General features: G+C 51.8%; 56 protein-coding genes and 1 pseudogene (2 of these 57 cut by a window edge). 33 read left to right on the forward strand and 24 right to left on the reverse strand.

Annotated elements, in window-relative coordinates; genetic code table 11:
- Positions 1-452, forward strand: partial view of an aldo/keto reductase gene (locus tag OGY71_RS11925; RefSeq protein ID WP_126956079.1) — the 3' portion only. 403 nt of this gene lie to the left of the window's left edge; the window shows 452 of its 855 coding nt (coding positions 404-855); its start codon lies beyond the left edge, outside the window; the stop codon is at positions 450-452.
- Positions 453-1,196: 744 nt separating this feature from the next.
- Here the strand turns inward: OGY71_RS11925 and OGY71_RS11930 are convergent.
- Entirely contained in the window at positions 1,197-2,081 is an 885-nt protein-coding gene (locus OGY71_RS11930) for a D-hexose-6-phosphate mutarotase (protein ID WP_123267004.1), read from the reverse strand.
- A 72-nt stretch (positions 2,082-2,153) separates the two neighbouring features.
- The gene (gene gapA / locus OGY71_RS11935; RefSeq protein ID WP_003030697.1) at positions 2,154-3,149 is read right to left on the reverse strand and encodes a glyceraldehyde-3-phosphate dehydrogenase; all 996 of its coding nucleotides are present in this window, start codon (positions 3,147-3,149) and stop codon (positions 2,154-2,156) included.
- A 341-nt stretch (positions 3,150-3,490) separates the two neighbouring features.
- Between gapA and msrB the strand changes: the two genes are divergently transcribed.
- Both msrB and OGY71_RS11945 read left to right on the forward strand, forming a co-directional pair.
- Positions 3,491-3,904, forward strand: coding sequence for a peptide-methionine (R)-S-oxide reductase MsrB (msrB, locus tag OGY71_RS11940; RefSeq protein ID WP_003832475.1), 414 nt, complete (start codon positions 3,491-3,493; stop codon positions 3,902-3,904).
- Positions 3,905-3,946: 42 nt separating this feature from the next.
- The gene (locus OGY71_RS11945; protein ID WP_003030693.1) at positions 3,947-4,222 is read left to right on the forward strand and encodes a YeaC family protein; all 276 of its coding nucleotides are present in this window, start codon (positions 3,947-3,949) and stop codon (positions 4,220-4,222) included.
- 44 nt (positions 4,223-4,266) lie between these two features.
- Here the strand turns inward: OGY71_RS11945 and yajD are convergent, their stop codons facing one another.
- Together yajD and chiD are read right to left on the reverse strand one after the other, a co-directional pair.
- Complete coding sequence (gene yajD / locus OGY71_RS11950; RefSeq protein WP_003832478.1) at positions 4,267-4,611, reverse strand: HNH nuclease YajD; 345 nt, start codon at positions 4,609-4,611, stop codon at positions 4,267-4,269.
- Between the two features lie 92 nt (positions 4,612-4,703).
- Positions 4,704-5,956, reverse strand: a pseudogene (gene chiD / locus OGY71_RS11955) (chitinase ChiD).
- 296 nt (positions 5,957-6,252) lie between these two features.
- Here chiD and OGY71_RS11960 point away from each other — a divergent pair.
- The 8 genes from OGY71_RS11960 (at position 6,253) to OGY71_RS11995 (ending at position 14,996) form a co-directional block, all read left to right on the forward strand.
- Positions 6,253-7,329, forward strand: coding sequence for a zinc-binding dehydrogenase (locus OGY71_RS11960; RefSeq protein WP_003832481.1), 1,077 nt, complete (start codon positions 6,253-6,255; stop codon positions 7,327-7,329).
- Between the two features lie 26 nt (positions 7,330-7,355).
- The gene (locus tag OGY71_RS11965; RefSeq protein WP_200920496.1) at positions 7,356-8,735 is read left to right on the forward strand and encodes an MFS transporter; all 1,380 of its coding nucleotides are present in this window, start codon (positions 7,356-7,358) and stop codon (positions 8,733-8,735) included.
- A gap of 17 nt (positions 8,736-8,752) precedes the next feature.
- Positions 8,753-9,796, forward strand: coding sequence for an NAD(P)-dependent alcohol dehydrogenase (locus OGY71_RS11970; RefSeq protein WP_003832485.1), 1,044 nt, complete (start codon positions 8,753-8,755; stop codon positions 9,794-9,796).
- Between the two features lie 24 nt (positions 9,797-9,820).
- Complete coding sequence (locus tag OGY71_RS11975; RefSeq protein ID WP_286613364.1) at positions 9,821-10,657, forward strand: ketose-bisphosphate aldolase; 837 nt, start codon at positions 9,821-9,823, stop codon at positions 10,655-10,657.
- 4 nt (positions 10,658-10,661) lie between these two features.
- Positions 10,662-11,609: a carbohydrate kinase family protein gene (locus OGY71_RS11980; protein ID WP_126318370.1), complete on the forward strand. Its 948-nt coding sequence runs from the start codon at positions 10,662-10,664 to the stop codon at positions 11,607-11,609.
- A 9-nt stretch (positions 11,610-11,618) separates the two neighbouring features.
- Complete coding sequence (gene ydjG, locus OGY71_RS11985) at positions 11,619-12,602, forward strand: NADH-dependent methylglyoxal reductase (protein ID WP_003832488.1); 984 nt, start codon at positions 11,619-11,621, stop codon at positions 12,600-12,602.
- Positions 12,603-12,738: 136 nt separating this feature from the next.
- Positions 12,739-13,497, forward strand: coding sequence for a DeoR/GlpR family DNA-binding transcription regulator (locus tag OGY71_RS11990; protein ID WP_043016634.1), 759 nt, complete (start codon positions 12,739-12,741; stop codon positions 13,495-13,497).
- Positions 13,498-13,637: 140 nt separating this feature from the next.
- A complete protein-coding gene (locus OGY71_RS11995) occupies positions 13,638-14,996 on the forward strand; it encodes an MFS transporter (RefSeq protein ID WP_149335792.1) in 1,359 nt (452 codons plus the stop codon).
- Between the two features lie 37 nt (positions 14,997-15,033).
- Here OGY71_RS11995 and pncA read toward each other — a convergent pair whose 3' ends face one another.
- Genes pncA through sppA form a run of 3 tightly spaced genes read right to left on the reverse strand, consistent with a single transcriptional unit; the run spans position 15,034 to position 18,615 of the window.
- Positions 15,034-15,672: a bifunctional nicotinamidase/pyrazinamidase gene (pncA, locus tag OGY71_RS12000; protein WP_003832491.1), complete on the reverse strand. Its 639-nt coding sequence runs from the start codon at positions 15,670-15,672 to the stop codon at positions 15,034-15,036.
- A 14-nt stretch (positions 15,673-15,686) separates the two neighbouring features.
- Positions 15,687-16,703: an asparaginase gene (gene ansA, locus OGY71_RS12005; RefSeq protein WP_003832492.1), complete on the reverse strand. Its 1,017-nt coding sequence runs from the start codon at positions 16,701-16,703 to the stop codon at positions 15,687-15,689.
- Between the two features lie 55 nt (positions 16,704-16,758).
- The gene (gene sppA / locus OGY71_RS12010; RefSeq protein WP_286613365.1) at positions 16,759-18,615 is read right to left on the reverse strand and encodes a signal peptide peptidase SppA; all 1,857 of its coding nucleotides are present in this window, start codon (positions 18,613-18,615) and stop codon (positions 16,759-16,761) included.
- A gap of 175 nt (positions 18,616-18,790) precedes the next feature.
- Between sppA and OGY71_RS12015 the strand changes: the two genes are divergently transcribed.
- The 3 genes from OGY71_RS12015 (at position 18,791) to topB (ending at position 22,453) form a co-directional block, all read left to right on the forward strand.
- Positions 18,791-19,342: an NAD(P)H nitroreductase gene (locus OGY71_RS12015; protein ID WP_286613366.1), complete on the forward strand. Its 552-nt coding sequence runs from the start codon at positions 18,791-18,793 to the stop codon at positions 19,340-19,342.
- Positions 19,343-19,458: 116 nt separating this feature from the next.
- Positions 19,459-20,502, forward strand: a complete 1,044-nt coding sequence (gene selD, locus OGY71_RS12020; RefSeq protein WP_003832497.1) for a selenide, water dikinase SelD — start codon at positions 19,459-19,461, stop codon at positions 20,500-20,502.
- A gap of 4 nt (positions 20,503-20,506) precedes the next feature.
- A complete protein-coding gene (gene topB, locus OGY71_RS12025; protein WP_032934436.1) occupies positions 20,507-22,453 on the forward strand; it encodes a DNA topoisomerase III in 1,947 nt (648 codons plus the stop codon).
- Positions 22,454-22,541: 88 nt separating this feature from the next.
- Here the strand turns inward: topB and gdhA are convergent, their stop codons facing one another.
- Positions 22,542-23,885, reverse strand: a complete 1,344-nt coding sequence (gene gdhA / locus OGY71_RS12030; RefSeq protein ID WP_148362077.1) for an NADP-specific glutamate dehydrogenase — start codon at positions 23,883-23,885, stop codon at positions 22,542-22,544.
- Positions 23,886-24,122: 237 nt separating this feature from the next.
- Between gdhA and OGY71_RS12035 the strand changes: the two genes are divergently transcribed.
- Complete coding sequence (locus OGY71_RS12035; protein ID WP_286613367.1) at positions 24,123-24,398, forward strand: YnjH family protein; 276 nt, start codon at positions 24,123-24,125, stop codon at positions 24,396-24,398.
- Here the strand turns inward: OGY71_RS12035 and OGY71_RS12040 are convergent.
- Positions 24,358-24,771, reverse strand: a complete 414-nt coding sequence (locus tag OGY71_RS12040; protein ID WP_126956334.1) for a pyrimidine (deoxy)nucleoside triphosphate diphosphatase — start codon at positions 24,769-24,771, stop codon at positions 24,358-24,360. The two genes, OGY71_RS12035 and OGY71_RS12040, sit on opposite strands and share 41 nt — an antisense overlap.
- A 79-nt stretch (positions 24,772-24,850) precedes the next feature.
- Between OGY71_RS12040 and OGY71_RS12045 the strand changes: the two genes are divergently transcribed.
- Positions 24,851-25,420, forward strand: a complete 570-nt coding sequence (locus tag OGY71_RS12045) for a carboxymuconolactone decarboxylase family protein (RefSeq protein ID WP_003832506.1) — start codon at positions 24,851-24,853, stop codon at positions 25,418-25,420.
- Positions 25,413-26,036: a CDP-alcohol phosphatidyltransferase family protein gene (locus tag OGY71_RS12050; protein WP_008784544.1), complete on the forward strand. Its 624-nt coding sequence runs from the start codon at positions 25,413-25,415 to the stop codon at positions 26,034-26,036. The genes OGY71_RS12045 and OGY71_RS12050 overlap by 8 nt, the downstream gene beginning before the upstream one ends.
- A gap of 100 nt (positions 26,037-26,136) precedes the next feature.
- On the opposite strand, the gene OGY71_RS12055 is transcribed toward OGY71_RS12050, so the two are convergent.
- The 7 genes from OGY71_RS12055 to xthA form a co-directional block, all read right to left on the reverse strand.
- Positions 26,137-27,444 (reverse strand): sulfurtransferase, encoded by a 1,308-nt coding sequence (locus tag OGY71_RS12055; RefSeq protein WP_164562901.1) that lies wholly within the window; start codon positions 27,442-27,444, stop codon positions 26,137-26,139.
- Between the two features lie 88 nt (positions 27,445-27,532).
- The gene (locus tag OGY71_RS12060) at positions 27,533-28,165 is read right to left on the reverse strand and encodes an ATP-binding cassette domain-containing protein (protein WP_126956093.1); all 633 of its coding nucleotides are present in this window, start codon (positions 28,163-28,165) and stop codon (positions 27,533-27,535) included.
- Positions 28,165-29,700 (reverse strand): ABC transporter permease family protein, encoded by a 1,536-nt coding sequence (locus OGY71_RS12065; RefSeq protein WP_063941484.1) that lies wholly within the window; start codon positions 29,698-29,700, stop codon positions 28,165-28,167. The genes OGY71_RS12060 and OGY71_RS12065 overlap by 1 nt, the downstream gene beginning before the upstream one ends.
- Complete coding sequence (locus OGY71_RS12070) at positions 29,673-30,842, reverse strand: ABC transporter substrate-binding protein (protein ID WP_003832516.1); 1,170 nt, start codon at positions 30,840-30,842, stop codon at positions 29,673-29,675. Before OGY71_RS12070 ends, OGY71_RS12065 begins: the two co-directional genes overlap by 28 nt.
- Before the next feature lie 32 nt (positions 30,843-30,874).
- Positions 30,875-31,585, reverse strand: a complete 711-nt coding sequence (locus tag OGY71_RS12075; protein ID WP_063941485.1) for a TVP38/TMEM64 family protein — start codon at positions 31,583-31,585, stop codon at positions 30,875-30,877.
- Entirely contained in the window at positions 31,582-32,238 is a 657-nt protein-coding gene (locus OGY71_RS12080; RefSeq protein WP_170974252.1) for a TVP38/TMEM64 family protein, read from the reverse strand. The genes OGY71_RS12075 and OGY71_RS12080 overlap by 4 nt, the downstream gene beginning before the upstream one ends.
- Positions 32,239-32,461: 223 nt before the next feature.
- A complete protein-coding gene (xthA, locus tag OGY71_RS12085; RefSeq protein WP_003030642.1) occupies positions 32,462-33,268 on the reverse strand; it encodes an exodeoxyribonuclease III in 807 nt (268 codons plus the stop codon).
- A gap of 444 nt (positions 33,269-33,712) precedes the next feature.
- On the opposite strand from xthA, the gene astC reads away from it, so the two are divergent.
- From astC to ves, 7 genes are all read left to right on the forward strand, one after another.
- Positions 33,713-34,933 carry a succinylornithine/acetylornithine transaminase gene (gene astC, locus OGY71_RS12090; RefSeq protein ID WP_286613368.1) on the forward strand — a complete coding sequence of 407 codons (1,221 nt, stop codon included), beginning with the start codon at positions 33,713-33,715 and terminating at the stop codon, positions 34,931-34,933.
- A complete protein-coding gene (gene astA / locus OGY71_RS12095; protein WP_003832529.1) occupies positions 34,930-35,964 on the forward strand; it encodes an arginine N-succinyltransferase in 1,035 nt (344 codons plus the stop codon). Before astC ends, astA begins: the two co-directional genes overlap by 4 nt.
- Complete coding sequence (astD, locus tag OGY71_RS12100) at positions 35,961-37,439, forward strand: succinylglutamate-semialdehyde dehydrogenase (protein ID WP_003832531.1); 1,479 nt, start codon at positions 35,961-35,963, stop codon at positions 37,437-37,439. Before astA ends, astD begins: the two co-directional genes overlap by 4 nt.
- Complete coding sequence (gene astB, locus OGY71_RS12105; protein ID WP_003832532.1) at positions 37,436-38,779, forward strand: N-succinylarginine dihydrolase; 1,344 nt, start codon at positions 37,436-37,438, stop codon at positions 38,777-38,779. Before astD ends, astB begins: the two co-directional genes overlap by 4 nt.
- Positions 38,772-39,737, forward strand: coding sequence for a succinylglutamate desuccinylase (gene astE / locus OGY71_RS12110; protein ID WP_286613369.1), 966 nt, complete (start codon positions 38,772-38,774; stop codon positions 39,735-39,737). Before astB ends, astE begins: the two co-directional genes overlap by 8 nt.
- Before the next feature lie 349 nt (positions 39,738-40,086).
- On the forward strand, positions 40,087-40,572 hold the full coding sequence (spy, locus tag OGY71_RS12115) for an ATP-independent periplasmic protein-refolding chaperone Spy (RefSeq protein WP_003832537.1): 486 nt from the start codon (positions 40,087-40,089) through the stop codon (positions 40,570-40,572).
- A 353-nt stretch (positions 40,573-40,925) separates the two neighbouring features.
- Complete coding sequence (gene ves, locus OGY71_RS12120; protein WP_003832539.1) at positions 40,926-41,501, forward strand: environmental stress-induced protein Ves; 576 nt, start codon at positions 40,926-40,928, stop codon at positions 41,499-41,501.
- Here the strand turns inward: ves and cho are convergent.
- Complete coding sequence (gene cho / locus OGY71_RS12125) at positions 41,461-42,348, reverse strand: excinuclease Cho (protein ID WP_003832542.1); 888 nt, start codon at positions 42,346-42,348, stop codon at positions 41,461-41,463. The two genes, ves and cho, sit on opposite strands and share 41 nt — an antisense overlap.
- A gap of 131 nt (positions 42,349-42,479) precedes the next feature.
- Positions 42,480-43,310 carry an NAD(+) synthase gene (gene nadE, locus OGY71_RS12130; RefSeq protein WP_003832544.1) on the reverse strand — a complete coding sequence of 277 codons (831 nt, stop codon included), beginning with the start codon at positions 43,308-43,310 and terminating at the stop codon, positions 42,480-42,482.
- Positions 43,311-43,520: 210 nt separating this feature from the next.
- On the opposite strand from nadE, the gene osmE reads away from it, so the two are divergent.
- The 7 genes from osmE (at position 43,521) to chbG (ending at position 49,433) form a co-directional block, all read left to right on the forward strand.
- Complete coding sequence (osmE, locus tag OGY71_RS12135; RefSeq protein ID WP_003030621.1) at positions 43,521-43,862, forward strand: osmotically-inducible lipoprotein OsmE; 342 nt, start codon at positions 43,521-43,523, stop codon at positions 43,860-43,862.
- A 298-nt stretch (positions 43,863-44,160) separates the two neighbouring features.
- Positions 44,161-44,481, forward strand: a complete 321-nt coding sequence (gene chbB / locus OGY71_RS12140; protein WP_003832547.1) for a PTS N,N'-diacetylchitobiose transporter subunit IIB — start codon at positions 44,161-44,163, stop codon at positions 44,479-44,481.
- A gap of 87 nt (positions 44,482-44,568) precedes the next feature.
- Positions 44,569-45,927, forward strand: coding sequence for a PTS N,N'-diacetylchitobiose transporter subunit IIC (chbC, locus tag OGY71_RS12145; RefSeq protein WP_003030619.1), 1,359 nt, complete (start codon positions 44,569-44,571; stop codon positions 45,925-45,927).
- A 54-nt stretch (positions 45,928-45,981) separates the two neighbouring features.
- On the forward strand, positions 45,982-46,329 hold the full coding sequence (gene chbA / locus OGY71_RS12150; RefSeq protein ID WP_003832549.1) for a PTS N,N'-diacetylchitobiose transporter subunit IIA: 348 nt from the start codon (positions 45,982-45,984) through the stop codon (positions 46,327-46,329).
- Positions 46,330-46,339: 10 nt separating this feature from the next.
- Complete coding sequence (gene chbR, locus OGY71_RS12155) at positions 46,340-47,182, forward strand: transcriptional regulator ChbR (RefSeq protein ID WP_085951046.1); 843 nt, start codon at positions 46,340-46,342, stop codon at positions 47,180-47,182.
- Positions 47,183-47,306: 124 nt separating this feature from the next.
- Positions 47,307-48,662, forward strand: a complete 1,356-nt coding sequence (locus OGY71_RS12160; protein WP_032943151.1) for a 6-phospho-beta-glucosidase — start codon at positions 47,307-47,309, stop codon at positions 48,660-48,662.
- A gap of 12 nt (positions 48,663-48,674) precedes the next feature.
- Positions 48,675-49,433 carry a chitin disaccharide deacetylase gene (chbG, locus tag OGY71_RS12165; protein ID WP_003832554.1) on the forward strand — a complete coding sequence of 253 codons (759 nt, stop codon included), beginning with the start codon at positions 48,675-48,677 and terminating at the stop codon, positions 49,431-49,433.
- 36 nt (positions 49,434-49,469) lie between these two features.
- On the opposite strand, the gene katE is transcribed toward chbG, so the two are convergent.
- On the reverse strand, positions 49,470-51,728 hold the full coding sequence (gene katE / locus OGY71_RS12170; RefSeq protein ID WP_003832556.1) for a catalase HPII: 2,259 nt from the start codon (positions 51,726-51,728) through the stop codon (positions 49,470-49,472).
- Positions 51,729-51,920: 192 nt separating this feature from the next.
- On the opposite strand from katE, the gene cedA reads away from it, so the two are divergent.
- Positions 51,921-52,184 carry a cell division activator CedA gene (gene cedA, locus OGY71_RS12175; protein ID WP_072025560.1) on the forward strand — a complete coding sequence of 88 codons (264 nt, stop codon included), beginning with the start codon at positions 51,921-51,923 and terminating at the stop codon, positions 52,182-52,184.
- 66 nt (positions 52,185-52,250) lie between these two features.
- On the opposite strand, the gene tcyP is transcribed toward cedA, so the two are convergent.
- The 4 genes from tcyP to hxpB all read right to left on the reverse strand — a co-directional run bounded on the left by tcyP (position 52,251) and on the right by hxpB (position 56,045).
- Entirely contained in the window at positions 52,251-53,642 is a 1,392-nt protein-coding gene (gene tcyP, locus OGY71_RS12180) for a cystine/sulfocysteine:cation symporter (RefSeq protein WP_003832558.1), read from the reverse strand.
- 135 nt (positions 53,643-53,777) lie between these two features.
- Positions 53,778-54,377, reverse strand: coding sequence for a metal-dependent hydrolase (locus OGY71_RS12185; RefSeq protein ID WP_122973937.1), 600 nt, complete (start codon positions 54,375-54,377; stop codon positions 53,778-53,780).
- Positions 54,378-54,460: 83 nt separating this feature from the next.
- Entirely contained in the window at positions 54,461-55,222 is a 762-nt protein-coding gene (kduD, locus tag OGY71_RS12190) for a 2-dehydro-3-deoxy-D-gluconate 5-dehydrogenase KduD (RefSeq protein WP_286613370.1), read from the reverse strand.
- Between the two features lie 154 nt (positions 55,223-55,376).
- Entirely contained in the window at positions 55,377-56,045 is a 669-nt protein-coding gene (hxpB, locus tag OGY71_RS12195) for a hexitol phosphatase HxpB (RefSeq protein WP_197385035.1), read from the reverse strand.
- A 166-nt stretch (positions 56,046-56,211) separates the two neighbouring features.
- Here hxpB and OGY71_RS12200 point away from each other — a divergent pair, with 166 nt between their 5' ends.
- Positions 56,212-56,748 (forward strand): YniB family protein, encoded by a 537-nt coding sequence (locus tag OGY71_RS12200; protein ID WP_008784573.1) that lies wholly within the window; start codon positions 56,212-56,214, stop codon positions 56,746-56,748.
- Between the two features lie 64 nt (positions 56,749-56,812).
- On the opposite strand, the gene OGY71_RS12205 is transcribed toward OGY71_RS12200, so the two are convergent.
- Positions 56,813-57,433 carry the 3' portion of a fructosamine kinase family protein gene (locus tag OGY71_RS12205; RefSeq protein ID WP_003030598.1) on the reverse strand. Its footprint extends 240 nt past the window's final position, so the window shows 621 of its 861 coding nt (coding positions 241-861); its start codon lies beyond the right edge, outside the window; its stop codon occupies positions 56,813-56,815.

The following is a 57,433-nucleotide window of genomic DNA, read 5'->3' on the forward strand; positions in this document are numbered from 1 at the left end:
AAATCTGCCGTTGGGGCGTCTCGAATCTCGATTATGATGATATGCAGGCGTTATGGCAGGTACCCGGTGGACGAGAGTGTGCAACTAATCAGGTGCTTTATCATTTAGCCTCGCGCGGTATTGAATATGATTTACTGCCGTGGTGCCAGCAGCAGCAGATGCCGGTCATGGCATACAGTCCGCTGGCCCAGGCGGGACGACTGCGTGGCGATTTGCTTTCTAACTCTGTGGTGAATGACATCGCGCACGCGCACAATGTTAGCGCTGCGCAGATTTTGCTGGCATGGGTGATTCGCCAGTCGGGTGTAATAGCAATTCCGAAAGCCGCAAGCGTAGCGCATGTCGAACAAAATGCCGCCGCGCTGGAGATAACGCTCTCTGTAGATGAGTTGAAGCAGTTAGATAAGGCGTATCCGGCGCCAAAAGGTAAAACCGCGCTGGATATGGCCTGATTTGCCAAATGCCGATGTTCCCACAGCTTATCAGGCCTACGGCTGCGTGTAGTTTATAGGCCGGATAAGGCGTTAGCCACATCCGGCACGGTGCGCGGAACTGCCTGTTGCGCTGTGCTTATCAGGCCTACGGCTGCGTGTAGTTTGTAGACCGGATAAGGCGTTGGCAGCATCCGGCACGGTGCGCGGAACTGCCTGATGCGCTGTGCTTATCAGACCTACGGCTGCGTGTAGTTTGTAGGCCGGATAAGGCGTTAGCCGCATCCGGCACGGTGCGCGGAACTGCCTGATGCGCTGTGCTTATCAGGCCTACGGCTGCGTGTAGTTTGTAGGCCGGATAAGGCGTTAGCCGCATCCGGCACGGTGCGCGGAACTGCCTGATGGCGCTGTGCTTATCAGACCTGCGGCTGCGTGTAGTTTGTAGACCGGATAAGGCGTTGGCCGCATCCGGCATGGTGCGCGGAACTGCCTGATGCGCTGTGCTTATCAGGCCTACGGCTGCGTGTAGTTTGTAGGCCGGATAAGGCGTTAGCAGCATCCGGCACGGTGCGCGGAACTGCCTGATGGCGCTGTGCTTATCAGGCCTATGGCTGCATGTAGTTTGTAGGCCGGATAAGGCGTTGGCCGCATCCGGCACGGTGCGCGGAACTGCCTGTTGCGCTGTGCTTATCAGGCCTACGACTGCGTGTAGTTTGTAGGCCGGATAAGGCGTTAGCCGCATCCGGCATGGTGCGCAGAGCTGTGTTAGCGTTTAGCTACACGAATAGTCTGCGCGAGGCGAGATGGTTTTTCTTCGGTGGTTTTCTGCGGAGCGGTCGCGTAAGCCGTTTCTACACAAACAAACGTTTTGTAGCCATCATCCGGCATGTCGCCCATGCTGACGGACAGCGCCGGGCCAGGGTTCCAGCCAACGACATTCAGGTGGTGGTGATGGACAACGTCGATATTGCGATTCAACGCATCATCATGAATCACGCTACACGCTTCCGGATTCAGATAAACGCGATCGGTGCGGTCCGGGAAGGTCTGGATACCATCAGCCAGCACATCTTCTTTAGCATCATTCACTTTATCGATCAGGCGATCGCCAAGACCACTTACTTTCACTGCCGCAATGTCACCAACGTTGAAATAGGTATGCAGTGCCGAGGTGGTTTCAAACTCACCATGAGCTTCCAGCTCCATCTCACAGGTGGCTCCCACTTTGAAGCGGGCCAGTAGGCAAAACTCGTGTGGCCAAAGCTGACGCGTTTCAGCGTTGCTCTGCAGTTCAAACGTCAGCACCACGCCATTGTCGTCTTCGTTGTGAGCTTTCAGCGTCCATGGCAGATTGCGGGCAAAACCATGCGAAGGCAGGCCCTGCTGAGCAGCCGGACCAAACCACGGCCAGCAAATTGGTACGCCGCCACGCAGCGCTACGCCGGTTTTAAACGGGGTATTATTACTTAGCCACAGGACTTCCTCTTCACCATTTGGTTTCCAGGAAAGAAGATGTGCGCCCTGCAGTGCGAAAGAAGCTTTAACCTGTGGGTGATCGACAACAAGAACCTCAAGCTCATCAAGCTGACGGCGGGAGAGGACAGGGGTAATTTGTTCGATTACCGGAAGTGCAAAAATTTTATTAATCATTACGCAATCCTTTCTTCAGGCAAAAAAAAGAGCGACCTGAGTCGCTCTTACAGATTACTGTTTCATCTCAACTTATTTGGAGATGTGTGCAATCAGGTCCAGAACTTTGTTGGAGTAGCCGGTTTCGTTGTCGTACCAGGATACCAGTTTCACGAAGTTGTCGTTCAGTGCGATACCAGCTTTAGCATCGAACACGGAAGTGCAAACTTCACCGTTGAAATCGGTAGATACTACGTCGTCTTCGGTGTAACCCAGAACGCCTTTCATCGGGCCTTCGGAAGCAGCTTTGATTGCTTTCTTAATTTCTTCGTAAGAAGCAGCTTTTTCCAGACGAACAGTCAGGTCAACAACGGATACGTTCGGGGTAGGAACGCGGAACGCCATACCAGTCAGTTTGCCGTTCAGTTCTGGCAGTACTTTACCTACAGCTTTAGCTGCACCGGTAGAGGACGGGATGATGTTCTGGGATGCGCCGCGGCCGCCGCGCCAGTCTTTGTGAGACGGGCCATCAACGGTTTTCTGAGTAGCGGTGGTCGCGTGAACAGTAGTCATCAGACCTTCGATGATGCCGAAGTTGTCGTTGATAACTTTAGCCAGCGGAGCCAGGCAGTTAGTGGTGCAGGAAGCGTTAGAAACGATGTCCTGACCTTCGTATTTGTCAAAGTTAGCGCCTTTAACAAACATCGGAGTGTTATCTTTGGACGGACCAGTCAGAACCACTTTTTTCGCGCCAGCAGTGATGTGCTTACGAGCGGTTTCATCTGTCAGGAACAGGCCAGTAGCTTCAGCTACTACGTCAACACCAACTTCGTCCCATTTCAGGTTAGCCGGATCACGTTCAGCGGTAACACGGATTTTTTTACCGTTTACGATCAGATGACCGTCTTTCACTTCAACGGTACCGTTGAAACGGCCGTGAGTGGAGTCATATTTCAGCATGTAAGCCATGTAGTCAGCGTCTAACAGGTCGTTGATTGCAACGATCTCGATGTCAGAGCGTTCTTGAGCAGCACGGAAAACAATGCGACCGATACGGCCAAAACCGTTGATACCTACTTTGATAGTCATATATTCCACCAGCTATTTGTTAGTGAATAAAAGGTTGCCTGTAAAATTACAAAAACCTTACGCAGCGTCAAGCGGAATCGTGTCAATCATTGCGACAAATCAATCTGCTGCCTAAGCTTTGCGCAACTGACTCGCCTCACTCTTCCTTTGGGCTTGAAACCACATGGGGTCGGCGGCCCGAATTTTAAAGGGCAATCAAGATAAAAACGTGATTCTGATCACGAATTGCAGGCTGCCATTTCGCAAGGATCAAGTTTAGAACAAAAGTTCGCACTCCGGTGTTAATGTTTTGTTAGAATCTGTCTCGCGATGTGAGTTTAGATAAAGCGAGATGTGAGCAAATGGCTAATCAACCTTCTCCAGAAGAACTGAAAAAAAATTTAACCGAAATGCAGTTCTACGTAACGCAGAATCACGGGACAGAACCGCCATTTACCGGACGTTTGCTACATAACAAACGTGACGGCATCTATCACTGTTTGATCTGCGACAATCCGCTATTTCGTTCCGAGACAAAATATGACTCTGGCTGCGGCTGGCCCAGCTTTTACGAGCCTGTCAGCGATGAGGCTATCCGTTACATAAAAGATACGTCACACGGCATGCAGCGCATTGAAATCCGCTGTGGAAACTGTGATGCGCACCTGGGACACGTCTTCCCGGATGGTCCGAAACCTACCGGTGAACGGTACTGCGTTAACTCAGCGTCTTTGAACTTCACCGATGGTGAAAACGGTGAGCAAACCAAGGGTTGAAGAAACGATTCAGCAAATTATTCTACGGAGAGTGGATTTAACATGAATCTTGATGAGATGATCAACAGCATGACGCCGGAAGTTTATCAGCGCTTATCGACTGCCGTTGAGCTAGGGAAATGGCCGGATGGCGTAGCGCTAACGGCAGAACAAAAAGAGAATAGCTTACAGCTGGTGATGTTATGGCAGGCGCGAAACAATATTGACGCACAGCATATGACGATTGATACCAATGGTGAGATGGTTATGAAGAGCAAGCAGCAGTTGAAGGTTGAGTTTGGTATTACGCCAGAACCGATTGCGACGTTTAAATCCTAATTACCCAGGCCCGGCAAACATCTGTGTCGGGCCTGCAGTTGATATTATTTCTTGTTCATCATCGCCTTCAGATCGGCGAATGGGTTGTATTTCGCTTCGCCTACGGCCTTTTGCGCATCTTCTCCTGCAACCACCGTTGAACCATACTGGTCCGCTTCCGTATATTTGGAATGCTCGTGATCGTGGCAGTACAGGCACAACATTTCCCAGTTGCTACCATCTTCCGGGTTATTCGAGTGATCGTGATCGATATGGTGTACCGTCAACTCGCGCAAATTTGAATACACGAACTCACGGGAACAGCGTCCGCAGACCCAGGGAAAGAGTTTAAGCGCCTTTTCCCGGTAACCGACTTCCAGACGGGCGTAATTTTTAGGGATAAAAGCCATAAAGCTCATGCCTCCAGTAGAAATGAAGAGCTGCGCCAAAAGCTGGCGCAGCGGAATGCGCTAATCATAACCTATTGTGTCAGGTGTTGGGATCAGTGTTTGATGCCTAACGAATCGGCTAACTGCTTCGCCAACTGATTATTGTCATCTGCGCCGTACTCCCAGAACATGGCGCCTGCCAACCCTTTGCTTTTGATGTAGTCGGCTTTGATCGCCACTGAACGCGGGTTTTCATAGGAGAGGGCAAAGAGTTTTTTTCCATCCGCAGACTGTACCGACAGCCACGGCACTTTCGCTTCATCATCCCAATGTTGGCTAAAGCGTTTTTGCGGATCGTTAATCAACTTCGCCACAATATCGTTGTACTTCACGTAGGTATCTTTGCTCAGGTCGATGCCCAGTGATTTGAACAACTCAATTTGAGCTGACTCGAAATAGGGCTGGGTAGCCGGGTTTTTCTGCGCGTCAGGTTTGCTCCAGTCAATACCTGACTCAACGGCGCGTTTTGGTACGCGGCCATAAAAGCCAATGCCCAGATTCATTTGACTCGGTTTCAGACCGGCGGCGAGATAGTTATTGACCACAAAATCGGCGCTGTACTTATCCGCTGCGGCGACCGTCGGCCATTGCGTCGAATCATACAGGTTCGAGTTGAAATATTGGGTGCCGTAAGCCATGTCGTAGGTCATCAGGTTGATGTAGTCGAGCGATGGTGCAATGGCTTTGACATCCACCCAGCTTTTCGGACTTTCTGCATTTGCGCCCACGGCGATGGTCAGCAGTTTTTTATGCCCCAATGCGGCGCGCAGCTCTGTTAATAGCGCGGTGAAGTTAGCGCGGTCAGCCGGTTGGCTTTCGACCAGTCCCAGGCGCCGTTAACCGGATATTCCCAGTCGAGATCGATGCCATCCAGACCATATTTCGCAATTATCTCCTGCGCAGACTGAATAAACACTGCGCGTGTTTCCTTCGTTGCTGCCGCGCCAGAGAATCCACGCGCTCCCCAACCGCCGACGGAAAGCAAAACTTTCAGGTTTGGATTTTGTTTACGCAGCTGTGGAATTTTCAGCAAATCATCCTGCACTTTCTGTGAAAGCCAAATCTGATGCAGTTTGCTGGCGTCTTTTAAGGCGTCATTGGTCTCGTCTTTTTCGTTGTTATAGACAAGGCCAAACGAATAGTTGAGATGGGTTATCTGGCGAACATCCAGTTTATTGATGTCGCCACCGGGACCGGCAGTGACGTCGCCGCCACCATTAAAGTAGCCAACAGACATCAGTGAACTGGCGGAAACAACGCTGGCGCAAAGCAGGGGTAGTGCTGCCAACAAAGGCAATAGTTTCATCGGTGTTCCTCTTTGACATTTAAACAAGCAAACGCGCCACGGAAATGGCGTGGCGAAAAAAACAGCACCCACAGGTTAACAGTTTCATAACAGGAAAAATGCGAAGGGGTTCACGCCATTTTAGCGAAGCGGCAGCCACGTTCACTTGGGTTTCAGTTCAACTTTGCATTTATTTGTGATCTTGGTTGTGAAATGCAGATCAAAATCTGTGTTTTAAAGATTTGGTGTTGACCTCAAAAATTATATGGATAAGTATGATGGTCACTGATGCAAAACTAAACACAAAGGAAAATTCCATGAAAGCACTGGCAAGATTTGGCAAGGCCTTTGGCGGCTACAAGATGATTGATGTTCCGGAACCGGTATGTGGTCCGGATGACGTTGTGATTGAAATTAAGGCTGCTGCTATCTGCGGCGCTGACATGAAACACTACAATGTCGACAGTGGATCCGAGCAGTTTAATTCGATTCGTGGTCATGAATTTGCGGGTCAAATTGTGCAGGTTGGCGACAAGGTTAAGGACTGGAAGGTGGGACAGCGAGTTGTGTCTGACAACAGCGGGCACGTTTGCGGCGTTTGTCCGGCCTGTGAACAGGGCGATTTTCTTTGTTGTACAGAAAAGGTGAATTTAGGTCTGGACAACAATACCTGGGGCGGTGGGTTTTCTAAATATTGTCTGGTCCCTGGGGAAATACTCAAAATTCACCGCCATGCTCTGTGGGAAATCCCAGCAGGGGTAGATTATGAAGAGGCGGCTGTACTGGATCCTATATGCAATGCCTACAAATCTATCGCTCAGCAATCCAAATTTCTTCCAGGCCAGGATGTGGTGGTCTTTGGTACCGGTCCATTAGGACTCTTTTCCGTTCAAATGGCGCGCATTATGGGGGCCGTTAATATTGTGATGGTCGGGCTGGAAGAGGATGTTGCCGTACGCTTCCCGATCGCCAAAGAGCTGGGTGCGACAGCTGTCGTTAACGGTTCGACCGAAGATGTGGTTGCACGCTGCCAGGAAATCTGCGGTAAAGACAATCTGGGGCTGGTCATCGAATGCTCTGGTGCCAATATCGCCCTAAAACAATCGATCGAAATGCTGCGCCCGAATGGTGAAGTCGTTCGCGTCGGTATGGGCTTTAAACCTCTCGATTTCTCCATCAACGATATCACCGCGTGGAATAAAAGCATCATTGGCCATATGGCCTACGATTCCACATCCTGGCGCAATGCTATACGCCTGCTGGCCAGCGGCGCAATCAACGTTAAACCGATGATCACTCACCGTATCGGCCTGTCGCAATGGCGCGAAGGGTTTGACGCCATGGTCGATAAAACCGCGATTAAAGTCATCATGACTTACGACTTTGATGAATAACATGTTTATTAAAAGGACGTTATCGCATGGAACAAATAGCAAAACCGCACTGCGGCGCCAGGCTGGACAGGCTACCTGACTGCCGTTGGCACACGTCGATGTTTGCGATGGTTGCCTTTGGATTACTGGTTTGTTGGAGTAATGCCGTTGGCGGATTAATTCTCGCGCAGTTAAAAGAGCTAGGTTGGACCGATAATTCCACCACCGCCACGTTTTCTGCCATTACGACGGCGGGAATGTTTCTCGGCGCGCTCGGTGGGGGAATTATCGGCGATAAAACCGGACGTAAAAACGCATTTATTTTGTATGAAGCGATTCATATTATTTCTATGATCGTTGGCGCGTTTTCACCCAATATGACTTTCCTGATCGCCTGCCGTTTTGTAATGGGAGTTGGATTAGGCGCGCTGTTGGTGACTCTGTTTGCCGGGTTCACCGAATATATGCCAGGCAGAAATCGCGGCACCTGGTCAAGCCGGGTCTCGTTTATCGGTAACTGGTCTTATCCGCTCTGTTCGCTGATCGCGATGGGATTGACGCCGTTAATCAGCGCCGAATGGAACTGGCGCGTGCAGTTGCTGATCCCGGCCGTACTGTCGCTGGTGGCGACCGTTATTGCCTGGCGTAGTTTCCCAGAGTCGCCTCGTTGGCTGGAATCCCGCGGACGCTACGCCGAAGCTGAAAAGGTGATGCGGGCCATTGAAGAAGGGGTTGTTCAGCAGACCGGCAAGCCACTGCCGCCTGTGGTATTTGAAGATGACGGCAAAGCCCCGCGCACAGTTCCTTACTCGGCCTTATTAACGGGTGTGTTACTCAAGCGAGTTATTTTAGGTTCCTTTGTCCTGATTGCCATGAACGTCGTCCAGTACACCTTAATTAATTGGCTACCGACAATATTTATGACTCAGGGTATTAATCTGAAAGACTCCATTGTCTTAAATACCATGAGTATGTTCGGCGCGCCGTTTGGGATTTTTATCGCCATGCTGGTAATGGATAAAATTCCCAGAAAGACAATGGGTGTGGGATTATTAGTGTTAATTGCCGTGCTGGGATATATCTATTCACTGCAAACCAGCATGCTACTGATTACGCTAATTGGTTTCTTCCTGATTACTTTTGTCTATATGTACGTTTGTTACGCCTCGGCAGTCTATGTTCCGGAAATATGGCCGACCGAAGCGAAACTTCGCGGTTCTGGTCTGGCGAATGCGGTAGGGCGTATCAGCGGTATCGCCGCGCCTTATGCGGTCGCGGTATTGCTTAACGGTTATGGAATGACGGGTGTATTTGTACTGCTGGGTGCGGTCTCCATTATTGTCGCTGTCGCCATTGCTACCATCGGAATTGAAACCAAAGGCGTCTCTGTCGAAAGTCTCGGTATTGATGCAGTTACCAGCAAATAATATTGATGGGAAATAAAATGAAAAATTCAAAAGCGATATTAAAAACGCCGGGCACGATGAAAATTATTGCCGCCGATATCCCGGTACCCAAAGAGCATGAAGTACTGATCAAAATTGAATACGTAGGTATTTGCGGTTCAGATGTTCACGGTTTCGAATCAGGTCCCTTCATTCCGCCAAAAGACCCGAACCAGGAAATTGGCCTCGGACATGAATGTGCCGGTACGGTGGTGGCGGTAGGAAATCGCGTCAGTAAATTTAAACCGGGCGACCGGGTGAACATTGAACCCGGCGTGCCGTGCGGTCACTGCCGCTACTGTCTGGAGGGCAAATACAACATCTGTCCTGATGTCGACTTTATGGCCACGCAGCCTAATTATCGCGGCGCGCTAACCCACTATCTGTGCCATCCGGAGAGCTTCACTTACAAGCTGCCCGATAACATGGACACCATGGAAGGCGCGCTGGTAGAGCCTGCGGCGGTAGGGATGCATGCCGCAATGCTGGCGGACGTTAAACCGGGCAAGAAAATCGTCATTTTGGGGGCGGGCTGTATTGGTTTAATGACCCTGCAAGCTTGTAAATGTTTGGGTGCTACCGACATCGCCGTTGTTGATGTCCTGGAAAAGCGTCTGGCCATGGCCGAGCAGCTTGGCGCGACGACTGTGATCAACGGGGCGAAAGAGGACACCGTTGCCCGCTGTCAGCAGTTCTCCGGCGATATGGGGGCTGACATTGTTTTTGAAACTGCCGGCTCGGCAATCACCGTTAAGCAGGCTCCGTACCTGGTGATGCGCGGTGGGAAAATCATGATCGTTGGGACGGTTCCTGGTGATTCGGCAATTAATTTCCTCAAAATTAACCGTGAAGTCTCCATTCAGACTGTTTTCCGCTACGCCAACCGCTATCCGGTCACTATTGAAGCCATTTCCTCCGGGCGTTTCGATGTCAAGTCGATGGTGACGCATATTTATGATTATGAAGATGTTCAGCGCGCGTTTGATGAGTCAGTTAACAACAAACGTGAAATTATCAAAGGCGTTATTAAAGTTAACCATTAATTTATTGAAAAGGGAGAAACAACTATGCTGGCAGATATTAAATATTGGGAAAATGATGCCCAGAATAAACATTATGCGATTGCCCACTTTAACGTGTGGAATGCGGAAATGTTAATGGGGGTGATGGATGCGGCGGAAGAGTCTAAATCGCCGGTGATTATCTCATTCGGCACCGGTTTTGTGGGTAATACCTCGTTTGAAGATTTTTCACATATGATGGTTTCGATGGCGAAAAAAGCCTCGGTGCCGGTTATTACCCATTGGGATCACGGGCGCAGCATGGAAATTATTCATAACGCCTGGACTCACGGCATGAATTCACTGATGCGCGATGCCTCCGCTTTTGATTTCGAAGAGAATATTCGCCTGACTAAAGAGGCGGTGGACTTCTTCCATCCGTTGGGTATTCCGGTTGAGGCGGAGCTGGGCCACGTGGGGAATGAAACGGTTTATGAAGAAGCGCTGGCGGGCTATCACTATACCGACCCGAGTCAGGCGGCGGAATTTGTCGAGCGTACCGGCTGCGATTCTCTGGCGGTGGCGATTGGTAACCAGCACGGCGTTTATACCTCTGAGCCGAAACTGAATTTCGATGTGGTCAAACGCGTGCGCGAGGCGGTATCCGTTCCGCTGGTGCTGCACGGCGCGTCCGGCATTAGCGATGCGGATATCAAAAAAGCCATTTCATTAGGTATTTCGAAAATCAATATTCATACCGAACTGTGCCAGGCGGCAATGGCGGCGGTGCAGGAGAACCAGAATCAGCCGTTCCTGTACGTTGAGCGTGAAGTTCGCAAAGCGGTAAAAGAGCGCGCGCTGGAGAAAATCAAACTGTTTGGCTCTGACGGTAAAGCGGAATGACAATATGGATAATATCGAGGTTATTTGTATAGGGGCGGCAATTGTTGATATTCCCTTGCAACCAGTGAGTAAAAATATCTTTGATGTTGACTCTTATCCATTAGAACGAATAGCAATGACCACGGGAGGTGACGCTATTAATGAGGCGACGATTATTTCTCGCCTTGGCCATCGCACGGCGTTAATGAGTCGGATAGGTAATGATGCAGCCGGTTATTTTATTGTCGACCACTGCCATCGGGAGAATATTGATATTAAAAGCCTGAAGCAGGATGCTGATATTGATACTTCCATTAACGTAGGTTTAGTCACCGCTGATGGCGAACGCACCTTTGTGACTAACCGTAACGGCAGTTTATGGAAACTGAATATAAACGATGTTGATTTCGACCGTTTTTCTCAGGCAAAGCTGCTGTCGCTAGCGAGTATTTTTAATAGCCCGTTGTTGGATGGTGATGCACTGACGGCAATTTTCACACAGGCGAAAGCGCATAAGCTCATTATCTGCGCGGATATGATTAAACCGCGACTGAATGAAACGCTGGACGACATCCGTGAAGCGCTGAGCTACGTGGATTATCTGTTTCCCAATTTTGAAGAGGCAAAACTGCTCACCGGGAAAGATACGCTGGATGAGATTGCCGACAGTTTCCTGAACTGTGGTGTGAAAACCGTCGTGATTAAGACCGGCAAAAGAGGCTGCTTTATCAAACGAGTCGATATGAAAATGGTAGTCCCGGCCGTGTCGGGGATTACCGCCATCGACACCATCGGCGCGGGGGATAACTTTGCTTCAGGATTTATCTCCGCGCTGCTTGAAGGTAAGCCGCTTCGCGACTGCGCGCTGTTTGCTAATGCAACGGCGGCAATATCGGTACTGAGCGTGGGCGCGACGACGGGTGTGAAGAACAGAAAGCTGGTTGAACAACTTCTTGACGAATACGAAGGGTAATAGCGGCAGATGAAAATGATTCCTTTAGGCAGTACGGATATTACGCTTTCCCGCATGGGATTAGGTACATGGGCCATTGGCGGCGGTCCGGCATGGAATGGCGATCTCGATTTGCAGATTTGTATTGATACCATTGTTGAGGCGCATCGCTGCGGTATTAATCTGATTGATACCGCGCCAGGCTACAACTTTGGCAACAGTGAAGTGATTGTCGGTCAGGCGCTGAAAAAGCTGCAGCGCAGCGAGGTAGTTGTTGAAACCAAATGCGGCATCGTCTGGGAGCGAACAGGCAGCCTGTTTAACAAAGTGGGCGATCGCCAGCTGTATAAAAACCTCACGCCTGAGTCTATTCGTGAGGAGGTTGATGCCAGCCTGCAAAGATTGGGTATCGACAGTATTGATATCTATATGACCCACTGGCAGTCGGTCGAACCCTGTTTTACGCCGATTGCGGAAACCGTAGACACGCTGAATGCACTGAAAAAAGAGGGGAAAATCCGTTCGATTGGTGCGGCGAACGTCGATGCCGGGCATATCAAAGAGTATCTCAAACACGGTGAGCTGGATATCATCCAGGCCAAGTACAGCATTCTTGACCGGGCGCTGGAAGCTGATCTGCTGCCGCTATGCCAGCAGAATGGCATCATCGTGCAGGTATATTCACCGCTTGAGCAGGGGTTGTTGACCGGTACTATCGCCCGAGATTATGTTCCTGGCGGCGCACGGGCTAACAAGGTTTGGTTTCAGCGGGAAAATATGCTGCGGGTGATTGATATGCTAGAGCAGTGGCAGCCACTGTGTGAAAAATACCGCTGCACAATCCCCGCATTAGCTCTGGCGTGGATTTTAAAGCAAAGCGATTTGATCACCTTACTGAGTGGTGCAACCGCACCTGAACAGGTTCGCGAGAACGTCGAGGCGTTAACCATTCCCCTGACAGATGATGATTCATTATTGATGAGGCGAATGGCGGAAGCGTTGGATATAAATTAAGTCGGATAGAATTGACCTCTGTTTCTGCGTAAAAAAGTATTGAAATCTGTGATTCAGACATGTTCTTTTGAAAATAAACATAGCCTGTGAGATACTAGGGTCTTATTATTACTTTGCAGGAAACAGAGGTGTCATCGTGGCGGCAAAAGACAGGATTCAAGCCATTAAGCAAATGGTGGCTAACGATAAGAAAGTGGCGGTATCTAATTTAAGTTCAATCTTTCAGGTGACTGAGGAAACGATTCGCCGCGATCTTGAAAAACTGGAAGATGAAGGTTTTTTGACCCGAACATATGGCGGTGCAGTGCTCAATACCACCGCGTTGTCCGACAATATTCATTTTTATAAGCGTGCAAAATCTTTCTTCGAAGAAAAGCAGATCATTGCCCGTAATGCATTACCGTTTATTAAAAATAAGACCACAATGGCTGCCGACTCCAGCAGTACCGCGATGGAATTATTAAAGCTGTTGAAGGAAAGAAACGATCTGACGTTGCTTACCAATTCGGCTGAAGCATTTCATGAGTTGGCGCAGTCAGAAATTAACGTGGTTTCTACCGGCGGTGAGCTGAATAAGAATACGCTGTCGCTGCAGGGAAGAATCACCAAGGAGATTATCAGCCGTTATCATGTTGATATCATGGTGATGAGCTGCAAAGGTTTGGATATGCAGAGTGGGGCGCTTGATTCTAATGAAGCGGAAGCGGAAATCAAAAAAACCATGATCCGCCAGGCGACTGAGGTGGCCCTGTTAGTTGATCACTCAAAGTTTGACCGTAAAGCTTTCGTTCAGCTCGTGGACTTTAGCCATATTAATTACCTAATAACCAATAAGGCACCGGGTGCAGAGTGGATTGCATTTTGCCAAGAGAATAATATTCAACTCGTTTATTAGCTATAACGAGGGTTGTGTCGATATTATTTTAAGTTTGCACCTGGTAAATGCCATAAGAATCTAATGATGATGGATGGCGCGGCAAAATTTTTCTGCCGCGATCGTCATACTTTCTATTTAGCTGAATTTGAGGCATCCAGATGGAACAATGTGACCCTATCGGCGCAAGATTAGATCGTTTACCTTTATCTCGATTTCATTTTCGTATTTTTGGAATTATTAGTTTTAGTTTGTTAATCACTGGTTTTCTCAGCTATTCCGGGAATGTGATATTAGCAAAACTAGTCAGTACAGGCTGGTCAAACAATTATCTAAATGCCGCGTTTACCTCAGCGCTGATGTTTGGTTACTTTATCGGTTCGCTAGCCGGTGGCTTTATTGGTGATTATCTCGGTCGACGCAAAGCGTTCCGCGTCAATTTGTTAATCGTCGGGGCCTCAGCCTGCGCTGCAACGTTTGTGCCCAACATGTACTGGCTTATTTTCTTCCGCTGTCTGATGGGGATTGGAATGGGGGCGCTAATTATGGTGGGCTATGCCTCATTTACAGAATTCATTCCACCCGCGGTTCGTGGGAAATGGTCTGCCCGTCTGTCATTTGTCGGCAACTGGGCACCAATGCTATCTGCGGCAATTGGCGTCGTGATTATTGCACTTTTAAGCTGGCGGGTGATGTTTCTGCTCGGCGGCATGGCAATGCTGTTGGCTTGGTATCTGTCGGGAAAATACTATATTGAATCCCCGCGTTGGCTGGCTGGCAAAGGGCAGAGAAGCGAAGCTGAAAAACATCTTATGCAGGTGGAATCGCAAATTGAGAAAGAAAAAAACATCACTTTACCATCCTGCCGGAGCGAATGCTCGTCGGCGGATTTAAGCACGATAAGTGGTTCATTTTGGCTCTTGTTTAAGGGGCCAATGTTACGCTGTACACTGGTGGCGATCACGGTGCTTATCGCAATGAATATTTCGCTCTATACCATTACGGTATGGATCCCGACGATATTTGTTAATTCGGGAATCGATGTAACGAAATCCATATTTATGACCGCGATAATTATGATTGGCGCGCCGGTTGGGATATTTATTGCCGCGTTAATTATCGATCACTTTCCTCGGCGATTGTTTGGCTCATTCTTGTTGATTGTTATCGCCTTGCTTGGGTATTTCTATTCGCTTCAAACTGAAGAGTGGGCAATTCTGAGCTACGGGCTGGTGATGATTTTTTTTCTGTATATGTATGTCTGCTTTGCCTCTGCAGTTTATGTCCCGGAACTATGGCCCACGCATCTTAGATTGAGAGGATCGGGTTTTGTGAATGCTGTGGGGAGGATTGTCGCTGTGTTTACGCCTTATGGCGTCGCTATTTTGTTGACCCGCTATGGCTCGGTTACGGTCTTTATCGTGCTAGGAGTAATGTTGGTGCTATGTGCGCTGATTCTTTTTTGTTTCGGCATCGAAACGCGCAAAGTATCACTGGAAGAGATTTCAGCGCTGGCCTGAGATAACGCGCCGACAGGAGAGACCCTGTCGGCATCGCTTACGGCTGGGTTTCCAGCCAGTCGTCCAACGTATACAGCGTTGCGCCCGCAGTTGCCATTTCCATAAAGGCGTTTGCACTGTCCTGGGGTTGAATATTAACGCCACGGCAGCCGTCGGTTATAACGCTGACAGTGTAGCCAAGATCGAGCGCATCCAGAACGGTGAATTTAACGCAATAGTCGGTAGCCAGACCCATGATGATGAGCTCGGCAATGCGGTGTTCGAGTAGCCATGCATTCAGCGCGGTAGCCTGACGACGACCATTATCAAAAAACGCGCTGTAGCTGTCGACCAGCGGGTTCTCACCTTTAGTGAACGTTTGACTTATCGCACGCTGGTTCAGCAGCGGATGCAGGGCAGCACCTTCGCTGTTTTGTACGCAATGATCGGGCCAGAACGTCTGCGCCAGGCCATCGAGTTGTCCCTGGCTGTAGGACTCGACCTGATGCTGGCTGGCAAAACTACCATGATTCGCCGGGTGCCAGTCCAGACTGGCAACCACCGTGTCGCCGCGTATGGCACACCAGTCAATCAGGCGGTTGGCGATATCGATTGTGCTGTCACCTTGTGGGACCGCGAGGGCACCACCGGCACAAAAGTCATTTTGTAAATCGACCAACAGTAAGGCTCGGGCCATGGGCATAGACTCCTTTAATCGTCAGGTGTGAGCTCACCACGCAGATTTTGCGTCATTGCTTCACGAATTGTCTGCGTATCCAGTCCCTGACTCAGCAAATAGTGCAGTTTGGTGAGAGTGGCTTCGACGGTCATATCCGCGCCGCCAATCACGCCAGCATGTGCCAGCGCATTCCCTGTCGCGTAGCCCCCCATGTTCACCTTGCCGGACATACACTGCGTAAGGTTCACCACCACAATGCCACGCGAGCTCGCATCTTCAAGTTCTTTCAGGAACTCTTTATTCTGCGGCGCATTGCCCACGCCGTAGGAGCGCAAAATTAATGCTTTTACCGGCTGGCGCAGGAAGTTGCGTACTACATCAGCGGAGATCCCAGGATAAATAGTGACCACGCCAATCGGTTGCGGAGTGATAGGATGCACAATCAACTCACCTGTGCCGTGAGGTGCGGGCGGTGTTCCCAGCCGGCGAATGTGGATCCCGGCTTCCAGCAGTGGTGCAAGGTTGGGTGAGGCAAACGCGTCAAAACCATCAGCATGCGCTTTAGTGGTCCGGTTGCCGCGAAACAATCGATTGTTGAAAAACAGGGTAACTTCATTGATCGGATAATTTGCTGCAACGTACAACGCATTCAGCAAATTGATTTGCCCGTCAGAACGTAGCTCTGCTAATGGGATTTGTGACCCTGTCACAATGACTGGCTTGCCCAGATTCTCCAGCATAAATGAGAGTGCCGAAGCCGTAAACGCCATGGTGTCAGTGCCGTGCAGAATGACAAAACCATCGTAATCGTCGTAGTGCGCTTTAATGTCTTCCGCAATGTGCTGCCAGTCTTCTGGCGTCATGTCGGAGGAATCCATCAGCGGAACGTATTCATGGATGGTGAAGTCTGGCATCTCTGGGCGGTGGAATTCAGGCATCAGTGCCAGCTGACGCTGGAGATGACCGGAAACAGGAATATAACCCTGTTCTGAGCGCTGCATACCAATGGTACCGCCGGTATAGGCAACGTAAATCGATTTCTTTTGCATGACTTTTCTTCTGTCTCAAAGAAAACCCCTCTTCATCCCGAAGAGGGGTCAATAGTTAGCGAACGTTGGCGCAGGTCAGGCAAAACGCATAGCGGTTTTGCGGATCGTTAAACGCGGCCAGCTTTTCGCTTTCTGCTTTAACCGTACTCGCCGCAGAAGCGAGCGGCGCCGGGAGCATCGCCTGGATCGCTTCAGGCAGCATGGCACGAACGGAACCGGACATGCTGTCCATCACCATATCAACGAATGTCGGTTCGTCCTGATAATACTCAATGTGCCATTGCTTCAGTTTGGCCAGCTCAGCCGCTTTCGCCACGGCGTCATCAAAATCACCCAGACTGTCTACCAGACCGTTGGCTTTCGCATCCTGGCCGGTCCAGACGTGGCCCTGCGCGATTTTGTCAATCTGCTCAGGCGTTGTCTTACGCGCATCTGCGACCAGCGTGATAAAGCGCTTATAGCCGTTCTCGATGCTCAGTTGCATCATTTGCTGCACTTCAGGTGGTAACGCCTTGGTAATGGAGATATCCGCCAGTGGGGATGTCGCCACGCCGTCGGTGTGTACACCAATGGAATCCAGACTGTTTTCCACAGTGTTGATCACGCCAAAGATCCCAATTGAACCGGTCAGCGTGCTGGGGTTCGCCACAATGTAGCTTGCTGGGGTGGAGATCCAGTACCCGCCGGATGCCGCCATGCCGCCCATGGACACGACAACCGGCTTGCCTGCCGCTTTTGCCGCAGCCAGCTCAGCGCGAATGACTTCGGAAGCGCTGACGCTGCCACCAGGGCTGTTCACGCGCAGGACAATTGCTTTCACTTTCGGATCAAGACGCGCTTCGCGGATCTGCGCGGCAGTCGTGTCCCCGCCCACATTCCCAGGGGTTTCTTCACCGTCCATAATTGCGCCATTTGCGAAGACGACGCCAATGCTGTCCCCAGTATCCGCTGGCGTTTTCAGCGAGTAATCGTAATAGCTGATGGCGCGATAATTTTTATCCGTTTTGCTCCAGCCAAACTGTTTGGTCAGCATTTTTTCGACTTCAGCGCTGGAAGCGAGTGCATCCACCAGTTTGTTGTCGAGCGCATATTTCGCGGTATCGCCATCGACTTTTGTCAAACCGTCCAGCATGGCCTGTGCGCCCGGGAAAACCTGCTGGGCAGGGATCTGGCGGTTGGCAGCGACTGTGTCGAGATAGTTCTGCCACAGCTCGCCGATCCAGCGGCTGTCGGCTTCACGCGCGGCAGGAGACATATCATCGCGGATAAACGGTTCTACGGCAGACTTATAAGTTCCGACACGGAACACGTGCGTGGAAACTTTCAGCTTGTCGAGCAGGGACTTGTAGTACAAACCGTTGGTGGCAAAGCCGTGCAGATCAACGGAACCCTGCGGAGAGAGATAAATTTTATTGGCGAAACTGGCGAGGTAGTACTGCCCCTGGCTGAAGTTATCGCCTACGGCAAAGACCGGCTTGCCGCTGTCGCGGAATTCCCGCAGCGCTTTACCGATATACTGCATGGAAGGCTGGTCGGCCCCGGCAAAATTTTTCAGATCCATCACAATGCCGGTGATGTTGCGATCATCTTTTGCCTGGCGAATAGTATTCACGATATCGAACAGGGAGTTTTCCTGCAGACGATCGGAACTGGCGCCAAACAGCTGACGACCAATAACGCTTAAACGACTGGTGCTCGAAGGCTTATCGACAATCACCCCCGAGATATCCAGCAGCAGTGCGCCTCGCTCAGCGTGTTCACTGGTATTGCTGCTGCTGACCTGCATCCAGATGCCCACACCCACCAGTACCAACAAGATGAAGAACAGGTTAAGCACAAATTCACGGACGAAATTCAGTAATCGCCATGTCCATTTAAAAAATCCGGCAATAAATCGCCACAGGGTTCGCATGTATTCTCCCTACCGATTAACAACACGCCACCCCGAAATTCCGGAGAAAGGCGATAAGATGAGGCTATCGTAATGACCCGACAAGCACTTGTCAGCAGGAATCACCGCCTGTGCTGTAACAAAATCCGCTCACGTGTTAATTTTGTGAACAAATCTCATTGTTGGAGTTAAGCAAATGGATGCACTCGAATTACTGATTACCCGTCGTAGCGCCTCTCGTCTCGTCGAGCCGGCCCCGACAGGAGAGCAACTGCAAAATATTCTGCGGGCGGGTATGCGCGCGCCAGACCACAAAACGCTGCAACCGTGGCAATTCTTTGTCATTGAGGGCGAAGGGCGTGAGCGTTTTAGCGCGGTGCTTGAAAAAGGGGCGATTGCCGCAGGCAGTGACGAGAAAGCCCAGGACAAAGCCCGCAGCGCACCGTTTCGCGCGCCGCTAATTATTACCGTGGTGGCGAAATGTGAAGAAAACGACAAGGTTCCTCTGTGGGAACAAGAAATGTCTGCCGGTTGTGCGGTGATGGCTATGCAGATGGCCGCAATTGCCCAGGGCTTTGGCGGTATCTGGCGCAGTGGTGCATTAACCGAAAGTGCGGTCGTTCGCGAAGCATTCGACTGTCGCCCGCAAGATAAAATCGTCGGTTTCCTCTATCTGGGCACACCGCAGCTAAAAGCATCCACGACGATTAACCTTGCCGAACCGAGCGCATTCGTCCGTTATTTCTGATATCAACGGCAAAACTGTCTGGATTCTGAGCAAAGACACCCGAATTCAGACAGTCACTCTTACCACATCATGGAATGAGCGCTACCATATCCGGATTGCAATGACAGGAGATGTCCATGAGCGAGCAAGCTATTCGTTTAACGCAATACAGCCACGGAGCCGGTTGCGGTTGTAAAATTTCCCCAAAAGTGCTGGAAACCATCCTGCACAGCGAGCAGGCGAAGTTTGTTGATCCGAACTTACTGGTGGGTAATGAAACCCGCGACGACGCGGCCGTATACGATCTGGGAAACGGCACCAGCGTTATCAGCACCACCGATTTCTTTATGCCGATTGTCGATAATCCGTTTGATTTTGGCCGCATCGCCGCGACTAACGCCATCAGCGATATTTTCGCTATGGGCGGCAAACCGATTATGGCAATTGCTATTCTGGGCTGGCCGCTGGATAAGCTGGCACCGGAAATCGCCCGCGAAGTAACCGAAGGCGGACGCTTTGCCTGCCGTCAGGCGGGTATTGCGCTGGCGGGCGGTCACTCTATCGATGCCCCAGAGCCAATCTTCGGCCTTGCGGTAACCGGCGTTGTGCCGACCGAACGCGTGAAGAAAAACAGCACCGCTGAAGCAGGGTGTAAGTTGTTCCTGACCAAGCCTCTGGGTATTGGCGTTCTGACAACTGCTGAGAAAAAATCACTGCTGAAAGAAGAACACAAAGGACTGGCGACAGAAGTGATGTGCCGGATGAACATTGCCGGTGCGGCATTCGCCGATATTGATGGCGTGAAAGCCATGACCGATGTTACCGGTTTTGGTCTGCTGGGGCATCTGAGTGAGATGTGTCAGGGTGCAGGCGTTCAGGCGCAGATCGTCTACCAGGATATTCCTAAGCTGCCAGGCGTTGAAGAATACATCGCGCAGGGCGCGGTGCCGGGTGGTACCCAACGTAACTTTGCCAGCTACGGACACCTGATGGGTGAAATGCCGCAGTCGGTACGCGATCTGCTGTGCGATCCGCAAACTTCCGGTGGCCTGTTGCTGGCGGTAACGCCGGAAGCTGAAGCCGAAGTGAAAGCGGCAGCGGCGCAGTTCGGTATCGATCTCACCGCCATTGGTGAGTTAGTGGAAGCTCGTGGCGGTCGCGCCATGGTTGAGATTCGTTAACTCGATGCGGTTGTTTATTGCCGAAAAACCAAGTCTGGCGCGTGCTATCGCCGATGTGCTGCCGAAGCCGCATCGCAAAGGCGATGGTTTTATCGAATGCGGAAATGGACAAGTGGTGACCTGGTGTATTGGTCACCTGCTTGAACAGGCGCAGCCGGATGCCTACGACAGTCGTTATGCTCGCTGGAGTCTGGTCGATCTGCCGATTGTCCCGGAAAAGTGGCAACTGCAACCGCGCCCCTCGGTGACCAAACAGCTCAACGTCATTAAGCGCTTTTTGCATGAAGCCAGCGAAGTTATTCACGCCGGTGACCCCGATCGTGAAGGGCAACTGCTGGTGGATGAAGTGCTGGATTACCTGCAACTGGCACCTGAAAAGCGCCAGAAGGTGCAGCGTTGTCTGATTAACGACCTCAACCCGCAGGCCGTTGAGCGGGCTATTGAGCGGCTGCGCGCCAACAGTGAGTTTATCCCGCTGTGCGTGTCGGCACTGGCGCGAGCGCGTGCGGACTGGTTGTACGGTATCAATATGACGCGCGCTTACACCATTCTTGGACGTAACGCGGGTTATCAGGGCGTACTTTCGGTCGGGCGCGTACAAACGCCGGTGCTCGGGCTGGTTGTACGTCGCGATGAAGAGATAGAGAACTTCGTCGCCAAAGACTTCTTCGAAGTGAAAGCGCATATCGTAACGCCTGCCGATGAGCGGTTTACCGCTATCTGGCAGCCGAGCGAAGCGTGTGAGCCGTATCAGGATGAAGAAGGGCGCTTGCTGAATCGCACGCTGGCTGAACACGTGGTGAACCGCATTAACGGTCAACCGGCGATAGTCACCAGCTATAACGATAAACGGGAATCAGAATCCGCGCCGTTGCCGTTCTCGCTGTCTGCGTTGCAGATTGAAGCGGCGAAGCGCTTCGGTTTAAGTGCGCAAAACGTTCTGGATATCTGCCAGAAACTGTATGAAACCCATAAGTTGATTACCTATCCGCGTTCGGATAGCCGTTATCTGCCGGAAGAACACTTTGCCGGGCGTCACGCGGTACTGAACGCGATTAGCGTCCATGCGCCGGATCTGCTCCCGCAGCCGGCGGTCAATCCCGATACGCGAAATCGCTGTTGGGACGACAAAAAAGTGGATGCGCACCACGCCATCATTCCTACCGCGCGCAGTTCGTCCATCAACCTGAATGACAACGAAGCGAAAATTTACAACCTGATTGCCCGTCAGTATCTGATGCAATTTTGCGCAGATGCGGTATTCAGGAAGTGCGTTATTGAGCTGGACATCGCCAAAGGCAAGTTTGTCGCCAAAGCCCGTTTTCTGGCGGAAGCCGGATGGCGCACGCTGCTCGGCAACAAAGAGCGCGACGAAGATAATGACGGGACGCCGCTGCCGGTGGTGGCAAAAGATGACGAACTGCTGTGCGAAAAAGGCGAAGTAGTTGAACGTCAGACCCAGCCCCCGCGGCACTTTACTGATGCAACTCTGCTGTCAGCGATGACCGGGATTGCGCGATTCGTGCAGGATAAAGATCTGAAAAAGATCCTGCGCGCAACGGATGGTTTAGGTACGGAAGCGACGCGCGCCGGAATTATCGAGCTGCTGTTTAAGCGCGGGTTCCTGGTGAAAAAAGGACGTTATATCCATTCGACTGACGCGGGAAAAGCGCTGTTCCACTCGCTGCCAGAAATGGCGACGCGCCCGGACATGACCGCGCACTGGGAATCTATCCTGACCCAAATCAGCGAAAAGCAGTGTCGCTATCAGGATTTCATGCAGCCGCTGGTGGGGACGCTGTATCAGCTTATCGATCAGGCGCGCAGCACACCGGTACGACGCTTTCGTGGAATTGCTGCACCTGGCGGTAGTGGTAGCGATAAGAAAAAAAGCGCGCCGCGTAAACGTCCGGCGAAAAAAAGCCCGCCTTCTGAAGAGGCGGGCCTGTAAGTTTGTTGGCCTGATAAGCATAGCGCATCAGGCTTAGCTGGATGCGGCACCCGTGCCTAATCCGGCTTAGTGGCCTGCAGAGACAATATTAAATCACGCCCTGACCCAGCATCGCGTCGGCAACCTTCACGAAGCCCGCGATGTTGGCACCACGTACGTAGTTGGTATGCTTGCTTTCGCCGCCGTATTCAACGCAGGCATGGTGAATATCCAGCATGATGTGGTGCAGGCGCGCATCCACTTTCTCCGCTTTCCAGCCCAGACGAGCGGCGTTTTGCGCCATTTCCAGACCGGATGTCGCTACGCCACCGGCGTTTGCGGCTTTACCCGGTGCGAACAGTACGCCCGCTTCGAGGAACAGATCTGTGGCCTCGATAGTGGTCGGCATGTTTGCCCCTTCGGCGACAGCTTTCACGCCGTTGGCGATCAGTACGCGCGCTGCATCGACATCCAGTTCGTTCTGAGTGGCGCACGGCAGGGCGATGTCGACCGGAACCGACCACGGTTGTTTGCCTTCCAGATAGGTCAGACCAAACTCACGGGCGTAATCCGCCACGCGACCGTCACGGCTGTCTTTGATCGCACACAGACGCGCCAGTTTTTCTTTAGTAAATCCGCTTTCGTCAACCACGGTACCGCTGGAATCAGAGGCGGTAACTACCCGCGCGCCAAACTCCATGGCTTTCTCAATGGCGAATTGCGCTACGTTGCCGGAGCCAGAAACCGCCACGCGCATGCCTTCAAAGCCCAGACCATGGCGTTTGAGCATTGCTTCGGTGAAGTACACCAGACCGTAGCCGGTGGCTTCCGGGCGGATCAGGCTGCCGCCAAAAGAGAGACCTTTACCGGTAAAGACGCAGGCGCTGTTGTTGGACAGTTTTTTCATCATCCCGGCCATAAAGCCGACTTCACGACCACCCACGCCGATATCGCCCGCCGGGACGTCGGTATCAGGACCTAAATGGCGGAACAGTTCGGTCATCAGTGCCTGGCAGAAACGCATGATTTCGCCTTCGCTTTTACCTTTCGGATCGAAATCGCTCCCGCCTTTACCACCGCCCATTGGCAGCGTGGTGAGGGCGTTCTTAAAGGTCTGCTCGAAACCCAGGAATTTCAGGATAGACAGGTTCACGGAAGGGTGGAAACGCATACCGCCTTTGTACGGGCCAATGGCAGAGCTAAACTGTACGCGCCACGCGCGGTTGACCTGCACCTGATTGCGATCGTCCAGCCAAACTACGCGGAACTGGATCACGCGCTCCGGTTCAACCAGACGTTCCAGCAACGACATCTGACGATAACGCGGGTTCTGCTCAAGAAAGGGCCACAGCGTCGTCATTACCTCACGAACGGCTTGCGCGAACTCGGTCTGATTCGGGTCGCGCTTTTGCACATGGTTGAGAAATGACTCCAGAGAACATGTCTGATCCATAGATATAAGAACCTCTTATGTATTGATATGGTTATATTTTTGATATTTATGTTATGTGTTGTGCAGTTTTTGACTATACCATCAGCAGTGTGACGTGACGCAAGAAAAAATTAACCCCGCTAAGTAAATTAATATTGCGCCGTGGGTCATAACCAAAAACGATGATGGAAGGGACTAAAGTTTCTGCCGATTTATACCGTTATACTGAGCATAAATGTCAGTTAAAAAGGAAACACAATGCGCCGTTCAATCATGGCAGGAGCGTTGGTTCTGGTGTCCAGCGCGACGCTGGCAAATCAGCTTTATCGCCCGGATGTGCAGGTGAATGTACCGCCGGAAGTGTTCAGTTCCAGCGGTCAACGGGCACAGCCCTGTAGTCAGTGCTGTATTTATCAGGATCAAAACTACTCTGAAGGGGCGGTGATTAAAGCCGATGGCGTTCTGTTGCAGTGCCAGCGCGATGATAAAACGATCAGCACGAATCCGCTGGTCTGGCGGCGCGTAAAAGGATAAACGCCTCTAACAACGGGATATCGGCGGGCGCCAGTGGATAACGCAGCGCCTCTTCAGGTGAGCACCAGACGATATCCTGATGTTCAAACGCTCTCAATTCCCCCTGAAAAGACGGTACATGCCAGGCATGCAGGTGAATCAATCGGCCTGAAACCTCGCGTTGATGACTGGCAATGTAGCGCCCCACGACCGCCTCAATGCCCAACTCTTCACGCAATTCACGGATCAGCGCTTCGGGCTGACTTTCGCCCGGCTCAACCTTACCCCCGGCAAACTCCCACATGCCTGACTGATCCGCATGAAGCGGACGCTGAGCCAGTAAAATTTTGCCATCACGTTCAATGATAGCGGCGACCACGTCGAGGGTTTTCATCATATTCATCAAGATCTAACAGCAGAAAATGACATACTATCGTTATCTTTGTTTTACCTAAAGTATTCAGGAGTCACCGTTGAACGAACCTCAGTCGTGGGTAAAGCCGTTAACGCGTATCCCTTCCAGTTTAAAACCGCTCGTTGCCACGCAGAAAAAACATTATGGCGATGTGCTGCATCCCACGCGCTGGTGGGGGCGGATGCCGTTTCTGTTCTGGCTGGTGGCGCTGTTTGTCGGGTTTCTGGAGCGTAAAAAGGCGCGCTTAACGCCGGTGATGCGCGCGCTGTTGATGACCCGCGTTTCTCAGGTCTGCCACTGTGCTTTCTGTGTTGATGCGAATAGTTTACGGCTGGCAGAACGCTGTGGCGCGCTGGATAAAGTCATGCAGGTTGTCAACTGGCAAGATTCGACGCTGTTTAGCGCTGAAGAACGCGTAGCGCTGGCCTATGCCGATGCGGTTACCGCAACGCCTCCACAGGTTGACGATGCGCTGAAAGCGCAGATGAAGCAGCATTTTACCGATGTTGCCATTACGGAAATGACCGCGCTGATTGCGTTTCAAAATCTCTCGGCGCGTTTTAATGCCGCTCTCGATATTCCCTCGCAGGGACTGTGTGACAGTTTTAAAGGACGCCCGCATGCTTGACCGCCATCTTCATCCACGATTAAAACCGCTGTTGCATCGGTGCGTAGGTATTATCGATAAACCGGCGATTACCCCGGACGGACTTACGCTGGTCGGATTTGCCATTGGCGTGCTGGCGTTGCCATTTCTGGCGTTAGGCTGGTATCTGGCGGCGCTGGTGGCCATTGTACTCAATCGGTTGTTTGACGGACTGGATGGGGCGCTGGCGCGGCGCAGAGGACTATCCGACGCCGGCGGATTTCTCGATATCTCGCTCGATTTTTTGTTTTACGCCCTTGTGCCGTTTGGTTTTATTCTTGCCGCTCCGGCGCAGAATGCGCTGGCAGGCAGTTGGCTGTTGTTCGCGTTTATTGGCACCGGTAGCAGCTTTCTGGCTTTCGCCGCACTGGCAGCAAAACATCAGATTGATAACCCCGGTTACGCGCATAAATCGTTTTATTATCTGGGTGGATTAACCGAAGGAACTGAGACGATTTTGCTGTTTGTGTTGGGGTGTCTGTTCCCGGACTATTTTGCCGTGCTGGCGTGGGTCTTTGGCGCGCTGTGCTGGATGACAACGTTCACCCGGATCTGGAGCGGATATCTGACGCTGAAAACCGTTCAGCGTCAGGCGTAAGGTAATGCGTTGCCGGATGCGCTTCGCTTATCCGGCCTACAACGATGATATATCCAGGCTGGGTAAAGCGTTCTCGCCGCATCCGGCAATAATGCCAGTCTTACTTGCTGGCGTCCGGACCCCGTTCACCGCTGGCGACCGGGTTTTTCGGATTGCTGCTCCACTCGTACCAGCCACCATCGTAAACAGAGACGTTTTTCCAGCCCATCGCGCGGGCATACATAAACGTTTCTGAAGCACGCCAGCCGGTACCGCAATAGAAAGAGACCTGTTGATTCGGCAGGATATTCCATTGCTTCCACATGGCGGCGATGTCATCCGCGCTGCGCATGGTGCCATCCGGGTTATGGAAATCTTCCATGTGGGTGGAGTCGCTGCCCGCGTGGCCCCAACGTGCGCCTGCGATCTCACCTTTTGGCTTAATGTAGCTGTAGCCGCTGGTAGTACCGACAAATTCAGGCCATGAACGAATGCTTACTAAAGACGCATCCTGGCGATGCAGCAGACCGCGAGCCTGTTCCGTATCGAGCATCAGCTGCGGCTGGGCAGGGATTTTCACGCCGAAATCAGGTTCTGGTTTCACCGTTGGCGGAGTGCCGCGTTCGACCGGTAAACCTGAGTCGGACCAGGTTTGCCAACCGCCGTCGAGCAGACGAACGTCTTTCACGCCTGCGTACAACATAATTTGTGCCACGCGTGCGGCGGCATAGACATCGCGGCCGTATAAAATTACCGTGGTGTCGTGGCGGATACCGTGTTTCGCCAGCATCGCTTTAAGCTGCTCATCGGAAACCTTATTCCACAGCGGTTCGCTTTCAACTTCATTGGTATCAATGTAACCCGCGCCGGGGATGTGGCTGAGCAGATACAACTTCGGCGCGCCCCAGGCGGCTTCAATCACTTTCCAGTTACCCGCTGGTTTGGCAGTCACGTCTTTACCCTGCTGAAGTTCGTGCAGCCACTGTGGGTAAACCAACTGTTCGAAGTGCGGCAGACGTTGCAGACGCGCAGGATCTGTCAGCGCATCGCTGAGGGTTGAGATATGGTTAAAGCCAACTTTTTGCAGACGGGATTTAACGGCCTGCATGTCGTTATCACTGCCATACAGCGCCACCGGAGCGTCGGTCTTAAGTTGATGTGACTTAACCCAGGCGCTGAGTTGTTCATCATTCATCTTGTCGAGCCAGGCAGCAGACAGATTCAGTGCGGAAGGTTCGTGTCCTGAAGGACCATTGAGCGATTGTGGCCAACCGTTGTAAAAAGCGCTCTGACGGGTATCGATCGCCGCGCCTTGCTTTTGCTGTAACTGGTTGAGGGTGAGCGCCTGTGCTGTTTCAGCAGCCCAGGAAGAAGCGCAAGCGAGCCCTAAAGCCAGTGCCAGCGCGGTCATTTGAGAAACACGTTTCATCGAATAGCCCGACATTGAAAAAAAGAAGACGACATTCTGTGCCGCCAGTTACGTAAAAACCTTGCGTTAACGCAGCATATCGACACATTCACGCCCAGTTTTCCATCTGAAATACGCGGCCTGCAGGCGGCACGTCCTGCGCGTCATGGGTCACCTGTACCACCGGGATCCCCAGCTTACGCACCTCGGTGAAGACCCATTGGCGAAAGTTATCGCGTAGCGACGCATCCAGCCTGCTAAAGGGTTCATCGAGTAACAGTGCCTGGGGCTGCGCCAGTAGTGCACGGAGCAGGGCGACACGCGAGCGTTGTCCGCCGGAGAGTGACGCCGGATCGCGCGAATAAAAACCTGCCAGGTCAGCGCGTGCGAGAGCGCATTCAATCTCATGGCGTCTGGCGGGACCTTGCAGGCTGGCGGGTAAGGCCAGCAGTAAATTCTGCCCAACGCTGAAATGGTCAAACAGCAGCGCATCCTGGAACAAAATACCAATCTGGCGCTGCGCGGTAGGTAACGTATCGATGCGTCGTTCATTAAGCCACAGTTCGCCTGAGGCCTGAAACTGGGGAGGCAACGCCCCGATCATCCATGAAAACAGCGAAGATTTCCCGCTGCCGGAAGGTCCCATAATTGTGACGATGTCACTTTTGTTAACCTGAAAATTAACGTCTTTCACCAGCGCTTTCACGCCCTGGTACAACGAAACGCCTCGTACGGTAAGCATTAGCGGAGTCCTTGTCGAAAGCGGCCGATCCACGCGGCGAGAAAGGCTGCAAGTGCGAAAACGAGCAGTGGTAAAAGCAGCTGCCACAACGCTTGTGTTGCCAGAATCGCACTGCTACCGCCGCTGCTTAATGCCACCGCTTCGGTGGTGAACGTGGGATAGCGTCCGGCACCTAGCCACAGCGTTGGCATATACTGGGCGATACTAACTGAGAAGCCAACCGCGAAGGCAATCAATGCCGGGCGCGCCAGCTGCGGGCATTTCACCAGCCAGAATATCCGCCCCCGCGTCCAGCCCAGGGTTTGCGCAATCAAAATTAATCGTGGGTCAATGCGCTGCCAAGCCGGTTTAAGCACAAATAGCATCCAGGGCATCACCCACAGCAGGTGGCCCCAGATAATGGTCGTCATCAGTCCATCTTGTTCGGCATCTAACGCCAGCAGATATTGTCCGGTTACCAGTGGTAGCGCAGGCAAAATGAGCGGTAGCCAGACCCAGCGGTGTCCGGTTTGTGGACCCCATTCCAGCCAGGCAAAAAGTATCAGTAGCGCCAGCACGCTGGAAAGGAGCCCCAGTTGCAGGCTATTGTTGAGCGCCTCGTTGTTTAGCGAGGAATAGCTGGCGATAAGCGCCAGTACCAGCGCGCATACCACACCGCTGACGGGCAAAATCTGTACCAGCGGGCGTGCGATTGTCATAGATGAAAAATGCTGGCGTTCACCGTTTACTGCCGGAATAGTATGTCGCCAGGCACGCCAGAGCAGATAACCCACCAGCGCGATAACAAGGAGCAACAGCACCAGTAACAGACTGGCAAGTGCGCCTTTCGCCTGCTGTTCTACGTCGCCCTGACTGAGCCACTGCCAGCTCAATACGGCAAGCGTTGGCGGATTGCCGGGGCCAAGAACGATTGCCACATCAACAACGGAGAGTGACCAGGCAACAATCGCCAGCATAGCTTTACCTAATGCCGGGCCGATAGCGGGCAGAACCAGCCAGTTCAGGCATTGCAGTCGGCTGTAACCCAGCGAATCCAATACGATAACCTGCTGAGAAAGTTGTTTCTCACTCAGTAGGGCCGAGAGAATCCATAACAAAAAAGCGCTCTCTTTCACCGCCAGCGTTACGCCAAGTCCAATGCCGTAGCGGTCCGGCTGTGGGCTGAGGAACGGGAGCCATTGCCAAAGTATGCCGCCTTCAGCAAAAACCAACAGCACGCTGGTGGCGAAGGCAACGTGCGGAATTGCCAGCAGCCACGGAAGACGCGTATATAGACGTACCCAGCCTGCGCCGGGCCACAAGGCGAGGATCGCCAGCAGCGCGATGATCAGCGCGCCCCCAGCCGCGAGGCCGACGGAAACCAGTGTTGCCAGTAACGCCTGCGGGAGTTGAGGATCGGCAAAGAGCGCCAGCCAGTGTGTGGTACTAAGCGCCGGTGTTATCAGAGACCATGCCGCTGGCGCCAACGGCAGATAAACTGCCGCCATGATGGCCCAGAGTAGCAGAATTAATGCGTACCGTAGCGGCGTAACCATTCTTGTTCCAGAGCGTTTACCCAGGCTGCATGCGGTTCTGGCAACACGGCAGGGAGCCCCTGTGGGATCCGCGCCAGCAGCGCATCACGCTGTTCGTCAGGCAATTTTTGTGGATCAAGCACCGAAGGATCTCCCCAGACAGCCGGGTCAGCTTTGCGCAGTTGTGCTTCAGGAGAAAGCAGGAAGTTTGCCACGACTTTTGCTCCGGCACTGGCGTGGGCATTCGCCGGAATGGCAACAAAGTGCACGTTGCCGAGCATGCCCTGTGAGAAACCAAAACTGTAACTGCTTTTAGGCAATTCGCCGCTCGCCACTTTTTGCTGCGCGTGGGCCGGGTTAAAGGTCAATGATAAACGCAGGGTACCGCTATTGAGCAGTGCATCCATTCGTGCTGGCGTGGGCGGAAAATCTTTGCCTTCACGCCAAAGTACAGGATGCAAAGTATCAAGATACTGCCACAATGGCGCGGTAACTTCGGCGAATGTCGCTGTATCTGGCGCAACTTTCAATGCCTGTGGTTTGGTGGTGAGCGAAATTAGCAACTGCTCAAGAAAAGCCGTTCCAGTAAAGTCGGGCGGGCGTGGATAGGTCACCGTGCCAGGGTGCGCCTGCGCGAATTTAAACAGTGCCTGCGGAGATTGTGGCGGCTGCGCGGTAAGATCGCGCCGGGCAATAAAAGTGAGTTGGGCACCGCCCCACGGTGATTCAGCCCCCTCTGTTTGAACGGAGAAATCTTCGGTCACCGGTTTTTGTGTATCAACATAGCGCCAGTTAGGCAGCGTTTGCGCCCACTGGGTTTGCAGTAGCCCGGCTTCTTTTAGCGTACGGAAGTTTTCGCCGTTAACCCACAGTAAATCGACAGAGCCGCCGGTTTTTCGCCCGGATGCCGCTTCCGTCTGGATGCGTTTTACGGCATCGGCAGCGTCTGCCAGGCGCACGATTTTCAGGTTAATGTCGTAGTGCGTTTTCATCTCGCCGCTAACCCAGTCGAGATACTGGTTAACTGCATTGTCGCCACCCCAGGCGTTGAACCACACCGTTTGACCACGGGCGTCATTTTTGATTTGTTGCCAGCTGGCGTCCTGGGCAAACGTCGCCAGCGGGCAGAGCAACAAACTCAGACACAATAAGCAGTAACGCATAATATCTCCATGGTTAAAAATGGGGGAAGGTCTCAGCTTTTTTTCCGTTGGCGCTCAAGATAAAGGCTTCTCGCCACCGATATCACCACGCTAAGGGCAAACAGGACAAACAGACCCGTCACAAACCAAAATGTGCCGCCGGTTAACAGGCTTCCCGCCCATGAGTAGACGATAGTGGCGGGTAACTGTCCGATGCCGGTGGCGATGAAAAAATGGCGAAAACGAATTGAGGTCAGGCCTGCCGCGTAGCTTACCGGGTCGAACGGCACAAAAGGTAACAGGCGGCAGACCAGAATAGTGTGCTTACCATAGCGCTCGAAAAAAGCGTCCATATTGTTCAGCACCGTTTTTCCGGTCAGCTTTTCTACCGCACCGCGACCTAAAATGCGGGCAATAAAAAAGCACAGCGCCGCACCTGCCATTGCGCTGCTCCAGGATAGTACGCCGCCCCAAAATGCGCCAAACAGCGAGGCATTGGCAAACGTGATCACAAACGCAGGAAGCGGTGCAACGATGGCCTGTAAGATCATCAGGAAGAACGACACCACCGCCGCCTGGGTTCCATAAGAACGAATAAAGTTTTCCAGAGCATGCTGATCGAGTGTGGTAAATGCTGCCAGGCTGCCGTGGAGAAAATCACTCACGCCAGGTATCCATGCCCATGCCATTAGCCCGAGCAGTAGCAGAGCAATCAAACCCACCCGGTAATAGCGAGCCAGCCGCGCTTTATTCCGTTTTATCATTTACCTGTACACTCATGGTTGGCTGACGGATCGATATGCTTATATCGGGCCCAGGCTTTGGCTGCCTGAACGAGGGCGAATAACGCCAGCCCTGCCACGCTGAGCTTACCGATGAATACCAGGGTAATGCCTTCGCTGGCGAGTTCATGCGACATCAGCGTATAGATAAAGATGCCGGGTAAGGTGGTAAGTGCCGATATTACGGTAAATGACCAGAACGGAATGGCCGTCAGCCCATAGGCGTAATTTTGAATATTATAGGGGAACAGCGGCACGAGCCGGGTCAGGATCAGAAAGTCTACTCCGCTATGGGCAATGCCTTTTTCGATAGCCTGAAACGTCGCCGTGTGCCCAACGTATTTCAGTAGTAGATCCCGTCCAAGCCAGCGAGCCAGCAAAAACGACAGCGCTGAGGCCACGGTTGCGGCCACTAACGAGATAAGCGTCCCAGCCACGGGGCCAAACAGCACACCGCCGACGATCACCAGGATGCTGCCTGGAATCAGACACAGCGCAGCAACAATAAAAAGCAGGATATAAAGCGTATAGCCGAACATACCGCTTTGGCGGATGACGTCTTGTAAATGATGGAAATTGGTTATCAGGTCGGTCAGACCATAATGATGGAAAACTCCCGCCAGAACGCAGAACAGGACCGCGACAATCAGCAGCCGGTATTCTGCTTTATGCGAACTTCTTTTTCATGGGGGTTCTCCTGTAAAACCGAGTGCAATGGAGCATTTTCATCAGCGAAAAGCGCGCGCGAAGATATAATAAATTCCCGGCCGTAACAATGTATTACCGTCACTTTATTGATTTTGCACAGAATAAACAGACTCTCCAGACCGGGCCTGGAGAGTAAAAAGACGCAGAAGGTCAGACGCGGAATTTAGCCCATACAGGCGCATGGTCGGACGGTTTTTCCATGCTGCGAATTTCATAGTCGATGCCGGTTTCTTCGCAGCGTTCCGCCAATGGGTTGCTCGCCAGCAGCAGATCGATACGCAGGCCACGGTTATCGTCAAAGCCTTTTGAGCGATAGTCGAACCACGAGAACTGGTCATTCTTTTCAGGATTTGCGTGACGGTAAGTATCCACCAGACCCCAGCCCAGCAGGCGTTCCATCCACTCACGCTCCTCCGGCAGGAAGGAACATTTACCGGTACGCAGCCAGCGTTTACGGTTTTCTTCGCCAATGCCGATATCGAGATCGGTTGGGCTAATATTCATATCGCCCATGATCAATACCGGATTGTCGCGCTTCAGTTCAGTCTCCAGATAGTTTTGCAGGTTCTGATAAAACGCGGCTTTGGCCGGGAATTTGGTTTCATGGTCACGGCTTTCGCCCTGCGGGAAATAGCCGTTGATCACCGTGATGCTGCCCAGAGGGGACGGAATTTCTGCCATGATGATACGACGCTGCGCTTCTTCGTCATCGCCCGGGAAGCCACGACGTACCGCAATTGGCGTTTCTTTCGTTAACAACGCCACGCCGTAATGACCTTTCTGGCCGTGATAAAAGACGTTGTAACCGAGCTTTGCTACCTCTTCGAGAGGGAACATATCGTCGTGGACTTTTGTCTCCTGTAAGCCAATAACATCCGGTTGGTGTTTTTCGACAATGGCTGCCAGTTGATGGGGACGGGCACGCAGGCCGTTGATATTAAAAGAGACAAATTTCATAGTCGCTGCCACTTTGCAAGATGAATAGTGCAAGGATGGTAGCAGAATTTCTGCAGGCTGACTGCTTCTTGTCACCTGATTCCAACAATGATTGCTAATGGTGTTAACGATGGAGCAAAAACTGCACCGTTTTGGCGCGAAGCGCGTCGGAATGGAGCAATAATTTCCGAAAAATTTCGTATACGATCACAATTCCAGAATTATATTTGGCGACTGAATAAAACTGCGTTTTTTCCTCTGTTTAGTCGCCTGATGTGCAAACGTATTCACTTTATATGCACATGCAGTGAATATCGCCACGTTGTAACCTGTTGATATTCCGTCATCGACCTCCGTTTATGCACTTTTTTCGCTGGCTGGCACGAACCCTGCAATCTACATTTACACCGCAAACACTATATTTATTAACATATAAATAACCTTTTATTTACCGTTGAGGTCGCTATGTCTCTGTCAATTACGCGTGAAAATTTTGATGAATGGATGATGCCCGTATATGCTCCGGCCCCTTTTATTCCGGTGCGGGGTGAAGGTTCACGTCTGTGGGATCAACAGGGTAAAGAGTATATCGATTTCGCGGGAGGCATTGCGGTTAACGCGCTGGGTCACGCCCACTCGGCATTGCGCGAGGCATTAAACGACCAGGCGAGCAAATTCTGGCATACGGGAAATGGCTACACCAACGAGCCGGTACTGCGTCTGGCGAAAAAGCTGATTGACGCCACCTTCGCCGAGCGTATTTTCTTCTGTAACTCCGGCGCAGAAGCCAACGAAGCGGCACTAAAACTGGCGCGTAAATATGCCCACGATCGTTTTGGCAGCCAGAAGAGCGGGATTGTAGCGTTTAAAAATGCTTTCCATGGCCGCACGCTGTTTACCGTCAGCGCCGGAGGACAACCTGCCTACTCACAGGATTTCGCGCCGCTGCCGCCGGATATCCGTCATGCCGTATACAACGATCTCGATTCTGCCAGCCAACTGATTGATGACACTACTTGTGCGGTTATCGTGGAGCCTGTGCAGGGTGAAGGCGGTGTGGTACCGGCAACAAAAGCCTTTTTGCAGGGGTTACGTGAGTTATGCGATCGCCATAATGCGCTGCTGATTTTTGATGAAGTTCAGACCGGCGTTGGCCGTACCGGGGAGCTGTATGCCTATATGCACTACGGCGTGACGCCGGATCTGCTGACGACAGCAAAAGCGCTGGGCGGTGGTTTCCCCATCGGCGCACTGCTGGCGACAGAGCGTTGCGCCAGTGTGATGACGGTTGGTACACATGGTACAACGTACGGCGGAAACCCGCTGGCGACGGCGGTGGCAGGTAAATTGCTGGAAATTGTGAATACACCAGAAGTGCTCAACGGAGTAAAACAGCGCCACGACTGGTTTGTGGAGCGTATAAACGCCATTAACGAACGTTTTGGACTGTTTAGTGAAATTCGTGGACTCGGACTGCTGATCGGCTGCGTGCTGAACGCGGAATTTGCCGGGAAAGCGAAACTCATCTCGCAAGAAGCGGCTGTTGCCGGGGTGATGGTACTGATCGCTGGCGCTAACGTGGTGCGTTTTGCGCCAGCGCTCAACGTCAGCGAAGAAGAAGTCGCCACCGGACTGGATCGCTTTGCGCTGGCCTGCGAACGCATTAAAGCAGGGGGGGCATCATGATGGTGATTCGTCCCATTGAACGCGCGGATATCACCGCGTTGATGCAGCTTGCCAGTAAGACCGGCGGCGGGTTGACCTCGCTACCGGCGAATGAAGCTACGCTGATGGCGCGTATCGAACGTTCACTCCAAACCTGGCGCGGTGAGTTGCCAAAAAGTGAGCAGGGATATGTGTTTGTGCTTGAAGACAGTACCAGCGGAACCGTGGCCGGGATTTGCGCCATTGAGGTGGCGGTAGGGCTTAACGATCCCTGGTACAACTACCGGGTTGGTACCCTGGTCCACGCCTCGAAAGAGCTGAATGTCTATAACGCGCTGCCGACGTTGTTTCTGAGTAACGATCACACAGGTAGCAGCGAGCTTTGTACTCTGTTTCTCGATCCGGACTGGCGAAAAGAAGGCAACGGCTATTTGCTGTCAAAATCGCGCTTTATGTTTATGGCGGCCTTTCGCGACCGATTTAATGAGAAAGTCGTGGCCGAAATGCGCGGCGTGATTGATGAGCACGGTTACTCGCCGTTCTGGCAAAGCCTCGGTAAACGCTTTTTCTCAATGGAGTTCAGCCGGGCGGATTTTCTCTGCGGGACAGGACAGAAAGCCTTTATTGCTGAACTGATGCCCAAGCATCCTATTTATACCCATTTTCTGTCTGATGAAGCGCAAGGCGTGATTGGTCAGGTGCATCCGCAAACTGCCCCGGCGCGGGCGGTGCTGGAGAAAGAAGGATTTCGCTACCGCAACTATGTCGATATTTTCGACGGCGGGCCAACGCTGGAATGCGATATTGACCGGGTTCGGGCTATTCGTAAAAGCAGGCTGGTGGAAGTGGCGGAAGGTCAGCCAGCAACCGGCGAATATCCGGCCTGTCTGGTTGCCAATGAAAACTATCAAAACTTCCGCGTCATGCTGGTTCGCGCAGACCCGGATACCCAACGTCTGGTGCTGACGGCGGCGCAACTGGACGCCCTGAAATGCCACGCTGGCGACCATGTACGTTTTGTACGTCTTTGTGCAGAGGAGAAAACAGCATGACACTATGGATAAACGGTGACTGGGTGACGGGGCTGGGCGAGCTTCGGGTGAAAACCAACCCGGTAAGCGGTGATGTGCTGTGGCACGGTAATGATGCAGATGCAACGCAGGTGACGCAAGCGTGCCAGGCCGCACGCGCAGCCTTTGCTGGTTGGGCTAAACAGCCTTTCAGCGCACGCCAGACTATTGTTGAAAAGTTTGCTTTATTGCTGGAAAGCAATAAAGCCGAGCTAACTCAGATTATCGCCAAGGAAACCGGAAAACCTCATTGGGAAGCCGCGACTGAACTGACGGCGATGATCAATAAAATCGCCATCTCCGTCAAAGCTTACCATGCCCGTACCGGTGAGCAGCACAGTGAACTACCGGATGGTGCGGCAACGTTGCGCCATCGCCCACACGGCGTGCTGGCGGTTTTTGGTCCGTATAACTTCCCCGGTCATTTACCCAATGGTCATATTGTTCCGGCATTGCTGGCAGGCAATACGTTGATTTTCAAACCCAGCGAGTTGACGCCGTGGACCGGTGAAGCAGTAACAAAACTGTGGGAGCAGGCGGGGTTGCCGCCGGGCGTGCTGAATCTGGTACAGGGCGGACGTGAAACGGGGCAGGCGCTGAGTGCGCTGGAAGACCTCGATGGCCTGCTGTTTACCGGCAGTGCGAATACCGGTTATCAGCTGCATAAGCAGTTATCCGGCCAGCCGGAAAAAATCCTTGCCCTGGAGATGGGGGGCAACAACCCGCTGATTATTGAGAATCCGGAAGATATTGATGCCGCAGTGCATCTGACCATTCAGTCCGCATTTGTCACCGCCGGACAGCGCTGTACCTGTGCCCGCCGCCTGCTCGTAAAAAAAGGCGCGCAGGGTGATGCGTTCCTGACGCGTCTGGTGGAGGTTAGTCAGCGTTTAATGCCCGGCAACTGGGATGCACAACCGCAGCCATTTATGGGTGGACTAATTTCCGAACAAGCAGCGCAACACGTCTATGATGCCTGGCAGCGTCTGGCGTCGTTGGGCGGCCGTACGCTGTTAGCGCCACGTCTGGTAAATGCCGGAACGTCACTGCTGACCCCTGGAATCATCGAACTGACCGGGGCGGGGAACGTACCTGATGAGGAGGTTTTCGGTCCGCTGCTCGGCGTCTGGCGTTATGACAGCTTTGATGATGCGATTCGTATGGCGAACAACACTCGCTTTGGATTGTCGTGTGGGTTAGTTTCGCCCGATCGCGGCCAGTTCGAACAGCTACTGTTGGAGGCGCGGGCAGGGATCGTCAACTGGAATAAGCCGTTAACCGGTGCTGCGAGTACCGCACCGTTTGGCGGTGTAGGCGCTTCCGGGAACCATCGCGCCAGCGCGTGGTATGCCGCAGATTATTGCGCCTGGCCGATGGCAAGTCTGGAATCCCCGGCCCTAACGCTGCCAACGGCGCTTAGCCCCGGACTGGATTTTTCTCGCGAGGATAAGCTATGAAAGCCCGTGAGGTAAATTTTGATGGTCTGGTGGGACTGACTCACCACTATGCTGGATTGTCATTTGGTAATGAGGCCTCAACCAAACATCGATTTCAGGTGTCGAACCCGCGTCTGGCGGCAAAGCAAGGTCTGCTAAAGATGAAAGCACTGGCGGATGCAGGATTTCCTCAGGCGGTGATCCCGCCCCACGAGCGGCCTTATATTCCAGTTCTGCGTCAGTTGGGTTTTAGCGGCAGTGACGAACAGGTGCTGGATAAAGTGTCGCGTCAGGCGCCTCACTGGCTCTCCAGTGCCAGCTCCGCATCGCCTATGTGGGTAGCGAATGCGGCGACGGTTTGCCCTTCGGCAGACTCGCTGGACGGGAAAGTGCATCTGACGGTGGCGAATCTGAATAATAAGTTCCACCGTTCACTGGAAGCGCCTACTACCGAAGCATTGTTACGGGCGATTTTCCGTGATGAGAATAGCTTTGCGGTCCACGGTGCGTTACCCCAGGTTGCGCTATTTGGCGATGAAGGGGCGGCAAACCATAACCGCCTGGGTGGAGATTACGGTGACCCCGGCGTACAGCTGTTTGTTTACGGTCGTGAAGAAGGCAATGCATCCCAACCGAAGCGCTATCCGGCAAGGCAATCCCGTGAGGCCAGCGAGGCGGTCGCGCGACTGAATCAGGTCAACCCACATCAGCGCATTTTTGCTCAGCAAAACCCGGACGTTATCGATCTTGGTGTGTTCCATAACGATGTGATTGCGGTGTCGAATCGCCAGGTGCTGTTTTGTCATCAGCAGGCGTTTGTCAGACAGCAGGCATTGTTAGAGCAGTTGCGCAGCCAGGTGGCAGGTTTTACCCCGCTGGAAGTCCCGACAGCGGAAGTGTCGGTGCAGGATGCCGTGACCACTTATCTGTTTAACAGTCAGTTGCTGAGTCGTAGTGACGGTTCGATGATGCTGGTCCTGCCGCAGGAGTGTCGGGAGCATGCTGGCGTGTGGCGGTATTTGAACCGGCTTCTCGAGGAAGACAATCCGATCGATGACCTGCGGGTATTCGATCTGCGTGAAAGTATGTCCAACGGCGGTGGTCCGGCATGCTTGCGCCTGAGAGTGGTGCTCACTCCGCAGGAACAGCAGGCGGTGAATCCGGCGGTTATCATGAACGACACGCTGTTTAACACGTTGAATAACTGGGTTGACCGTTACTATCGCGATCGTCTTACCGCTGCCGACCTTGCCGACCCACAACTGTTGCGCGAGGGGCGTGAAGCGCTGGATACGCTGACGCAATTGCTCAACCTCGGCTCAGTGTATCCTTTCCAGCAGGAGGGGATGCGCCATGGATAACTTTCTGGCGATCACGCTCGCAGGCGCCACTCCAGAGAAAACGCAAGGAACCACTCTTGGTTTTGACTGGCAGTGGATCGGTCACGGAATTCTGGAACTGACGCCGCTTGCACCCGTTGAACATTCTCTGGTGCTGTCTGCGGGGATCCATGGCAATGAAACCGCGCCGGTAGAGATACTCGTTTCATTGCTTTCCAGGCTGTTTAGCGGCGAGCTGACACTGACATGGCGGCTGCTGGTGATTCTGGGAAACCCGCAGGCGCTGGCTGCGGGAAAACGATATTGTCATAGCGACCTGAATCGTATGTTTGGCGGTCGGTGGCAGATTTTTACCGCAAGTGAAGAAACGCACCGAGCCCATGGGCTTGAGCTGTGTCTGGAAGATTTTTATTCGCGCGCAAAGGAGCCTGTGCGCTGGCATCTGGATCTGCACACCGCGATTCGCGGTTCACAGCATCTGCGCTTTGGCGTATTGCCACAACGCAACGTTGCCTGGGACGAGGATTTCCTTGAATGGCTGGGAGACGCGGGACTGGAAGCGCTGGTTTTCCATCAGACGCCTGGCGGCACGTTCACCCATTTTAGCGGGGAACATTTTGGTGCGTTGGCCTGTACGTTGGAACTGGGTAAAGCGCTGCCGTTTGGACAAAACGATCTCACCCAGTTTGCACAAACGGCAGACGCACTGGAAAAACTGCTGCGGGGTGAACGGGTGTCGACGAGAGAAATATCCCCGCTGCGTTATCGCGTGGTGTCGCAAATCACGCGTCGTAGCAATGATTTCATTCTCCACATGGATAACCAGACGCTAAACTTTACCCCCTTTAAAGAAGGCACCTTGCTGGCGCAGGACGGAGATGAACGTTTTATCGTCACCCATGATGTTGAATACGTTCTCTTTCCCAACCCTAACGTGGCCTGTGGTTTACGTGCCGGATTGATGCTCGAAAAGTTGTGATCAATATATTCGCCCTGCAGGATTATCCTTTAGGGCTTATTTTTGCGTGCTGTTTTTATTTATTACGGATTATTCCTGGTGAATTGCTTTCTTAATAAACAGGGTTCAGGTATAGTTCTTCATAATCCGTTCAAAATCATCCTGTTGTAATTTTTTATTGCAACTCTCCGCAATTTATTCTTTTTTTCTTCATAATTGATGAAAGTTTGTTTTTTACACTTTCACTGTTTTACCGTTGCTCTGATTAATTGACGCTTAAGCCGGTAAAGTTAATCTCGTCAACACGACATCACATTGCATAAGAGTCGCATGAGTGTCGTAAAAATAACTGAAAGAAAGGATAGAAATTATGCGTAAACTGACTGCTCTGTTTGTTGCCTCTACTCTGGCGCTGGGTGCTGCGAACCTGGCTCATGCTGCTGACACTACAACAGCTGCACCAGCGGATGCTAAACCGATGATGCATCACAACGGCAAATTTGCCCCGCATCACGACATGATGTTTAAAGACCTGAACCTGACTGACGCACAGAAACAGCAGATCCGCGAAATCATGAAAGGCCAGCGCGATCAGATGAAACGTCCGCCGCTGGAAGAACGCCGTGCAATGCACGACATCATCGCCAGCGATAGCTTCGATAAAGCGAAAGCCGAAGCGCAGATTGCGAAAATGGAAGAACAGCGCAAAGCCAACATGCTGGCGCATATGGAAACTCAGAACAAAATTTACAACATTCTGACCCCGGAACAGAAAAAGCAGTTTAATGCCAATTTTGAGAAGCGTCTGACAGAACGTGCAGCGCAGAAAGGTAAAATGCCGGAAGCTGCCGAGTAATCGATCAGCGTCTACACTAAATCATTCACACTGTGTCGCGCTGATTGCCGCACAGTGTGAAACCAAACTCAAGACCGCCGCTCTTGTCCACAACACGTATAACGATGTGGGCAGGATCGGCGGTTTTTTCATTTCTGCCTATTGCACCGGACGCACGACACGCTATTCTCCTGAAGCCCGCGAAAATTCTACCTGGATCAGCGCGTTATTCTTTTTTGCAAAATGCCGGGTTCATCGCTAAGGCAAATCAACTCTGCTGCCGATAACAATAATCTGCAGGGTGAACATAATAATGATGATTTATGGCTGTCTGTTTACGGCAGGCTGCCATGCTGCTCCTTTCTGGAGGGATGATGGAATACTTTGATATCCGCAAAATGCCGGTTAACCTCTGGCGGAATGGTGCGGGAGAAACGCGTGAGATTTGCTGTTTTCCACCAGCAACACGAGATTTTCACTGGCGGGCGAGTATCGCCTCCATTGCAGCAAACGGTGAGTTTTCTCTTTTTCCCGGCGTAGAACGTGTGATTACTCTGCTGGAAGGTGGAGAAGTGACCCTGGAAGAAACGAACATCTTTACGCATACCCTGAAACAGCATCAGCCTTTTACCTTTGCCGGTGACAAGGTGGTAAAAGCAAAGCTGACGGAAGGGCAGATGTCGATGGATTTTAATATCATGACCCGACGAGATGTTTGCCAGGCAAAAGTCAGAGTGGCCGATCGCACCTTTACGACCTTTGGTTCACGCGGCGGCGTGGTGTTTGTTATCAGTGGTGCATGGCAACTGGGCGATAAACTGCTGACGGCCGACCAGGGTGCGAGCTGGCATGACGGCAAACACACATTACGACTGCTGGAACGCGAGGGAAAATTGCTGTTCAGCGAGATTAACTGGATGCCGGGGCATTCTCCGGATGCAGTTCAATAATGTCATATTGACCAGACAGAACAGGCCGGCAGAGAATTTTGTAGCCATCATGGTCAAACCCTGCTGGCATACGCGCCAGGGTAGTCGCTTCATCCAGCGTTGAAACAGCTCCCAGCCACAGCCAGTTGTTGATGATATGGTACTGTGTCATTTCAGCGCCGGTTTCCTGCAGTGCAATGGCATTGCTCCATGGCCAGCAAATCACTCTCACTCTTTCCAGCGCCGCTAACAGACGCAAATGATGCGCTTCATGACTCTCTTTCCCGCAGCACGCTCCGGCGCAGCGTTTAAGCGCGGAGCGAAAACAGGCGCGCCCGCGACTCAGGGGTTCCAGCCCCAACAGGCCGTAGCACAGCTGTTGTTCATCCGCGAGGCTTTGCAACGCTTGTAGCGCTGCGCGACGATTGGCAAACAGGCCAAACAGATTGGGTGCATTGGAGAAATCAATATCTCGTGCGTAGACAACCTGAACAGTTCGGTCGGTAAGCTGCAAGGCGCAAAGCTGACGATTGCGCCGCAGTCGTTTGTTAAACAACGGCTGTTGTTCTTTGATCAACCGCGCTTCCAGCAGCAGGGCACCAATTTCTCCCGCCGTACAAATCCAGCTAATGCGTTTGGTCTGACGCAGCATTGCCGCTTCGTCCGCGGTACGCAGGTGTGCCAGCACGCGGCTGCGAATATTGACACTTTTACCAATGTAGAGCGGCATAGTGTCGCTTTCACTGTGAAACAGATAGACGCCTGGTGCGGTGGGAAGCGCACTCAAAAATGGACGCAGGTGTTCAGGATATTTATAGATTGCCGCTGCCTCAAATGTCAGGCTTGGGGCTGATTGACGCCGTACCACTTCTCACTCCGGATGCTGGTTATTCATCCAGTATAGCAGTTTGAAACCGATTAAAAAAGCGGCATCAGACCAGGAGGAGGGGCCGGACAGCGGTGATCCCAGTGCTATCCGGCAATATGCGACTAAAAGGATTACGCTTTTTTCCAGAAGTCATCAAACACCGTAATCGGTGTGCGACGTTTGTGTTCGGTCTTCAGATACCAGCCTTCAATTTTTTTCGCGACGTCGGCAGCCAGCGTTTTTCCTTCCAGGTAATCGTCGATGTTGTCATAGGTGACGCCTAATGCGGCTTCATCCGGCAGAGAAGGGCGATCGTCTTCGAGGTCGGCGGTTGGCGCTTTCTTATATAAATGCTCCGGGCAACCCAGCGCGGCAAGCAACTGCTTACCCTGACGCTTGTTCAGACGGAAAATAGGGTTAATGTCAGTACCGCCATCGCCGTATTTGGTGAAAAATCCGGTGATGGCTTCTGCTGCATGATCGGTACCCACGACAACACCGCTGGTCATTCCGGCGATACTGTACTGGGCCTTCATACGTTCACGGGCTTTTTCATTGCCACGGACAAAATCGCTCAGTTCAATACCCGCTTCACGCAGGGCCTGTTCACTGGCCAGTACCGCACCCTTAATATTTACTGTGAGCACGCGGTCAGGTTGGATAAAGGCGATGGCATCCTGGCAGTCCTGTTCATCAGCCTGAACGCCATACGGCAGACGTACGGCAATAAACTGCAACGCGTCATTCCCCGTTTCTTCGCGAAGCTCGGAAATAGCCATCTGGCAAAGTTTTCCCGCGAGCGTTGAGTCCTGTCCGCCGCTTATCCCTAATACCAGTGATTTCAGAAAAGGGTACGTTTGCAGGTAGGATTTCAAGAAATCCACGCTGCGGCGAATTTCCTCTTCTGCATTAATTTGCGGTTTTGCGCCAAGCGCCTGGATTATCTCTTGCTGCAGAGTCATTTAACCCCCTCCGAAAAATGAAATGATCAAAAAAATGATGTGTTAAAGCTAACGCGTTGGGACCCAAACGACAAGGGATGCAGGCCTGATCTAACATCATTTTGTTTTAATAGAATTTTCCGAAACGACCTAAGTATCATCTGATTGCTTGAAAAATGTGTTGTTGTGCTCCAGGCTTATATAACACGCTGAAATACAAGAGGACGGAATATGAACAAGAACCTAACAGGAATTCTGAGTGCAGCGGCTGTTTTGACTATGCTCGCAGGGTGTACGGCCTACGATCGTACTAAAGACCAATTTGTTCAGCCCGTGGTGAAAGATGTGAAGAAAGGGATGAGCCGGGCGCAGGTGGCGCAGATTGCCGGTAAACCTTCTTCTGAAGTCAGCATGATTCATGCGCGAGGGACATGCCAGACCTACATCCTGGGTCAACGAGATGGTAAAGCTGAAACCTATTTTGTTGCTTTAGACGACACCGGACATGTGATTAACTCCGGTTACCAGACCTGCGCAGAGTACGACACTGACCCGCAGGCGGCGAAGAAGTAACAACTGCTTATTGCCTGAGCATTCAGAAGAACCGGCCATTGTGCCGGTTTTTTTGTGCCGAACGATCTTATTTATTGCCGCGAATTATTTACCCGAAATGTGAGGGGGGTCATAACGACAGGTCAAGGAGAGACAATTTAGTTGGTCAAGGAAATACCATCCACCGGTGCAATCCCGTATACTCATTTCAGCCACCTAAAAAAGTAATTTAGCTGACGCAAGTTACCCAGAGCATGGATGCAGGTTATGGCTTGCGGAGTGTCTGGTTGACAGATAATCGCACATGAGGATCGTTTTAATGGAAAAGAAACACATTTATCTGTTTTGTTCTGCGGGCATGTCGACTTCATTGTTGGTTTCGAAGATGCGTGCTCAGGCCGAAAAATACGAAGTACCGGTTATTATTGAAGCATTTCCTGAAACGCTGGCCGGAGAAAAAGGTCCTGTCGCCGATGTCGTGTTATTAGGTCCACAAATTGCTTATATGTTGCCCGAAATTCAGCGTTTGTTACCCAACAAGCCTGTGGAAGTGATTGACTCGCTGCTGTATGGCAAAGTCGATGGTTTAGGCGTGCTTAAGGCTGCTGTTGCAGCAATTAAAAAAGCCGCAGCAAATTAATTATTTTATTTTAATTTTTCCCGTCAAAGAGTTATTTCATTAACATTCACCGCAATTATTAATTGCGGTATTTAAGGGTATTTTTCTATGAGTAACGCTATTGCTTCACTTGAAAAGGTACTCCTTCCTTTTGCTGTAAAAATTGGAAAGCAGCCACACGTTAATGCAATCAAGAACGGTTTTATTCGTTTAATGCCGTTAACCCTCGCAGGGGCCATGTTTGTATTAATCAATAACGTTTTCCTGAGCTTTGGGGAGGGGTCGTTTTTTTATTCAATGGGCATTCGACTTGATGCTTCAACTATTGAAACTTTGAATAGCTTGAAAGGCATTGGTGGAAACGTCTATAACGGTACGTTGGGTATCATGTCATTGATGGCACCGTTCTTTATCGGCATGGCGCTGGCAGAAGAACGTAAAGTCGACTCACTGGCAGCCGGGTTGTTATCCGTCGCCGCGTTTATGACCGTAACGCCTTATAGCGTGGGTGAAGCCTATGCCGTTGGCGCAAACTGGCTCGGCGGTGCCAATATTATTTCCGGTATTATTATCGGCCTTGCGGTCGCGGAAATGTTCACCTTTGTGGTTCGTCGCAATTGGGTCATTAAATTACCTGATAGCGTACCGACATCCGTATCGCGCTCTTTCTCTGCGCTGATTCCTGGCTTCCTTATCCTCTCCATTATGGGGATCATCGCCTGGGCATTGAACACCTGGGGTACGAACTTCCACCAGATCATTATGGATTCCATTTCAACTCCGCTGGCGTCGTTAGGTAGCGTGGTGGGCTGGGCCTACGTGATTTTTGTTCCGCTGCTGTGGTTCTTCGGTATTCACGGTTCACTGGCGCTGACTGCGCTGGACAGCGGTATCATGACGCCATGGGCGCTGGAAAACATCTCTATCTACCAACAGTTTGGTTCCGTAGATGCCGCGCTGGAAGCCGGTAAGACGTTCCACGTCTGGGCGAAGCCGATGCTCGACTCCTATATTTTCCTTGGGGGTAGTGGGGCAACGCTGGGTCTGATTATCGCTATCTTCCTGGCATCGCGTCGTCCTGACTATCGTCAGGTTGCTAAGCTGGCACTGCCATCAGGTCTGTTCCAGATTAACGAACCTATCCTGTTCGGTCTGCCGATCATCATGAACCCGGTGATGTTTATCCCGTTCATTCTGGTGCAACCGATTCTGGCGGCGATTACGCTGGCAGCTTACTACTCAGGCATTATTCCACCGATTACCAACATTGCACCGTGGACTATGCCAACCGGTTTGGGCGCGTTCTTTAACACCAACGGTAGCGTCGCTGCTCTGCTGGTCGCGCTGTTCAACCTCGGTATCGCAACGCTGGTTTACCTGCCGTTCGTGGTGGTAGCCAACAAAGCGCAGAACGTTATTGACCAAGAAGAAAGCGAAGAAGATATCGCTAACGCATTAAAATTCTAAATTTAATCCGGCATGGCTTTACGGTCATGCCGGACTGAACCAGAGGAAAAAAGTATGTTGGATATCGAGAACATCGTCGACACGCAGTCAGAAGCAGAAGAACTTGAAGAAGTGGTGATGGGCCTCATCATCAACTCCGGTCAGGCGCGTAGCCTGGCGTACGGCGCACTCAAAATGGCCAAGCAGGGTGATTTCGAGTCAGCTAAGACCATGATGGACCAGTCTCGTCTGGCGCTGAACGAAGCGCACCTCGTGCAAACGAAATTGATTGAAGGCGATCAGGGCGAAGGTAAAATGAAAGTTAGCCTGGTGCTGGTCCACGCACAGGACCACCTGATGACATCAATGCTGGCGCGTGAGCTGGTGACTGAACTGATTGAGCTTCACGAAAAGCTGAAATAGCGAGGAGTGCATAATGCAGCTACAGATTAACGCACCGGAAATCAAAACCGTTTATGAACAGCAGCTGTTTAATGGCAAAAATTTCCATGTGTTCATCTATAACAAAACTGAGAGCATCAGCGGGCTGCATCAGCATGACTACTATGAATTTACCCTGGTTTTAACCGGGCGCTATTATCAGGAAATCAACGGTAAACGCGTACTGCTCGAACGTGGAGACTTTGTCTTTATCCCGTTGGGATCGCACCACCAGAGTTTTTATGATTTTGGTGCGACAAGGATCCTTAACGTCGGCATCAGTAAACGTTTTTTTGAACAGCACTATCACCCGCTGCTGCCATTTTGTTTCGTTGCATCGCAGGTCTACCGGGCAAATAACTCGTTTCTTACCTACATTGAAACGGTTATTGCATCACTGAACTTTCGTGAGAGCGGGCTGGATGAATTTGTAGAAGTGGTCACCTTCTATATTATAAATCGGTTACGCCATCATCGCGAAGAGCAGGTGCTGGATGATATTCCGCAGTGGCTTAAAACCACTGTCGAGACCATGCACGACAAACGGCAGTTTAGCGAGAATGCGCTGGAAAATATGGTACACCTGTCCGCGAAATCCCAGGAGTATCTGACCCGCGCTACCCAGCGTTATTACAGCAAAACGCCGATGCAGATTATTAATGAAATCCGCATTAACTTTGCTAAAAAACAGCTGGAAATGACGAACTATTCTGTAACGGATATTGCTTACGAGTCTGGCTACAGTAGTCCAAGCCTGTTTATTAAAACGTTTAAAAAGCTGACGTCGTTTACACCGAATAGCTACCGTAAGAAATTAACTGAATTTAATCAGTAGATATTATTTGCCAATAACCCATTTTTTATAGCTTGCCCAAAATAGCGTCGGGACAGCCACGCTATACCTTACAAACGGGTTGAGCATAATACACGTCAGTGTTTTTACACTGAAGGGAGAAAGTATGAGCCAGAAATTAAAAGTCGTCACTATCGGTGGCGGGAGCAGCTACACCCCTGAATTACTTGAAGGCTTTATTAAGCGTTATCATGAATTACCGGTTTCTGAGTTGTGGCTGGTTGATGTCGACGGTGGAAAAGAGAAGCTGGACATTATTTTTGACCTTTGCCAGCGCATGATCGACAAAGCCGGCGTACCGATGAAGTTGTTTAAAACGCTGGACCGCCGTGAAGCACTGAAAGATGCTGATTTCGTTACCACCCAACTGCGCGTAGGGCAACTGAAAGCCCGTGAAAAGGATGAACGCATTCCGCTGAGCCACGGTTATCTGGGACAGGAAACCAACGGTGCGGGTGGGCTGTTCAAAGGTCTGCGTACCATTCCAGTTATCTTTGATATTATTAAAGATGTGGAAGAACTGTGCCCGAATGCCTGGGTGATTAACTTTACTAACCCGGCAGGGATGGTGACTGAAGCGGTCTATCGCCACACGAATTTCAAGAAATTCATCGGTGTGTGTAATATTCCTGTCGGCATGAAAATGTTCATTAGCGATGTGCTGGCGTTGAAAGAGAGTGATGACTTATCCATCGATCTGTTCGGTCTGAACCACATGGTCTTTATTAAAGACGTGTTGGTGAACGGTACATCGCGCTTTGATGAACTGCTGGACGGCGTGGCTTCTGGACAACTGAAAGCTTCCACCGTGAAGAACATTTTCGACCTGCCGTTCAGCGAAGGGTTGATTCGTTCGCTGAAGCTGCTGCCGTGCTCGTATTTGCTGTACTACTTCAAGCCAAAAGAGATGCTGGCGATCGAAATGGGCGAGTACTATAAGGGCGGCGCACGTGCCCAGGTAGTACAAAAAGTAGAAAAACAATTGTTTGACCTCTACAAAAATCCTGAGTTAAACGTTAAGCCGAAAGAGCTGGAGCAGCGCGGTGGTGCGTATTACTCCGATGCGGCCTGTGAAGTGATCAACGCCATCTACAACGACAAACAGACCGAGCACTACGTCAACATTCCACATCATGGACACGTTGATAACATTCCTGCGGACTGGGCGGTTGAGATGACCTGCACGCTGGGACGTAACGGTGCTACGCCGCACCCGCGTATTACCCATTTTGATGAGAAAGTGCTTGGCCTTATCTACACCATTAAAGGCTTTGAGGTTGCGGCGAGCAATGCGGCATTGAGCGGCGAGCTGAATGATGTGCTGCTGGCGTTAAACCTGAGTCCGCTGGTTCATTCTGACAGCGATGCCGAGATTCTGGCGCGTGAGCTAATCCTGGCGCATGAAAAATGGTTGCCAAACTTCGCCGGGTGCATTGAGAAACTCAAAAGCGAACAACACTAACTGAGGTCGGCTATGGAACGCGTACTGATTGTGAATGCGGATGATTTTGGCCTGAGTAAAGGACAAAACTACGGCATTGTTGAAGCCTGTCGTAATGGCGTTGTCACCTCGACAACGGCATTGGTTAACGGTGCGGCGATTGACCATGCGGTACAGCTGAGTCGCGACATACCTGCACTCGCCGTCGGAATGCATTTTGTTCTGACGCTGGGTAGGCCGTTGACGGCAATGCCGGGCCTTACCCGTGACGGATTACTGGGGAAATGGATCTGGCAGATGGCAGAGGAGGATACTTTGCCGCTGGATGAAATTTCTCTGGAACTGGCCGCGCAGTATCAGCGTTTTATTGACCTGTTCGGGCGGGAGCCGACGCATCTGGATAGCCATCACCATGTGCATATGTTCCCGCAAATTTTCCCTATCGTAGCCGGGTTTGCTGCCCAGAAGGGGATTGCATTGCGTATCGATCGTCAGACCGTGTTTCAGGCGTCTGATTTTCCGGAAACGTTACGTACCTCCCAGGGATTCAGCAGCGAGTTTTACGGCGAAGCGATTTCCGAGGCTCTGTTTTTACAGACGCTGGATGCGTCAGTCGACCGGGGAGAGTCTTCGCTGGAAGTGATGTGTCATCCGGCCTTTATCGATGACATTATTCGTCAAAGTGCCTACTGTTACCCCCGCTTAACTGAGCTCGACGTGCTGACGTCTTCGTCACTGAAATATGCAATTGCGGAGCGCGGTTATCGTCTTGGCAGTTTTCTGAACGTGTAATTCCTGAGTTTGCGGCGCTTAATGCGCCGCATTTTTTTAGGCGGGAATCGTTTCTATTTTTCCGGCACGTGACCAGACGCGGTGTGCGGTCATCAGTGTCAACAGGGTATCCATAAACTGTGCGTCTGCACTGTCCGCTTCCACCACACCTTCTTCTCCTTCATTTTTGATATTCAACGTTGCTTTAAACTGACGAGCATCGCCGGCCAGGGCGATAGGTTTTAAGTGCTTATACGCTTCGAGTAAATAATATCGGGCATCACCGTTCTTAATGATGTCCGCGAGATTACCGCATGGAACGATAACCGCATCGACCGTCAGGGATGGCGAACCCGCAAAAGTACCGGCGATCGTCAGGGCAGATCCATCATCGGCAACTACCTTACCCATTCGGGAATAGAGCAATTTGGCATGAACGCCTTTGGCCTGTAGGGCTTGCATGATGGCGAGCAGGTCGCTCGATTTCACCTGGTCATTAAGTAGGATGGCGACCACGCGGCCCTTAATCTCACCTTGCGCACCTGCATATAAACTGAGTGACGGTGCATTTTTCAAACCGTTGACGTTGGGCGGTGGCGCAATGCTGGCCTGTTCCTTGGTTAGCTTAAAACCGAGTTTATCGGCAACCGCCTCGGCGAGGGCAGTATCAATATGAGCTAACTGTTCGACCACTCTTTCCCGAATATAGGGGCGCGTAACCTTACTGAGTTCGAAACTGAATCCGCCGATAATATGCTGCTGTTCAATTGGCGTCTGACTTAGCCAGAACAGGCGAGGGTGCGCATAGTATTCGCCAAAAGAGGGGCTACGTTCGCGGATTTTGTTTCCTTCAATCCGTTCCTGATACGACTCAAATCCACCGCGTTTTGGCCCCGGCGGCGTTTCACGCGGCCAGTTATCATTGATGGAATTCGGTTCATAGTTGGCTGGATTGGTATCGATGTCCATTCGATGCATGCCGTCACGCTGGAAATTATGGTACGGACAGGTCGGGCGATTAATCGGGATTTCATGGAAATTGGGCCCGCCCAGGCGACTGATTTGGGTATCGGTATAGGAGAACAAGCGACCCTGCAGCAGGGGATCGTTAGTAAAATCGATGCCAGGGACGATATGTCCGGGATGAAAAGCGACTTGTTCATTTTCGGCGAAGAAATTATCAGGATTGCGGTTCAGCACCATTTTACCGACGCGTTGCACCGGAACCAGCTCTTCCGGGATCAGCTTGGTCGGGTCGAGCAGGTCAAAATCGAACTTAAATTCATCTTCTTCGGGAATCAGCTGTAGTCCCAGTTCATATTCCGGATAATCGCCCGCTTCGATAGCCTCCCACAGATCGCGGCGATGAAAGTCAGGATCCCGACCGGTAAGTTTTTGCGCTTCATCCCATACCAGCGAGGCTTTGCCTGCCAGCGGTTTCCAGTGGAAACGGGCAAAGGTGGCTTTCCCTTGCGCATTAATCAACCGAAATGTGTGAATACCGAAGCCTTCCATCGTGCGATAGCTGCGCGGAATAGCCCGATCGGACATTGCCCATATGACGTTGTGCAACGTTTCAGGCTGTAATGAGACATAATCCCAGAAGGTGTCATGGGCGCTTTGGCCCTGCGGGATAGCCCAATGCGGCTCCGGTTTAACCGCATGGACGAAATCCGGGAATTTATGGGCATCCTGAATAAAGAAGATGGGAGTATTGTTTCCCACCAGGTCGAAAATACCCTCTTCAGTGTAAAACTTGGTCGCAAATCCCCGTATATCCCTGACCGTATCCGCAGAGCCTGCGCCGCCCTGAACGGTAGAGAATCGGACAAAAACCGGGGTGATTTTATTTTCATCACTTAGAAAGTCCGCTTTCGTCGTCGCACTCAGGTTGGCATAGGACTGAAAGTAACCATGAGCGGCAGAACCTCGGGCATGTACAATCCGCTCCGGGATGCGTTCATGATCAAAATGGGTAATCTTTTCCCGCAGGATAAAGTCTTCCAGCAGGGTTGGCCCGCGATTACCTGCGCGCAGAGAGTTTTGATCGTCTGCGATTCGCACACCCTGATTAGTTGTCAGAGCAAAATCTTCGCTTCCTTTACGAAAACTGTCCAGTGCATTGAGTTTGTCACTTTTGATATCTGGCGCTTTTAAACTGCCGGACGTAGTGGGCTGCATACCTGGCGGTGTGGGTTCAGGTGTTGACCGATGTGAACCGTCTGTGGGTGCCAGTGAGTCAAGTCCTGGCTGGGATTCGCTGGCATCATGAACCGGCGCTGAGTGATGGAGTGGATGCTTATCATTCTGTGACATTAAACTCGTCTCCTGGTTTCATTGCTGAAAGGGTCGTTGTTGTTGTCAAAAGCTTTAACTATAGACCACTCACTCAGCGGCGCAGGTACAGGCCGATGACGTAAAGCGCGATGAACCAGGCAAACAGCGCACGCAAGGCAGGACGCAAGGCGGCAAAATCGGCTAAGATAGCGGTTTTCTGATTTTTAGAATTTGTCTTTAGTGAAGCAACTGATTATGAAACCTCTTCGCCAACAAAATCGTCCGGTTATCAGCTATGTTCCCCGCGTGGAGCCCGCGCCACCAGAGCATGCGGTTAAAATGGATGCGTTTCGTGACGTATGGATACTGCGCGGAAAATATGTCGCTTTTGTCTTAATGGGGGAGGCGTTTCAACGTTCGCCTGCATTTACGGTCCCGGAATCAGCGCAACGCTGGGCTAATCAGGTTCGCCAGGAAAATGAACTAAGCGATTAATGGATATAAAAAAACCGCCGGAGCATGACACTCCGGCGGTTTTTTGTTTTTTTTTAGCTGACAGACTTAGCGATGCGCCAGTTCGGCGTTATCGTCGCTGTCCAGAATCGTTTTATCAGTTTGCTTGAGCCATTGGCTGGTCAGCGTACCGGCAGTCATGGAACCGCTTACGTTCAGCGCGGTACGACCCATATCGATCAGCGGCTCAACGGAGATCAGCAGCGCAACCAGCGTGACCGGCAGACCCATAGCGGGCAGGACGATCAGCGCGGCAAATGTTGCACCGCCACCCACACCTGCAACCCCTGCGGAGCTCACGGTCACGATACCAACCAGCGTGGCAATCCACATTGGGTCCAGTGGGTTGATACCGACGGTCGGTGCAACCATTACTGCCAGCATTGCCGGGTACAGGCCCGCACAACCGTTCTGACCAATCGTGGCACCAAACGAGGCGGCAAATGAGGCGATGGATTCAGGCACGCCCAGACGACGGGTCTGCGCTTCAACGTTCAGCGGAATTGAGGCTGCGCTGGAGCGGCTGGTGAAGGCGAAAGTCAGCACTGGCCATACCTTGCGGAAGTATTTCAGCGGGCTAACGCCGTTAATACCCAGCAGGATCCCGTGAACCACGAACATAATGCCCAGACCGAGATAAGAGGCCACGACGAAGCTACCCAGCTTGATGATGTCCTGCAGGTTGGAACCTGCAACCACTTTGGTCATCAGCGCCAGAACACCGTACGGCGTCAACTGCATCACTAGACGAACCAATTTCATCACCCAGCTTTGCAGGGTATCGATAGCGACCAGAACGCGCTCGCCTTTTGGTGCATCATCTTTCAGCAGTTTCAGTGCGGCTACACCGAGGAATGCGGCGAAGATAACCACGCTGATAATCGACGTCGGGTTCGCGCCAGTCAGATCGGCAAACGGGTTTTTCGGAATAAACGACAGCACCAGTTGCGGAACGCTGAGGTCAGCCACTTTGCCAACATAGTTGGTTTCAATCGCGTTCAGACGTGCGGTTTCGGCACCACCTTGCACCAGACCTTCGGCGGTCAGGCCGAACAGGTTGGTCACCAGAACCCCTACCAGCGCGGCAATCAGCGTGGTAAACAGCAGCGTTCCGATGGTCAGGAAGCTGATTTTACCTAACTGAGAGGCGTTATGCAGACGTGCAACGGCGCTGAGAATAGACGCAAATACCAGCGGCATAACAATCATCTGCAGCAGTTGGACATAACCGTTGCCGACAATGTTGAACCACTGTACGGAATCTTTAAGAACCTGGCTGTCGGAGCCATAAATGGTGTGCAGGGCAAGGCCGAACACGACACCCATGACCAGACCGACCAGTACTTTTTTGGCCAGACTCCACTGTTTGTGACGGGCTTGCGCCAGCACGAACAGCAGCACTACGAACACGATAATGTTCGCGATTAATGGAAAGTTCATCCCCGTTCTCCTGATCTTATTATACGTATCACCGTTTAAAGGTGATTCTGTTGGCGCAAGATTAGCAGAACTGTGACTTGCCTCTTATATTCAAATGGAATTGTTTATACCTAAAATGACTTTTTGGCTGATTTATTAGTCAATCTGATGCGTTATGAAACGATTAAACTGCATTTGTAGCGTATTAATCATCTGCGAAGACCAGCGTACCGCGCTGTTCTCTTGTATGGTTTGCGGCATCCAGATTGCCCATGCGAACAGTGCCATGCACAGAAACCGCTCCAGTTGATTGCCTTTTTGCGGCACGAGGATAGGCAGACGAAAACGCCAGCGGCAGGGCCAAAGCAGGGGAACGCCTGCTGGGGTCAGCATGTCGGCCAGAATGTGACTAAGATAGCCGAGTACCATACCTTGTAAGGCATCGGCCGGTATTATCCAGGTATCCGGGACTTTCAGGTAGAACGTGGCCAGCAGGGCAAAAACCGCCAGCAGGCTATGTGTAAACCCGCGATGACCAAATGCCCGGGCAATGGGTTTTGATATCCACTTCAGACGCTGCCCCAGCAGAGATTTGGGATGATCGATATCCGGCAGCAGGCACGTTAAAATGGCTGAAGGAACAATATGCCACCAGTCACCCTGCGCAAGAACGGGCGTTAGTTCGGCATTCTTGGCAAATACCGCACAGGCAATAGAAAAAAGAAGGTGGCCTTCCGCCGTCATGATAAAACCCAATAAACTGTCAATTCATACAGTATAGGGGTTTTATACAGTAGGCGGAAGAGGTGACGTTGTAACCCTATGTCACAAGTGCGGGTTTAGCGTGCCAACCAACCGCCATCCACGGCCAGCGTATAGCCATGAATATAGTCAGAGGCGGGACTTGCAAGGAAAACGACCGGGCCTTTCAGGTCATTTGGCGTGCCCCAGCGTCCTGCGGGAATACGATCGATAATCTCCTGATTGCGCTCGCTGTCCGCGCGCAGTTGCTGGGTGTTGTTGGTCGCCATATAGCCGGGCGCGATGGCGTTGACATTAATTCCCTTGGCCGCCCATTCATTAGCGAGCAGGCGGGTGATGCCCAGAACACCGCTTTTTGATGCGGTATAGGAAGGTACACGGATACCGCCCTGAAAAGAGAGCATCGATGCAATGTTAATGATTTTTCCGCCATTGCCCTGAACCAGAAACTGACGCGCCACAGCCTGCGACAGAAAGAAAACGGATTTGAGATTCAGATTCATCACGTCATCCCAATCTTTTTCACTGAAGTCCAGCGCATCCTGACGGCGTATAGTTCCTGCATTGTTGACCAGAATATCGACCCGGCCAAACGCCGACACCGTTTTTGTCACGATGCTGGTGAGAGCATCTTGTTGACTGAGGTCGGCCTGAATGGCCATAAAGCGTCGACCGAGGGCGTTAATTTTCTCTGCGGTTTCATGCGGTATTTTACGATTCACGCCGACTACATCGCAGCCCGCTTCAGCCAGCGCCACTGCCATACCCTGCCCGAGGCCGGTGTCACATCCAGTGACGATGGCGACTTTACCTTCGAGACGAAAAGCTTCCTGAATCATGTTTACCTCAACTATTTATGTCATTAACGCTTGCGCTATAGGGCAAGGATAGGAGAGGTTAAACAGAAATACAATTTAAAATGAAACGGCGTTTTAAAAAATGCAAGGATGAAAAATGAAAAAGCGGGCAATACGATCATTGCCCGTTACAGGATTAGCCGCGCAGATGTGCGGCAGTAAGTTCGGTGAGCGAGGTTAGTTTGACGTCGGCAAGCACGAAGCGAGGATCGTCCTGATTCTCATGCGCTGGTACGACGATGGAACGCATACGAGCAGCTTTCGAGGCAATCATGCCGTTCACTGAGTCTTCCAGTGCTACGCAGTTTAACGGGTCAATGCCCAGTTTTGCCGCACAATCGAGGTAAACCTGTGGGTGCGGTTTGCTGTAAGGCAGTTTTTCTGCAGAAGCCAGTGCGTCGAAGTCATCGCGCAGATCAAACATGGTCAGCACTTTTTCCAGCATATGCAGCGGGGAAGCGGATGCCAGTCCTACTTTGATTCCCTGAGATTTGCACAGTGCTACAGCTTCACGAACGCCTGGCAGCAGCGGTTTTGTCTCTTCAACCAACGCAATGGCCCGGGTAATGATGCTCTCGGTGACTTCCTGACGTGAGGGGCCGTTCCAGGGTTGCTGCGCAAACCACAAATCAACCACCATGTCGATGCGTAAGCCAAGGGTATCGGGAAGTTCATGGCGGCGGGAGATATCAACGCCTAAACTTGCTATCACATCCAGTTCAGCCTGATCCCAAAGCGGTTCAGAATCGACCAGTAACCCATCCATATCGAAAATTGCAGCAAGAATTTGACGCGGGGTTGACATTACAACCTCTCCTTTACGGTGATAAAAGGGATTAGAGCCAGCCTGGACGGACTCTGAGCGTTCATTACGGCTAATTCAGCAGTATACCGCCTTTAAAGATCAGGCGAAAACGGTAATCAACGGGTAAACTTAGGCCAAAATGACACGTCTTAATCAAGGGGAACTCATGACGTATCAACAAGCTGGACGCATTGCCATCTTGAAAAGGCTGGTGGGATGGGTGGTTTTCATTCCCGCGCTGATTTCAACGCTGGTTTCAGTACTGAAGTTTATGTACGCGCACAGCGAAAAGCAGGAAGGGATTAACGCGGTCATGCTCGATTTTGCCCATGTGATGATCGACATGATGCGGGTGAACACACCTTTTCTTAACGTGTTCTGGTATAACTCACCAACGCCTGATTTTCAAAGTGGACTGAATCTCGTTTTTTGGCTGATATTCATTCTGATTTTTATCGGCCTGGCGTTGCAGGACTCAGGCGCCAGAATGAGCCGCCAGGCGCGTTTCTTACGCGAAGGCGTTGAGGATCAGCTAATTCTGGAACAAGCAAAGGGCAGTGAAGGATTATCCCGCGAGCAACTTGAGTCGCGAATTGTGGTACCGCACCATACGATCTTCTTACAAATTTTCCCGCTTTATATTCTGCCGGTGATCGTTATCGTGATCGGCTACTTCTTCTTCTCACTGCTGGGCTTTTTGTAAGTGCCGCTCTATCGGGCCTGCCACGTTGCGAAACGGCAGGCCTGATAAGCAACACGGTACGTCGTTAAGCCGCCAGTAATCTATCCAGTGCTTTCTGCGCCACAACCAAATGCTGTCCCCCGAACAGAATTGCCCGATTCAGCAGCGTATAGAGCTGGTAGATTGGCTGCCTGTCGAGAAAGTCCAGCGGCAGTGGCGAGACAGACTGGTAACCGTCATAAATTTGCGGCGGCTGATCGGTATGTAACGGCAGCATTGCCAGGTCACACTCTCTGTCCCCCCAGTAGCAGGCAGGGTCAAAGATGTACGGACCGTTAGGACCGAGGGCGCAGTTCCCGGACCACAAATCACCGTGCAGGAGAGACGGCTGCGGCTGATGAGAAGAGAGACGTTGCTGAACGTGTTCGACGATGGCGTCAATATTGCCAAACGCTATGCCTTTTTCAGCGGCGAGTTCCAGCTGCCAGCCTATACGCTGCTCGGCGAAAAAGGTTGACCAGCGACGTTGCCAGGTATTTGGCTGCGGCGTGGTAGAGAGCGCGTTATCGAAGTCGAGACCAAACTGAGGCTGGTCGCTCCATTCGTGCAAATGCGCAAGCTGTTGACCAAGGATAAATGCGTTATGTGCATCAAGCGGACGGGGAGGGAGGAAATCCATCACCAGAAAGCTGTAATCTCTGTCTGC

Source organism: Citrobacter sp. Cpo109 (assembly GCF_030332565.1).
Classification (GTDB): Bacteria; Pseudomonadota; Gammaproteobacteria; order Enterobacterales; family Enterobacteriaceae; genus Citrobacter; species Citrobacter portucalensis.

Coding starts and splice junctions, on each gene's coding strand:
- OGY71_RS11930 (WP_123267004.1), bottom strand. CDS start 2,081: ATGATTAATAAAATTTTTGCACTTCCGGTAATCGAACAAATTACCCCT.
- gapA (WP_003030697.1), bottom strand. CDS start 3,149: ATGACTATCAAAGTAGGTATCAACGGTTTTGGCCGTATCGGTCGCATT.
- msrB (WP_003832475.1), top strand. CDS start 3,491: ATGGCTAATCAACCTTCTCCAGAAGAACTGAAAAAAAATTTAACCGAA.
- OGY71_RS11945 (WP_003030693.1), top strand. CDS start 3,947: ATGAATCTTGATGAGATGATCAACAGCATGACGCCGGAAGTTTATCAG.
- yajD (WP_003832478.1), bottom strand. CDS start 4,611: ATGGCTTTTATCCCTAAAAATTACGCCCGTCTGGAAGTCGGTTACCGG.
- OGY71_RS11960 (WP_003832481.1), top strand. CDS start 6,253: ATGAAAGCACTGGCAAGATTTGGCAAGGCCTTTGGCGGCTACAAGATG.
- OGY71_RS11965 (WP_200920496.1), top strand. CDS start 7,356: ATGGAACAAATAGCAAAACCGCACTGCGGCGCCAGGCTGGACAGGCTA.
- OGY71_RS11970 (WP_003832485.1), top strand. CDS start 8,753: ATGAAAAATTCAAAAGCGATATTAAAAACGCCGGGCACGATGAAAATT.
- OGY71_RS11975 (WP_286613364.1), top strand. CDS start 9,821: ATGCTGGCAGATATTAAATATTGGGAAAATGATGCCCAGAATAAACAT.
- OGY71_RS11980 (WP_126318370.1), top strand. CDS start 10,662: ATGGATAATATCGAGGTTATTTGTATAGGGGCGGCAATTGTTGATATT.
- ydjG (WP_003832488.1), top strand. CDS start 11,619: ATGAAAATGATTCCTTTAGGCAGTACGGATATTACGCTTTCCCGCATG.
- OGY71_RS11995 (WP_149335792.1), top strand. CDS start 13,638: ATGGAACAATGTGACCCTATCGGCGCAAGATTAGATCGTTTACCTTTA.
- pncA (WP_003832491.1), bottom strand. CDS start 15,672: ATGGCCCGAGCCTTACTGTTGGTCGATTTACAAAATGACTTTTGTGCC.
- ansA (WP_003832492.1), bottom strand. CDS start 16,703: ATGCAAAAGAAATCGATTTACGTTGCCTATACCGGCGGTACCATTGGT.
- sppA (WP_286613365.1), bottom strand. CDS start 18,615: ATGCGAACCCTGTGGCGATTTATTGCCGGATTTTTTAAATGGACATGG.
- OGY71_RS12015 (WP_286613366.1), top strand. CDS start 18,791: ATGGATGCACTCGAATTACTGATTACCCGTCGTAGCGCCTCTCGTCTC.
- selD (WP_003832497.1), top strand. CDS start 19,459: ATGAGCGAGCAAGCTATTCGTTTAACGCAATACAGCCACGGAGCCGGT.
- topB (WP_032934436.1), top strand. CDS start 20,507: ATGCGGTTGTTTATTGCCGAAAAACCAAGTCTGGCGCGTGCTATCGCC.
- gdhA (WP_148362077.1), bottom strand. CDS start 23,885: ATGGATCAGACATGTTCTCTGGAGTCATTTCTCAACCATGTGCAAAAG.
- OGY71_RS12035 (WP_286613367.1), top strand. CDS start 24,123: ATGCGCCGTTCAATCATGGCAGGAGCGTTGGTTCTGGTGTCCAGCGCG.
- OGY71_RS12040 (WP_126956334.1), bottom strand. CDS start 24,771: ATGAAAACCCTCGACGTGGTCGCCGCTATCATTGAACGTGATGGCAAA.
- OGY71_RS12050 (WP_008784544.1), top strand. CDS start 25,413: ATGCTTGACCGCCATCTTCATCCACGATTAAAACCGCTGTTGCATCGG.
- OGY71_RS12055 (WP_164562901.1), bottom strand. CDS start 27,444: ATGAAACGTGTTTCTCAAATGACCGCGCTGGCACTGGCTTTAGGGCTC.
- OGY71_RS12060 (WP_126956093.1), bottom strand. CDS start 28,165: ATGCTTACCGTACGAGGCGTTTCGTTGTACCAGGGCGTGAAAGCGCTG.
- OGY71_RS12065 (WP_063941484.1), bottom strand. CDS start 29,700: ATGGTTACGCCGCTACGGTACGCATTAATTCTGCTACTCTGGGCCATC.
- OGY71_RS12070 (WP_003832516.1), bottom strand. CDS start 30,842: ATGCGTTACTGCTTATTGTGTCTGAGTTTGTTGCTCTGCCCGCTGGCG.
- OGY71_RS12075 (WP_063941485.1), bottom strand. CDS start 31,585: ATGATAAAACGGAATAAAGCGCGGCTGGCTCGCTATTACCGGGTGGGT.
- xthA (WP_003030642.1), bottom strand. CDS start 33,268: ATGAAATTTGTCTCTTTTAATATCAACGGCCTGCGTGCCCGTCCCCAT.
- astC (WP_286613368.1), top strand. CDS start 33,713: ATGTCTCTGTCAATTACGCGTGAAAATTTTGATGAATGGATGATGCCC.
- astA (WP_003832529.1), top strand. CDS start 34,930: ATGATGGTGATTCGTCCCATTGAACGCGCGGATATCACCGCGTTGATG.
- astD (WP_003832531.1), top strand. CDS start 35,961: ATGACACTATGGATAAACGGTGACTGGGTGACGGGGCTGGGCGAGCTT.
- astB (WP_003832532.1), top strand. CDS start 37,436: ATGAAAGCCCGTGAGGTAAATTTTGATGGTCTGGTGGGACTGACTCAC.
- astE (WP_286613369.1), top strand. CDS start 38,772: ATGGATAACTTTCTGGCGATCACGCTCGCAGGCGCCACTCCAGAGAAA.
- spy (WP_003832537.1), top strand. CDS start 40,087: ATGCGTAAACTGACTGCTCTGTTTGTTGCCTCTACTCTGGCGCTGGGT.
- ves (WP_003832539.1), top strand. CDS start 40,926: ATGGAATACTTTGATATCCGCAAAATGCCGGTTAACCTCTGGCGGAAT.
- nadE (WP_003832544.1), bottom strand. CDS start 43,310: ATGACTCTGCAGCAAGAGATAATCCAGGCGCTTGGCGCAAAACCGCAA.
- osmE (WP_003030621.1), top strand. CDS start 43,521: ATGAACAAGAACCTAACAGGAATTCTGAGTGCAGCGGCTGTTTTGACT.
- chbB (WP_003832547.1), top strand. CDS start 44,161: ATGGAAAAGAAACACATTTATCTGTTTTGTTCTGCGGGCATGTCGACT.
- chbC (WP_003030619.1), top strand. CDS start 44,569: ATGAGTAACGCTATTGCTTCACTTGAAAAGGTACTCCTTCCTTTTGCT.
- chbA (WP_003832549.1), top strand. CDS start 45,982: ATGTTGGATATCGAGAACATCGTCGACACGCAGTCAGAAGCAGAAGAA.
- OGY71_RS12160 (WP_032943151.1), top strand. CDS start 47,307: ATGAGCCAGAAATTAAAAGTCGTCACTATCGGTGGCGGGAGCAGCTAC.
- chbG (WP_003832554.1), top strand. CDS start 48,675: ATGGAACGCGTACTGATTGTGAATGCGGATGATTTTGGCCTGAGTAAA.
- katE (WP_003832556.1), bottom strand. CDS start 51,728: ATGTCACAGAATGATAAGCATCCACTCCATCACTCAGCGCCGGTTCAT.
- tcyP (WP_003832558.1), bottom strand. CDS start 53,642: ATGAACTTTCCATTAATCGCGAACATTATCGTGTTCGTAGTGCTGCTG.
- kduD (WP_286613370.1), bottom strand. CDS start 55,222: ATGATTCAGGAAGCTTTTCGTCTCGAAGGTAAAGTCGCCATCGTCACT.
- hxpB (WP_197385035.1), bottom strand. CDS start 56,045: ATGTCAACCCCGCGTCAAATTCTTGCTGCAATTTTCGATATGGATGGG.
- OGY71_RS12200 (WP_008784573.1), top strand. CDS start 56,212: ATGACGTATCAACAAGCTGGACGCATTGCCATCTTGAAAAGGCTGGTG.